This window comes from Pseudomonas sp. MWU347, assembly GCF_017947305.1.
In the GTDB taxonomy this organism is placed as follows: Bacteria; Pseudomonadota; Gammaproteobacteria; order Pseudomonadales; family Pseudomonadaceae; genus Aquipseudomonas; species Aquipseudomonas putida_A.
This window is the reverse complement of sequence record NZ_JAFGZB010000002.1, coordinates 402426-458283: the sequence shown is the minus strand read 5'-3', so window position 1 is coordinate 458283 and position 55858 is coordinate 402426. Positions and strand designations below refer to the sequence as shown.

The following is a 55858-nucleotide window of genomic DNA, read 5'->3' as shown; positions in this document are numbered from 1 at the left end:
AAATCGAGAATGTTGAGCGTGCGTTGCAGCAACTTGGAAGGCGGATTTCGCTTTCGGTTCAAGCTGCATAAGTTCAGCAAGCGAGCGTTGGAGAAAATAGCTGAAGGCGAAGAAAAGGCATGGCAAATGAGCTAGAGCGATTTCAGACGGACTTGATGGAGTCTGTACGACAGATGAAGGCTGGAAAGGCCTCGCGCGTAACGCTGCTGCCGCTCTCGGCGGCCACTGAAGAGCAAAGGAAGGCCGGGGTTTCTCAAAGCGTTTTCGCCAACCTAAGCTCCGTAGTGACACGAGCAAAATAAGGTGGGGAAAAATAGAGTCAGACCACAGTCTCAGCTCAAAAAGTGGCCTGTCCCTTATTTCCTACTTATTTCCCTGCTTTGGTCTGTTCAGGGAGGAAGTTGGCTCGTGCCTCGTCTTGACTGCGCAACCAGCGTTCGGCGTCCTCAAAGGTGTTCATGCAGGTTCTGCCATAAGCCGACAAGGCCAGTATGCTGCGTTGGGTGAGTTGAATATCAGATGTGCACAGATCGATGAATAACGAGAGCGCGTTTCCGGCCTCCTCAAATGCTTCGCGGATTTCCAAGGCTTTTTTGCATGTAGACATCAGTTGACTCCCTGTTCCATGTTGTCGGCGGCGAGTTTATGCGCAAAGCTCTGCGTCAAAATCAACTTCGCGTATCAACTTGTGACGGACCTTCAGCGCTCGCTTATTTGAATTTTGTCGGTGGGGGAGTTCGATATCTCAGCTGCTGGCGAGGTGCTGAATGGCGTGTCTGCAGATTGTTGGCTTTGCTCCATGGGGAGGCCTTTTGCGCTGATGAAGTCAGGCGGTCTTGTGTGGGTTGCCGCGATCTACAGCAAAGATCTTTTAGATAGGGTGAGCGCTCATAACCTCATGGTCAAAGTCATGAACACTCAGCTGTTGCGCTTTTCATATTCAAACGCCAGAAACAACAAAGCCCCTGCATTTCTGCAGGGGCTTTGTTTTGTATGGTGCCGGCACCAGGAGTCGAACCCGGGACCTACTGATTACAAGTCAGTTGCTCTACCAACTGAGCTATACCGGCGTGTGGGCGACGATTATAGCGATTGGGTTGGTTCTGTAAACCCCTGAATTCAGACTATTTTTACGCAGGCGCTGGATCAGGCTTGGCGTGAGCGGTGTCGCCGGGTTTTTAGCCGCAAAACCGAGGTGCTACGCGATCAAGCCAGAATGTGCGTGAGGGCAGGATTTCTGCACCGTTCAAGCACCCATTTCACCCGTTTATGTCGTTTTGATTGGAAGCTTATGCACAACGGATCGACGCAACGGCAGTGTTGCAGGGGATTTTGTGGACACGTTCTCATTTTGTGCGCAAATCCCTGTTTTACAGGTTTTTTATCAATATGAACAAAAAATGACCAATGCTGTTTAAGCGGTCTAACGGCCGTGAATATTGGATCCACTGGAAAACCATCAACAGAGTTATCCACAGGCTGTAAAGATTTTAAGCGCGTTCGGCCAGCAGCAGGAAATTACGCGGTGTCAGTGGGGTGTCGCAAAAGGTGCCGAGGCGTACGACATACCCCTGTTCACCGAGGAAAATCGCTCGATCAAGGTTCAGCCAAAGCTCCAGCGGTCGTCGGAACAGTCCGCGCAGTAGTTCCAGGTTGCGAACTTCGGCCAACCGCTGCCAACCGGCGGCTTCCAGTGCCTGCCAGTCTGGCGTGCCGATTGTGGATAACTCTTTCAGCGCTGCCAGGTCGCGGCAGTAATCGGCGAAGGGTTTGTCCAGCCAGACGCTGGGCAGGGACGGGGTTGGCAGGTATTCGTCGACGCCGCGCAGTTGCCGTTGCAGCAGGTCGAAGGCCAGGCGCCGGGCCATCGAGGTGTCGCGCTGACGTCGGACGCGTGCGCCGGCGGTGACGGTTTCGCTCATGGGCAGTGCCAGATCTTCGAGCGAGAGTTGTAGGGCAGATCGCATGCCGGCGCAGGACAAGGCCTGGTACTCGTTGCGATTGATCCGGTTGTAGCAGCACGGGGCGATGGCCATCTGCTGACATCCGGCAGCGCTCGCCAGTTGCATCAGGCGCACATGCAGGTCGCCGCAGGCGTGCAGGGCGACCGGGGTGTGTTGAGCGCTCAAAACAGTCGTGGCGTCTGCTGCCAGCACATCCTGCTCGACATGCAGGGCGTGCAAATGATGGCGCTGACTTAATGCCTGACCGCTGGCGACCAGCGCCGGATCGTATTCAACACAGGTCAGCTGTTGCCCGGCGCCGAGCAGGCGCCGGCCCAAATGCCCCTTGCCGGAACACCAGTCCAGCCAATGTGTTGGCGCAGAGGCGAAAGACAAGCGGCTGGCGAACGCTTCAATTTGCTGCCACTTGCGCCCCGGCACATCGACATTCAATCGATGGCCTGCCGCTTCCAGCGCATGTCCCGGCAACTCTCCGACTGCGCTCAGCGCAGCCGACAACGCCGCCAATGAAGCGAACGGCTCCGGCGCATCGATGAGATCGGCAGGGTGGTTATGCACAAGCTCTGCATCTTCCAGCGATCGTCCGCGTAGCCACGAAGCCAATTCGGGGTAGGCGGTTTCCCATGGAAGCGAAAGATGAGTGAACGGACGAGGTTTCCACAGCGCCTGATGCTCAATCAGAAAAGCATCCAGCGCAGTGAAACGGGCGAGTAGGTCCTCGCCCGTCAGCACGTGGGAAGTTTCAACGCCCTTGGCAGGCATCGACGCGCAGCCAGCGCTCCAGCAGCTTGAAGCCGCGCACCAGCACGTAGGACATCAGCAGATAGAACACGCCAGCGGCGAAGAAGATTTCCACCGGCAGGTAGGTGCGGGCAATGATCGTGCGGGCCATGCCGGTCAGTTCCAGCAGGGTCACGGTGCTCGCCAGCGCACTGGCCTTGAGCATCAGGATCACTTCGTTGCTGTAGGCCGGCAGGCCGATGCGCGCCGCACGCGGCAACATGATGTAGAACATCGCCTTGGGCTTGGACATGCCCAGTGCCCGCGCCGCTTCGATTTCGCCCGGCGGAATCGCCTGGATCGCGCCGCGCAGGATCTCGGCGATGTACGCCGCGGTGTGCAGGGTCATGGTCGCGGTGGTACACCAGAACGGATCGCGCAGATACGGCCACAGTGCGCTGCTACGCACCGCATCGAACTGCGCCAGGCCGTAATAGACGAGGAACAGTTGCACCAGCAGCGGCGTGCCACGGAAAAAGAAGATGTAGGCGTAGGGCAAAGCGCGCACGTACCACAGCTTCGAGGAGCGGGCGATGCCCAGCGGAATGGCCAGCAGCAGGCCGGCAATCACGGCAATCGCCACCAGTTCCAGGGTCAGGGTTGCGCCCTGCGCCAGTTTCGGCAGCCACTTGATGATCACTTCCCAGTTCATGAAGCGCTCCTCGCAAAGCCGCGAGCGGCGCGTTTTTCCAGGAAGTGCATGCCGCTCATCGCCAGCACCGTCAGGCCCAGATACATGACCGCGGCCACCAGATAGAAGGTGAACGGCTGTTTCGACACGGTCACGCCGATCTGTGCGTGACGCATGATTTCTTCCAGGCCGATCACCGACACCAGCGCGGTGTCTTTCATCAGGATCATGAACAGGTTGCCCAGGCCGGGCAGGGCGATGCGCCACATCTGCGGCATGATCAGCTTGGTGAAGATCCGCCATTTCGACAGGCCCAGCGCCACGCCGGCTTCACGGTGGCCCTTGGGAATGGCGAGGATCGCGCCGCGGAACACTTCCGTGGCGTAGGCGCCGAAGCACAGGCCCAGCGCAATCACGCCGGCGGCGAAGGCGCTGAGTTGCAGGTCGGGATTGCCGAAAAACTCACCGAGGCTGCGCATCAGGTTGACCGTACCGAAGTAGATCAACAGCACCCAGAGCAATTCCGGGACGCCACGCACCAGCGTCGAATAAGTGCCGCCAAGCCATTGCAGCGGCTTGTACGGGGAAGTCTTGGCCAAGGCGCCGAGCAGACCGAGCACCAGTCCCAGGCACAGGGCCGTCAGCGCCAGTTTGACGGTCATCAGCGCACCGGCGGCGAGGGCCGGGCCGAATCCGTAGAGGTCGATAATCATGGATTTCTTTTCAAATCGCGGCAGGCAAGGCCGGGAGCCGGCGCCGTCGGATCACGGTGCCGGTCCCGCAGGTCAGATCAATAGATGCTGAACGGGAAGTACTTGTCGTTGATCTTCTTGTAGGTACCGTCAGCGACGATTTCCTTCAGTGCGGCGTTCAGCTTCTCACGCAGCGGATCACCTTTACGCACGGCGATGCCGATCTTGTCGCTTTCCACGACCGCGTCGCCCTTGAACTCATAGTTCTTGCCGGCGTCGCTTTTCAGCCAGTCGTAGTTGGCGTACTTGTCGGCCAGGATGGCGTCGACACGACCGGAGGTCAGGTCCAGGTAGGCGTTTTCCTGAGTGTCGTAGAGTTTGACTTCGATATCGCTACCGTAGGTGTCCTCCAACCAGGTACCGGCGAGCGTTGCGCGCTGGGTGCCGATGATCTTGCCTTTGAGCGAATCCTTGTCGGTTTTGAAGTCTTTATCTTTCGGTGCGATGAACTGCAGTTTGTTCGAGTAGTACGGGTCGGTGAAATCCACCGCGCCCTTGCGCTCTTCGGTGATCGACAGCGAGGAGACCAGGAAGTCGAACTTCTTGGCGTTCAGCGCAGGAATGATGCCGTCCCAATCGGAGGTGACCACGCTGCACTCGACTTTCATCTTGGCGCACAGGGCGTCGCCGATGTCTTTGTCGAAGCCGACCACGTTGCCGCTGGCGTCTTTGTTGTTGAACGGCGGGTACGCCGCTTCGATGCCCATCTTCAGGGTCTCGGCCATGGCTCCGGCGCTGAACGCGAGGGTGACGGCGGCGGCCAGGAAGACCTTTTTAAAATTCTGCATGCATGTTGCTCCGTTAGCGGTTGCTGGACATGAATTGTTTGCAGCGCGCCGAAAGCGGGTTTTCGAACACCTGCTGAGGCGATCCTTGCTCTTCCACCAGCCCCTGGTGGAGGAACACCACTTCGCTGGAGACCTGACGGGCAAAGCCCATTTCGTGGGTCACCAACAACATGGTGCGGCCTTCTTCGGCCAGTGCGCGGATGACACTAAGTACTTCCTGAACCATTTCCGGGTCAAGGGCGGAGGTGGGCTCGTCGAACAGAATCACCTTCGGCTGCATCGCCAGCGTGCGGGCAATCGCGGCGCGTTGTTGTTGACCGCCGGACAGTTGCGACGGGTAGGCGTGGCGCTTGTCGGCGATACCGACCTTGGCCAGCAGCGCTTCGGCGACTTCGATCGCCTCGGCCTTGCTCTGGCCGAGCACGCGGCGCGGGGCCTCGATGATGTTGTCGAGCACACTCATGTGCGGCCACAGATTAAAGTTTTGAAATACAAAACCAATCTCGGAACGCAGGCGGTTGATCTGTTTGCCATCCGCAGCAACCAGTTCGCCATTCTTGGCGGGCTTGAGCTTGAGTTCTTCACCGGCCACCAGAATCTGACCCTGGTGCGGGTTTTCCAACAGGTTGATGCAACGCAGGAACGTGGACTTGCCGGAACCGGAGGAACCGAGGATCGAGATCACATCGCCGTCGCGGGCGGTCAGCGAGATGCCTTTGAGCACCTCTAGCTGTCCGTAGCGTTTGTGCAAGTTGCGGATTTCAAGCGCGGGCGTGGCCTCAGCCATGTGCGTTCCTCATATATGTTGCGCTCCTGCTGTTGGCGGGCCTTCCTGGCGAGGCGGCCAAGCTAGCATAGCGTTTCAATGGCAGCCAACAGCGCTACGGGCGGTAAGCGGATGGCGTGTGGCAGGTTGTCGCATCGGCACAGCAGACTGTCGCCCCATCAACAACCGAACGGGTGTTTGATCGTGCAAACCCGTGGGCGTCGCGTAAAAAAAGGCGCGATGTTGCCAGCTTTGGCGGGGTGTTGGAAGCGCTATCCGGCCGAACGTTCCTGAATCGCCCTTTTATTGTGCATCCCACACTTTTTCAGTGTGTTTCTGGTGCGCTGAATCGTCTGAAAAGTGAGTCGCAGGGTAACGCTCTGGCGAATTGCCATTCATTCCAATGACTTGCGATGACTGTCCGGTCTCGCTGAAAACCGCGGCCCAGAAGAGTTTGAAACATTTTGGCGCATTTATTGCGTGCAGAATCTGGAACGCCCTGTTGGTTTCTTTTTACGAGAAGGAAAACCAGACAGGACGGACGCAATCGCTTTCCTCGCAAAGGTAGTTCCGATGAGCAGTACCCCAAGCTCCAATGGCCTCGAACAGGGGCTCAAACCGCGTCATGTGACCATGTTGTCGATCGCCGGTGTTATCGGCGCAGGTCTGTTCGTTGGCTCCGGCCACGCGATCGCTGCCGCCGGCCCCGCCGTGCTGCTGGCCTACGCCGCCGCCGGTACCCTGGTGGTGCTGGTGATGCGCATGCTCGGTGAGATGGCTGTCGCCTCGCCTGACACCGGTTCGTTCTCGACATACGCCGACCGTGCCATCGGGCACTGGGCCGGCTTCACCATCGGCTGGTTGTACTGGTGGTTCTGGGTGTTGGTGATTCCACTGGAAGCCAACGCCGCCGCGACCATTCTCCATGCCTGGTTCCCGGGGATCGAGATCTGGGCGTTTGCACTGATCATCACCATGCTGCTGACGGTCACCAACCTGTTCAGCGTGAAAAACTACGGTGAATTCGAATTCTGGTTTGCCTTGATCAAAGTCCTGGCGATCATCGGCTTCATCGCGCTGGGTCTTGCGGCCGTTTTCGGCTTCCTGCCGAACAGCCAGGTCAGCGGTGTTTCGCACCTGTTTGATTCCGGCGGCTTCCTGCCAAACGGCATGGGCGCGGTGCTGGGTGCAATCCTGACCACCATGTTCTCGTTCATGGGTACCGAAATCGTGACCATCGCGGCTGCGGAATCGAAGAACCCGGGCAAGCAGATTTCCAAGGCCACCAACTCGGTGATCTGGCGGATCGGCCTGTTCTACCTCGTATCGATCTTCATCGTTGTGGCCCTGGTACCGTGGAACGATCCTACGCTGGCCAACCTCGGTTCCTACCAGACCGTGCTTGAGCGCATGGGCATTCCGAACGCGAAAATGATCGTCGACATCGTGGTGCTGGTCGCGGTAACCAGCTGCCTGAACTCGGCGCTGTACACCTCGTCGCGCATGCTGTTCTCCCTCGGCAAGCGCGGTGATGCACCGGCGATGTCGACTCGGGTCAACAAAAGCGGTACGCCTTACTGGGCCGTCATGCTGTCGACCGGCGCGGCGTTCCTCTGCACCTTCGCCAACTACGTGGCCCCGGCTGCCGTGTTCGAATTCCTGCTGGCCAGCTCCGGCGCCATCGCGCTGCTGGTGTACCTGGTGATCGCGTTCTCGCAACTGCGCATGCGTAAACAACGCATGGCCCGCGGCGAGAAAATCGTCTTCAGCATGTGGCTGTTTCCGGGCCTGACCTACGCGGTGATCATCTTCATCGTCGCGGCCCTGACTATCATGCTGTTCCAGGAAGCCCACCGCGTGGAAATCCTCGCAACCGGCCTGCTGAGCCTCATGGTCGTTGCCGCAGGCCTGCTGGTGGCGCGCCGCCGCAAGCTGGAAAACCGTGGTGCGGTGGTGTTGAACTGATCCGTAACGCGTAATGCAAAACGGCCGCTGTCAGTGATGACGAGCGGCCGTTTTTGTTTGTGCGCGGGGTTTATTCGCCCTTGTCTTCCTGGGTGTCCAGCGACTTGCCGTAAGTATCCAGCGCAATCCCGAAGTCGGTGATGAACTGTGGCTCGGTCAGCCAGGCCTGGGCGGTTTCGATGTCCATGCCGTCGGCCCACATGCGGTAGTCGATCAGCATGTCGGCGGCCAGGTGAGTGGCGGCCATGCCTTCGTTCTCGGCATTTTCCATGTCCAGCAGCTCTGGATGGTCAACGATGATGAACGCCAGTTCGCGCAGCAGGGTCAGCAGCATTTCGTTGCGGCTGACGGCTTCGGCGTCGCGCATTTTGCTGAACATTGCGAGGGTGTATTCCGGGATCGGCTCGTCCAGATGCCCGAGGTTGTCGTCCTGGTCCAGCGGCTTACGGCCGACCATGCGGATGTGCTTGGCTTTGGCCTTGGCGCGTTTGGCGCGTTTCTGTTGCTTGTTCAGGGATGCCATGGGAACTCAGTTCTTCTGTTGGGTTTGTGCGGCAATCGCGTCGGACGCCGCCACATAGTCGGCCTGGAAGGCCGGGGATTCGATCCACGCCAGGGCGCCGGCTTCGTCGGTTTCCTGGGACCACTGGCGATACTCGATCAGCGCGGCGAGGATGAAGTCCATCGCGCCTTCTTCGCCTTCCTGCTCGTAAACCAGCTCCAGCAGCGGATCTTCCAGGAATGCGGTGCACATGGCTTGCTGGCTGATCTTCTCGGCGTCGATCATTCTCTTAAACAGCTCGGTCAGGTCCACCGACTCGAAGTCGATACGGTCATCGTTCGGGTCCAGTTCGACCGGCGCCTCGGCGCGTTTGCTGCGGTTTTGCTTGGCCTTGGTCTTGGCCCGGGCGGCGCGTTTTTGCTGCTTGTTGGCGGAGGCCATGGTGTGTTCCGTCGTGCGTTGGAAGGGCTCAGCTGCGCGGAACTGGCCGCCCGGGTGTGTCGGGGGCCAGCTCGCCGGTTTGCAGCCAGGTCAGAGCGATGGGCCATAGTGTGGCTTGGTATGCGCTACGAAAAAAGGCGAAATGTCCGACTTGTTGTTCGCCGATGTCCTGCGGCTCGATGCGCAAGTGGGTTTTGTGCGCATGACTGAAGTAGCCGAGCAGGCGTTCGATGGCCGGGATCGTGCCGTATGGGTCGTCGCTGATGCTGACCGCCAGGGTGTGTGCGCGGACGTTGGCGAAGGGCAGGCGACCGCTTGCCTTCAGCAGTCGGCGGCCGCTCGGACGCTGCTCGTAGCGCGCGGCAGGCGTGCTCCAGTCGCGTACGACGCCTGTTGGCGTGTCCTCCAGCCAGTCGAGGCGTTTGCCCGGGAAATAGCCACAGAGCCGCGTCAGCAGCGGCATCAGCAAATGCCATTTACCAAACATGCGCCAGCGCTGTGCCGGCGCATAGTCGCGCCAGTAAGCGAACTGCGCGCCGACCGTCACCAGTCGACGAATGACCTGCCCGGACTCGCCGAGCCCAGCCGCGCAACCGCCGAAGCTATGGCCGACCACATCGATTGGCTGGCCGGGAAACTCCCGTTGCGCGCGTTTGAGCATCGCCTCGAAATCCAGCGCGCCCCAGTCGGTCCATGAAGCCTCAAGGCCTTTCAGGGTTGCCGGACGCGATTCGCCGATGCCTCGGTAGTCGTAGGTGATCACGTCGAAGCCATTGGCGAACAGGTAATCGGCGAAGCGTGAATAGTGTCGGCAGCGTACCGAGGTGGCGGCGTTGATGATGACTACCGGGCGCTGGATGTCGGGCAGGGCATGGCGCCAGGTGAAGCCGCCAAGGGCAAAGTCATCGGCCGCGGCCTCATGGAAGGGCTCATTGACGATAGCGGCGCTGTGGGTGAGCGCAGTGCTGCATGAGTTCATAAGGACTCGGTCTTTGCGGGATCTCCTGAGCATGAGCTTCATCAAGGCGTAAATGCAACGATTCGGAACGCGCTGCGTTCCAGATCCGCAGGCAGTGCGCTTTCGAGAATTTGTGACGCACTGCGTCACAAAATCAATGCAGTCCTGCAGGCGTAGTCCATTTCGGACACAGGCCAAGTTCCAATCATTCTAAAACACGTGCTTCCCTGGCCGGATCAAATAAGGAGTAACGGTTGGGCTCTACAAGAGCCCGGGAGTTGTCATCATGAAACGCGTTCTTTCATTCCTGCTGCCCATCGCGGCGGTGGCGGCATTGGCCTTTCCGGCGATGTTGCAGGCGGCCAATCTGGACCCGGTCGACAGTGCCGGCGTGCAAGTCCAGCAACAACAGCAAAACGGCATCAACTACCTGTCCGGCGGGATTGGCCTGGACGAGTCAAAAGCCATTCAGCAAACCCCCGGCTACAACCTGCACATGACGTTCGCGGTGGGCGCGCAAGACCAGTACACCGCTGATGTCGATTTGGTGATTCAAAAGTCGCCCGGGCAAACCGTGCTGACTCTCACCCAAACGGGGCCGCTGGTGTACGTGCAACTGCCACCCGGTAAGTACACCGTGGTCGCCACGCGCAATGGCGAAACACGGCGTGACGTGACAGACGTTGGCAGCGGCACTGCGCGCAATCTGGTGTTCCACTGGAATGACGCTGGATAACGTCGGGTGTATTGAAGAATCGAGGCGCGGGTACAATCCCGCGCCTTCCTTTACCCCCGCCTGCGCTTGGCCTTCTGCTTGTCGCCGGGCTCGCGCGCCATTCGGTGAATCCATAATCCGATCCAGCCGACGGCTATCAGGAACAGGGTGCCAACGCACTGCGACACGATCTCGAACCAGAACATTCGGGGTTGCTGCGCGAGGGTGTAGGTATGGCGCGGGCCGGTTCGGTTCCAGGTAGTGATGGATCCGCTGATCAAGCTGTGGATGATCAGATAAATCGACGCGCCGATGAGGAAGGCGATCAATACGCCGACCAGCACCGTCAGCCAGAATGTAATCCGGCTCTGGCGATAGGGTGGCGGATGGGGCAGGGGGATGCGGGTTCTTTTCTGGTTCATCGGGCGGATGCCCCTCTTCCATAAGGTTCGGCCAAAGTAGCGCGGATCGACGTTGGCTGAAAACCGTCGACGTTGAGGGGAGTACTTCTACCTGCAAGCGCCTTACCGCAACGAGGACACCAACTTTTATCCGTTCCCTTACTATCACCAGCGACCTGCTCGGCAGCCGCGACACCGACATCGGCACCTTCAGCGCAGAGATTCAGAACTTGCTCGACAAGGAATGCAGCACGGTGTGGGGGGGGCAGAGCGCGACACTGTCCTGCTTGCCGCTCATGGCCCGGCACATCTCTACGATTACCGGGGGTGGGCGGACGTACACGTTGAGTTGGTCGATAGCTTATTGATCGACTGAAACGATAAAACCCGCGATCCCATGGAGGAGCGCGGGTGTTTCATCAGGAATAAATGCATCGATACGTAGCGTTTAGAGTGAAGTGAATGTCTGAGCTATGGCAATGCGCAATGGATTGTTCTCTACGCTCAGAAGTTTGATGGCCAAGGCGCAGCAAACCACGATCAACATCGGTTTGATCAACTTCGGCCCGACCCGAACAGCGGCGCGAGCGCCCAACTGTGCGCCGATGAAGGCAGCCAGCGCCATCGCTAAAGCTACTGGCCAGATAATCACGCCCTTGGTGATGAAGACAGAAAGCGAGCCGAGATTGCACGAGGCGTTGGCAAGTTTGGTAAAACTCATGGCCCGCATCATGCCCAGGCCGCAGAGCAGTACAAACCCAACGATAAAAAACGATCCCACCCCGGGACCGAATATTCCGTCGTAAAAACCGAGGATCGGCGCGACAGTAAAAGAGAAAAGCAGAATTCCGATTCTCTTGCGCCGATCTTCATTGGCCAGTTTCGGCGATAGCGCAAAATAGATCGCCACCAGAATCAGCATTACAGGCACGCAAGCTTCCAGATATCGTTTATCGATTGAACTGACCAGCAAGGCGCCGCTGGCTCCACCAATAAATCCGCAGACAACCAGGAAGCGTCCTTCACGCCATTCGATCAACCCTTTGCGAGCAAAAGTCACTGTCGCCGAAATGGTTGCTGATGCTGCCTGAAACTTGTTGGTTGCAATCGCGCTGATCGGATCTACACCGGCCAGAAACAATGCAGGCAAGGTGATCAGTCCTCCACCACCGGCAATCGCATCAAAAAAACCGGCACAAAATGCGACGAGCGCCAGCATGCCGATGATGTCCCAAGACATTGCATTACCTCTTTAATGGTTACCAATCAATTTTCTGCTTGCGAGAAGCTCCGTACCCGAAGTGCGGAGATCAGCCCCGCACTAGTAATGGATCTTCTGAAATGACAATCGGGGTGGAGAATTTTGAGAGTCCGAAAATACGCACCAGCACTCTTCTGTTGTCTTTAATCACATCGCGACAGTGCAGTGCCCGGGTGTTATTGATGACCATGGCTGATTCCTGAGTCAGCGCGTACTCCGCCGGAGTCGATTCCTCTACGCGTTGGCAAAGAGCGGAGTAAGCCGTTTTCACAAACTTCGACACATTACTGTTCACCGAGAAGCGGTAAGAGTTGAATCGGGCCGAGAACCCGACTTTGTCGTCGAAAGCCAGAATCGACACGTCACGACCGTTTGCACCTTTGCCACTGACAAAGGAGTCGCTGCGAGTGAACTGGAAGTTTTCAGTGGTCAGCGCCAGACAGTTGATGACGCCAATTCTTTCGAGGACAGGTGGGAGCGGGATGACCCGTGTAGGTTCAAGGGTGGGGTTCCACAGCGCAGAAAGTATTAGCGAAGACGGGGAGGGTGAATGCCCGTCCTTTGCATCTACGGCACACCAGTAAGGTGCTTCAGTGTGCGGGCCAAGCGCCAGGCCTGAGTGTGAACTCAATTCTCTGGATTCTGGCTCCGCCTTGATCTTTGTGAGGCCGCCTCCCTTGAAGTTGGCCACCAGCCGTACCAATTTCCCATCGTTGTCTAGGTCGTAAGCGAACGCGTTATTGTCCACCAGCTTCAACAAAATCTGATTGCGTGAAGCCAGACAAAGAACATCTGGACGAGTTTCCAGAGTGGCTAGATCAGGGAGTTCATCTGGAGGGTTGGAAGTGTTGATAGTCTTGAGGCCTTCGAATATCAACACCGAGAACAGGCTGTCGGAATACGCCTCGAGCAATGCACATTGGTGTTGCGAAAAGGAAGGCTTCAATTCTTTGGCCGCGGCAGAGGTCAGGAAATTGGCACCAGGAGCCTGCGGTCCACCGATGGCTGCGATTTCCATAGAGAGTTGATGAAGCAATGCCGATTGCCGGCAATTGAAGGTGAAGGTTCTGGATTCTTGCCCAATGCATGAATCAGTGGATTGGGCTTTGATCTTGCTAATCATCTGTTACATCCCTGTTATGCATCTGCTTCGGGCTACGCGGCAGCTCTGAGTCCAATTCTGCCCAAACCGTGGGCGAGCGTATGTCGTCCATTTCCGCTAGGGCCTACGGAGCGTTCTGGCAGTTTTGAAAGAATTCAGGAAAGGGGAGATTTTGATATGGAGCGCAGGGACGGTTCGGTGCTTCGCAGAGGCGGGCGGCGTGCTTGATCAAATCGCAGGCATAAAAAAACCCTGAATCTTGCGATTCAGGGTTTTCGGTATTTGGTGCCCAGAGACGGAATCGAACCGCCGACACGGGGATTTTCAATCCCCTGCTCTACCGACTGAGCTATCTGGGCAACGGGGCGCATTAAAAGGGTTTTTCGGATTTACGTCAACGACTTTTTTAAAATTTCTTAAATTAATTCCGTCGCTTACGATCCGCCCCCCGATTTGGCGGGTTTACTCCGCAGGCGGAACGTAGCCTTCCGCCTTGGCGTAATCCTCGCCGGAGAAGTACTTGTCCATTTCGCCCTGCAGATATTTGCGGTCTTCGGCGTTCATCATGTTCAGGCGCTTTTCGTTGATCAGCAGGGTCTGGTGTTTCTGCCAGTCAGCCCAGGCTTTGGCCGAGACGTGGTCAAAAATATCCTGACCTTTGGCGCCCGGGAAAGGAGCGCGTTCCAGCGCGGGCAGTTCTTCTTTGTACTTGCGGCACATGATGGTGCGGGTCATGACGACTCTCCTGCGTTCAATACGGCGGCCGCGCGTTCGAGCAAGGTTTTGACCGGGGCGGCAAGGCCCAGGCGCGGCGGGGTGGCGAGGTTATACCAGAGCCAGTCGGCCTCGGCCACGTGATGGCTGGCTTCCTGTACCTGAACCAGCCAGGGTTCGATGGACAGCTGGAAATGGCTGAAGGTGTGAACGAGGCTTGGCAGCGCCTGCTGCTCGCCCATGGTCAGCGAGTGCTGATCGGCCAGATGTTGCAGGTCGTCGAGGTCGTCGAGTTCCGGCAGGCTCCATAAGCCGCCCCACAATCCCGAGGACGGGCGGCGATAAAGCAGAATCGCGCCTTCTTCGTTGGCGAGCATCGGCATCAGCGTGCGTTTCTGCGGGATGGCCTTGCGCGGTTTGGGGATCGGGTAGCGTGTCTCCAGCCCGAGCATGTGCGCCTCGCAGCCCTTTTCCAGCGGACACAGCAGGCAGCTCGGTTTGCTGCGCGTACACAACGTGGCGCCGAGATCCATCATCGCCTGGGTGTAGGCGTTGACCCGATCGTGCGGCGTAAAACGCTCTGCATTGGCCCACAGCTGTTTGGCGACCTTCGGTTCCCCCGGGTAACCCTCCTGCGCGGTAAAACGCGCCAGAACGCGTTTGACGTTGCCATCGAGGATCGGCGCGCGCAGGCCCATGCTGATGCTGGCGATAGCCCCGGCGGTGGACAGGCCGATCCCCGGCAGATCCGTCAGCTTTTCGACGTCCCGCGGAAATTCGCCGCCGTACTGGCTGACGACGATCTTCGCGGTTTTTTGCAGATTGCGCGCGCGGGTGTAGTAACCGAGCCCGGTCCACAGGTGCAGCACTTCGTCCTCCGGCGCTTCGGCCAGCGCTTGCACCGTTGGCAGCGCGGCCATGAAGCGGTCGAAGTAATTGAGCACGGTGCTGACCTGGGTCTGCTGCAACATGATCTCCGACACCCACACCCGATACGGATTGATGTCTTGCTGCCAAGGCAAATCGTGGCGGCCGTGGCGGTCGAACCATTCCAGCACCGCCGTGGAAAACTGCTCCGCTGTCATCGCTTGAACAGCCCCTTCAATGCGTTTTTCAATTCCGGGCTGACCTTGTCGCCAAGTTTTTCATCGATCTTCTCGCTGAGTTTGTCACCGGCCAGTTTGGTCGCGACCTGGCCGAGACGTTCGTTATCCACACGGCAGGCCTTGGCGCCCAGCTCCAGTGGGCCACGGCAGCGCAGCGGCCACTCGATGCCGACGAATTTCTCGCCGACCTGACAGGCCGGATCCGGCATGGCGCTGGTGTCGCCTTCGACGATGATGCCGACGCGGTAATCCATGCCCAGCACCCGCAGGTCGATGTCGCCATCGCCGTTGACGGTCATGCCGGGGATGCGCACTTTCAGGTCCGGGTTGCTGGCGATACCGTTGCGGAAGGTCAGGTTGCCCTTGAGTTCCTGGAACGGCGTGTCCTTGCCCCGTGGCTCGCCGCTGAGGGTTTTGCGGTTGAGGGTGGCGATGCCTTTGCACAGTTGCTGTTCAAGGTTGGCGTTGAGCAGCACACCGTTGTTGATCACGAAACTGGCGTTGCCGTTGAGGGTTTCGATCAGCGCCTGCTGGCTGTTGCCGCTGCCGGTGAGGCTGCTGGTCAGTGTGACCAGGCCTTTGACCGGCGGATTCTTGCCTTGGCTTTCGAGGATTTTCTCGGCCGGTACGCGGTTGATCCTGGTTTGCAGGTTCAGCACCGGCGCACTCGGGCGTACGTCGAGGGTGCCCTTGGCTTCGAAATCGCCGTTGTACAGGCCGCCGCGCAGATTTTCCAACGTCAGCAGGCCGCCCTGGCCAGTGGCTTTGAGCGCGGCATTCTGAATCGGCAGTTTGTCGAGGGTCAGTTGGCCGAAGGTCAGGTCGGCATCGACGTCGAGTTTGGCCAGACGCTCGACCGGCAGCAGACGCTCGGTGCTCCAGGCGCTTTTGCTTGGTTTGTCCGGCAACGGTGTACTACCGGCGCCGGCCATGGCATCGGCTTCGGTGCTGGCGACTTCGGCCTGACGCACTTGCGTGGCGTTTTTGGCTTTTTCCGATTTCGGCGGCAGGTAGCGGTCGACGTCGAACGTGTCAGCCTTGAGGATCGCGCGCAGCGACTGCTTGGCGAAATCTTCCACGGCAATGCGCCCGCTGAAGCTGCTGTCGTCGAGTTTCAGGTTGATGTTGTCGAAGGCGACGCTGGTTGGCGTGGCGGCCACGCGGCTGACCAGTTCGACCTTGCTCAGGCTGCCGGGCGCCATGGCTGGCAACGTCTGGCCGATGCTGTCGACAAATTTCGCCAGATCGAACTGGGCGATCGAGATTCCGCCAGTGATCTGCGGGGTCTTGTCGAGGTCGTTGGCTTTCAGCTCACCGAGCGCGCGCAACTGGTTGGCGGAGATCTTGATACCGGTCCATTCGGCGACGTTCGCCGCCTTGTCCAGGGAAATCTGGCCTTGGGCGGAGAAGGTCATGGCCTTGCCCTGTAGTGGGTCGCCGGTCAGTTCGCCGGACAGTTTCATGTCTTCGAACTTGTAACGTTGCAGGGCGCGTTCGATGCGCAGCTCGCCGTTGAGCTCGGTGCGCACCCGCAGCACAGGCTGATTGGTGCTGAGGAACGCCGTGGCTTTCAGCGGAATGTTGGTCGAGTCGTGTACTGCACCGGTGCTCAGCTGGATGCTTTCGGCGCTGTACTGCTTGCCGGTCTGCTCGTCGTTGTATTCAACGCGGGCGTTGTTGACTGTCAGGCTGTCGATGTCGAGGCGGATCGGCTGCGGCGGTTTTTCCGGCTGGGCGGCCTCTGCAACAGGCGGGCTGGCAGGCGTCGGGCTGCCGGCAGGCGTGGCGGGAGGTGGCAGCTTGCCGATGTCTTCCCAGTTGCCGTGGCCGTTTTTGTCGCGTTTCAGGCGCAGGTTCAGGCCTTCGACGCGCACATCGCTCATCTGCACTTCGCGGCGCAACAGCGGCAGCACGCGCACGGACAGGCCGAGCATCTGCAGGTCGGCATACGGTTCGGTCGGGTTGATCAGGGTGGCGATGCTGGCCTCATGCAGTTCCAGGCCGAGCCACGGGAACAGGCTCCAGCCGATATCGCCATTGAGCGTCAGCTCGATGTGGGCCTTGTCGCGGGCTATCTGGCGGATCTCGTCTTTGTAGTCGTTGGGATCAAACAGGTGGGTCAGGGCGAAGCCCGCTGCCACAATGATCAGCAACAGCCCGAGAAGTACCAGACCCAGGATTTTGCCGAACGCTTTCATGGGCGAGTCCTTGTAGTTAGTCGAATTCGTAAATTAGCCGGGGAGTATAGCGCTGCATCCGCCCGGTTCGGGGCGCTGTCATGTCGCGATCACGTCCAGCGGCAATTGCAATTTGGCGGCCAGCGCCTGGATTTCAAGGTGTCCGGCCGGTGCCAGCAGGCGCAGTTGGGCACCCGCTTGCGACGCCATTTTCTGTGCTTGGTTCACCAGTCTCTCGGCTACCCCACGGCGCCGGGTGACTTTTCGTACACACAAATGTGACAAGTACCAAACCTTGTCGTGCCTTGTCAGGCGTGCTGCACCGAGCAGGCGATCGTTGAAACGTCCTGCAATCAAAGAGCCGTCAGCCAGGCTGTTTTCGATCAGTTGAGCGTCCCCGGAATACGGTGCGAACAGCCATTGTGGAGCGTCACGATAGATTTTTTGCAGGTCCTGTTGATCCGGGTAACTGGCATCGTTCAACGCTTGGACAGCGATCGGCATGGCTTTTTCCTGAGGGGGCGAGATCAGATGACATGAAAAAGGTGATATCAGTTTGGTTTTTCTGTCACGTGCAAATGGTAACCTTCGCCGGTTCGTCCGTCCTTCTGCGACTTAACGTCGCGCCTTCAAGGAGCTTCACCCGAAAAAACGGTCATGCCTGCGTGCATAAAGGCCGAGGGTGAGCAGTGGCTGGCGAACCATACTAATAATTGGGGGATACACAATGAGCACGAGCATCACGGCGGACGGCCTTCGCGCCGACCAGCCTGCGTTCCTGTCCAAGGAACGCATCATCGCCAAGCCCGGTTTCAACCGCTGGCTGGTTCCACCGGCCGCTCTGGCCATCCACCTGTGCATCGGCATGGCCTACGGTTTCTCGGTGTTCTGGTTGCCGTTGTCCAAGGCGCTGGGCGTCACGGCTCCGGTGGCTTGCGCACCGGACATGAGCTTCATCGCTCAGGTCTTCTCTTCGCAATGCGACTGGCCGATCTCCATGCTCGGCTGGATCTACACCCTGTTCTTCATCTTCCTCGGCTGCTCGGCAGCGATCTGGGGTGGCTGGCTGGAACACGCCGGGCCACGCAAGGCCGGTGTGGTATCGGCACTGTGCTGGTGCGGCGGTCTGCTGATCTCTGCACTGGGTATCTACACCCACCAGATCTGGCTGATGTGGATCGGCTCCGGGGTGATCGGCGGTATCGGTCTGGGCCTGGGCTACATTTCGCCGGTCTCGACCCTGATCAAGTGGTTCCCGGACAAGCGCGGCATGGCGACCGGCATGGCGATCATGGGTTTCGGTGGCGGCGCGATGGTCGGTGCACCGTTGGCGACTGCGCTGATGAGCCACTTCGCTTCGCCTGCGGGTGTCGGCGTCTGGCAAAGCTTCGTGGCCATGGCTGCGATCTACTTCGTGTTCATGATCGGTGGCGCCCTGGCTTACCGCGTGCCGCCAACCGGCTGGAAGCCTGAAGGCTGGACCGCTCCAGCGAAGAAAGCTTCGAACGCGATGATCACCCACCGTCACGTGCACGTGAATGTGGCGTGGAAAACCCCGCAGTTCCGTCTGGTGTGGCTGGTGCTGTGCCTGAACGTATCCGCCGGTATCGGCATTCTCGGCATGGCTTCGCCACTGCTGCAGGAAGTGTTCGGCGGCAAGCTGCTGGGCGTTGACGTGCCGTTCGGTCAACTGGACGCCGGGCAACTGGCTTCGATCGCTGCGATCGCTGCCGGCTTCACCGGTTTGCTGAGCCTGTTCAACATCGGTGGCCGCTTCTTCTGGGCTTCGTTCTCGGACTACCTGGGTCGCAAAAACACTTACTTCGTGTTCTTCGCCCTCGGTTTTGCCCTGTACGCGCTGATCCCGAACATGGGTCATCTGGGCAACGTTGCGCTGTTCGTGGCGGCGTTCTGCATCATCCTGTCGATGTACGGCGGTGGTTTTGCGACCGTTCCAGCGTATCTGGCCGACCTGTTCGGCACGCAAATGGTCGGTGCGATCCACGGTCGTCTGCTGACTGCCTGGGCCGCCGCCGGCGTGCTCGGCCCGGTGCTGGTGAACTACCTGCGTGAGTATCAGTTGAGCATCGGCGTTGAACGCGCTGCCGCTTACGACATCACTCTGTACATCCTCGCCGGCCTGCTGGTGCTGGGTTTCCTGTGCAACCTGATGGTGCGTCCGGTGGCCGACAAGTACTTCATGACCGACGCCGAACTGGCCGCCGAACAGGCGCTGGGCCACGACAAAGGGGCTGATGCGAGCACCGTGCTGGAGTGGAAAGCCGCACCGGGCAGCAAGCCGCTGGCAATCGCTGCGTGGCTGGTGGTGGGTATTCCGTTGGCGTGGGGCGTGTGGGTGACCCTGCAGAAGACGGCGGTACTGTTTCACTAAGTAAAAACGTAATACCCCTGTAGGAGTGAGCCCTGCTCGCGATAGCGGTCTGACAGTCGACAGAAATGTTGACTGTGAGGCCCTCATCGCGAGCAGGCTCACTCCTACAGTTGTTTTGGGGTGCCTGTAATGGCTTGTATGGACATGTCTACCCGCGACAGCCGGGCGTTCTATCCGTCAGCCATCTCACGTCGCGTGTTTCTGTTTCGGCCCCGCGTGCCTATAATGGCTGCCTTTTTCGCCCAATGATTTTGCGGAGCTGGTGATGGCCGAACGTAAGGCGTCTGTCGAGCGCGACACTCTGGAAACCCAGATCAAAGCCTCGATCAACCTTGATGGCACCGGAAAGGCCCGATTCGATATCGGTGTTCCTTTTCTTGAGCACATGCTGGATCAGATCGCCCGTCACGGGTTGATCGACCTTGATATTGAATGCAAGGGCGATCTGCATATCGACGACCACCATACCGTGGAAGACGTCGGTATCACCCTCGGCCAGGCCTTCGCCAAAGCCATCGGCGACAAGAAAGGCATCCGTCGCTACGGTCATGCTTACGTGCCGCTCGATGAAGCGCTGTCGCGTGTGGTGATCGACTTCTCCGGCCGTCCAGGCCTGCAGATGCACGTGCCCTACACCCGCGCCACCGTGGGCGGCTTCGACGTCGACCTGTTCCAGGAATTCTTCCAGGGCTTCGTCAATCACGCGCTGGTCAGCCTGCACATCGACAACCTGCGTGGCACCAACACCCACCACCAGATCGAAACCGTGTTCAAGGCTTTCGGCCGCGCGCTGCGCATGGCCGTCGAGCTGGATGAGCGCATGGCCGGGCAAATGCCATCGACCAAAGGCGTTCTGTAATGCAGACGGTTGCAGTTATCGACTACGGCATGGGCAACCTGCACTCGGTGGCCAAGGCCCTCGAGCACGTCGGTGCCGGCAAGGTGCTGATCACCAGCGATGCCGACGTGATCCGCGAAGCCGACCGTGTGGTATTCCCGGGCGTTGGTGCGATCCGCGATTGCATGGCGGAGATCCGTCGCCTCGGGTTCGACTCGCTGGTGCGTGAAGTCAGTCAGGATCGTCCGTTCCTCGGCATCTGCGTCGGCATGCAAGCCCTGCTCGACAGCAGCGAAGAGAACGACGGCGTCGACTGCATCGGCCTGTTCCCGGGCGCCGTGAAGTTCTTCGGCAAAGACCTGCATGAAGACGGCGAGCACCTGAAAGTCCCGCACATGGGCTGGAACGAAGTGCAGCAGAAGGTCAGTCACCCGCTGTGGCACGACATTCCGGACATGGCGCGTTTCTACTTCGTGCACAGCTACTACATCGCTGCCGCCAATGCGCGGCAGGTAGTCGGTAGCGGTCATTACGGAGTCGATTTCGCTGCCGCGCTGGCCGAAGGCTCGCGTTTCGCCGTGCAATTCCACCCGGAGAAGAGCCATACCCATGGCCTGCAATTGCTGCAGAACTTCGCCGCGTGGGACGGTCGCTGGTAAATGGCTGCCAAGAAGTCCAAACCGCCGATCCTGACCCTCACTCCCGAACAGGAGAACGAGGCCAACCGCAAGATCCAGCGGTTCATGGAGGATCGGTTCGAACTTGACCTGGGTTCGTTCGAGGCGGCGGAAATTCTTGAGTTGTTTACCCGCGAAATTGCTCCGCACTATTACAACAGGGCGATTTTCGATGTGCAGACCCACCTCAAAGAGCGGTTTGAAAGCATCGAAAGCGACCTGTGGGCGCTCGAGAAAAACTGATTTCCGAGCCAAGCTGAACATTCAAATTTGAAGGTTTGCCAGATGCTGATTATTCCCGCTATCGATCTTAAAGACGGTGCCTGCGTACGTCTGCGCCAGGGCCGCATGGAAGATTCCACAGTGTTCTCCGAGGACCCGGTGAGCATGGCTGCCAAGTGGGTGGAGGGCGGTTGCCGCCGTCTGCATCTGGTCGATCTGAACGGCGCATTCGAAGGTCAGCCGGTCAATGGCGAAGTGGTCACCGCAATCGCCAAGCGCTACCCGAACCTGCCGATCCAGATCGGTGGCGGTATCCGCTCGCTGGAAACCATCGAGCATTACGTCAAGGCGGGCGTCAGCTACGTGATCATCGGCACCAAAGCCGTTAAAGATCCGGCGTTCGTCGCTGAAGCCTGCCGCGCGTTCCCGGGCAAGATCATTGTCGGCCTGGATGCCAAGGACGGGTTCGTTGCCACCGACGGCTGGGCTGAAATCAGCACCGTGCAAGTCATCGATCTGGCCAAGCAGTTTGAAGCCGACGGTGTGTCCTCGATCGTTTATACCGACATCGCCAAAGACGGCATGATGCAGGGCTGCAACGTACCGTTCACCGCTGCGCTGGCTGCAGCGACGAAGATCCCGGTGATCGCGTCCGGCGGTATCCACAATCTGGGTGACATCAAGTCGCTGCTCGACGCCAAGGCGCCGGGCATCATCGGTGCAATCACTGGCCGGGCGATCTACGAAGGCACCCTCGACGTCGCCGAAGCGCAAGCTTTCTGCGATGCGTACCAAGGCTGAGGACTGACCATGGCGCTGGCCAAACGCATCATCCCTTGCCTGGACGTGGACAACGGCCGGGTCGTCAAAGGTGTGAAGTTCGAGAACATCCGCGATGCCGGCGACCCGGTGGAAATCGCCCGTCGTTATGACGAGCAGGGTGCCGACGAGATTACCTTTCTCGATATCACCGCCAGCGTCGATGGTCGCGACACCACGCTGCACACCGTCGAGCGCATGGCCAGCCAGGTGTTCATTCCGCTGACCGTCGGCGGTGGCGTGCGCACCGTGCAGGACATCCGCAACCTGCTCAATGCCGGTGCGGACAAGGTCTCGATCAACACCGCAGCGGTGTTCAATCCGGAGTTTGTTGGCGAAGCGGCGCAGCATTTCGGCTCGCAGTGCATCGTCGTCGCCATCGACGCGAAGAAGGTCTCCGGCCCGGGCGAAACCCCGCGCTGGGAAATCTTCACCCACGGCGGGCGCAAGCCGACCGGTCTCGATGCAGTCGAGTGGGCGAAGAAAATGGAAGGCCTGGGTGCCGGCGAAATCCTGCTGACCAGCATGGATCAGGACGGCATGAAAAACGGCTTCGACCTCGGCGTAACCCGCGCGATCAGCGATGCGCTGGGCATTCCGGTGATCGCTTCCGGCGGCGTCGGCAACCTGCAGCATCTGGCCGACGGCATCCTTGAAGGCCACGCCAGCGCGGTACTGGCGGCGAGTATTTTCCACTTCGGCGAATACACCGTGCAGGAAGCGAAAGCGTACATGGCCAAACGCGGCATCGTGATGCGCTAAACCGTACAGGCCAGTGGACAGCATGGCGTACCCAAGGCACTCTTGGGCACGCCATGGATTCCGGTAGCCCGACATGATCAAACGCCTGCTTCTTGTTCTCGCCAGTGCCTCTGTGTTGCTGCTCAGCACGGCGCGGGCCGAAAACAGTCCCGACACCGATCTGGTGCTCCTCACCGAAAACTTTCCGCCCTACAACATGGCGAAAGACGGCAAGAATTTCGCCAAGGGCGAGAACATCAACGGCATTGCCGCCGATATCGTCCGCGAAATGTTCAAGCGCGCCGGGCTCACCTATAGCCTGACGCTGCGCTTCCCATGGGAGCGCGTCTACAAACTGGCGCTGGAAAACCCCGGTTACGGCGCCTTCGTGATGGCCCGCCTGCCGGACCGCGAAAACCTCTTCAAATGGGTCGGCCCGATCGGTCCGGACGACTGGATCATGTTGGCCAGGGCCGACAGCAAAATCACCCTCGACACCCTCAACGATGCGCGCAAATACAGGATCGGTGCCTACAAAGGCGATGCGATTGCCGAGACGCTGGCCAAGCAGGGCTTGAAGCCTACGGTCGTTCTGCGCGATCAGGACAACGCGAAAAAACTGGTCAATGGCCAGATCGACCTGTGGGCCACGGGTGATCCTGCCGGGCGTTATCTGGCGCGGCAGGACGGGGTCACTGGACTCAAGACCGTGTTGCGCTTCAACAGCGCCGAGTTATATCTGGCGCTGAACAAGGATGTGTCGGACGCAACGGTCGCCAGGCTGCAGGCGGCGCTGGATCAGATGCGCAAGGACGGGGTTGTCGACGAGATCATGGGGCGCTATCTGTAGCCGTCGGCAACGACTTGTCCGTTGCCTGGTGGGTGCATTCTTGCGGCGGATACTGCAGCAGACTCAGGTTATCGTTCTGGGTGTAAGCCAGATTGATCCCCGCTTGCGAGCCGTCAGCACGACGCAGCTCGTAGAAACTCTCCAACTGATAAACCGCGACAAATTTGCCTTTGCCGGCCATCGCGATCACATGGGTAACAAATGAAGTCTGCCAGCCACTGGTTGACGTCTCGCTGTGAGTGAACTGGCTGTCCAGTCTTGCCGAGAATGGGAGTGACGGAGGAGCGTCTGCCTTCGTTGCCCACGGGCTCACAAAACTGATCGCAGTAAGTTGAGTGAACAGACGCAGCGTCTTCGGATTCTGCAGCCGCTGCGCAGTCCACTTGAAAGCCCGTGCCTCCTCGCCTGTGTTGTGTCCGCTCCCAACCAAATAGTACTGGTCGGTTCTTTCCAGGCGATAAAACGGCGTGGTGCGTAATTGATCAATTGGCGACAAGTCATCCTTGACCACGAACCATGGCAGCTCGATGACTTGGGCGAGGGTGGCCGCTCCCTTGGTTTCGGGGGCATCCGCTGCCAAGAGCATCGGCAGCTGTGGCGATGACTGGATCAGTGGCGCGATCTGCATCCGTAGTGAATAGGCACCGACATTGCTCTCTGGCCGGTTGAAACTGCTTGCCCCAACAAAGGTGCCTGGTGCGAAATGAATCTCTCCCGGCGGCGCATTCGTCGGCGTGACGCTCCAGGCGCTGAAACTCTGTCTGGCACCGCTGCCCTTGTCATTCCAGATCAGTTCGCCAACGTCCGAGGCGATCACCAGATCGGCCCGTACACAGCGAACCGCGTTGAGTGAAGGTTTTTCGTGATCATTGGAGCAGACCGCGCCCATGGCCACATAGCCTTGCGGGGCGATCGGTCGCCATACGGCACCGTCTTTCTTCGAGCCTGAGCCGGAATCTTTCCAGATCAGTTCGAAATCCTCCGGGCGCCTTAATGCCGGGCCTCTGGCCGGATCTGCACTGGGTGCATCGGCTTCACAAACCACAGCTACCACGGTGCTGCCGTTAATGTTGTCGTGCCCGGCGACGAACACGTCGCCGAGCGGGAAATAGCCCGGCAATACATCCGGCGCCGGAGTCGGGCGCCAGAAGGCCGCGGGTTTAGCCCGTGAGCCGGTGCTGTCCCAGATCCGGTGAAATTCCGTGGTGAAATGGATCAGCAGATTGTCGTGTCGGATCGGCGCGATTTGCCTGGATGGCGCTGCGGCCTGGTCATGAATGGTCATGGTCACTCCTGATAGTTGAACGGCGACTCGAGGGAGTCGCGACCCGTTGCAGGTCTCACTATCGGTAATCGCAACCGGTCTCTGGCGGTAACTATGTATGACGTCGTGACCAGTTATTTCCAAAAAAACCGTTCCTTGCCATGGGCAGCCTTGCGCTCCTGTTTTGCCTATTGATGCAGAAGCACAAGGCCGACGTCACTGATCAGCTCAGGGGGCGCTGTTTTCGAGCGCTTCCCATTCCAGGATGTATTCCTTCAATTCTGAGCGCTGATTGTTGGGGTCGACAGCGTAAACGCAGAGTTTGAGGGGGAAGTTGCTTTGCGGACGTAGCCAATTGGAGGTCACATGCCTATAACCCTGTGGGTCTTCGCAACTGACTTTTTCAGCAAGGCCGCCTTTTACCTCGTATCGATCAAGACCCTCGTTCTTGCGTTCCGGCCACAGAATCAGCGCCCTGTTTATCTCTTTGTTAAACGAAGTCTCTATGGTCGGAACAGGCGTCGGGCCCGCCTCAACCAGATAAGTGGGAACAGTGACGGCATTGCGATAAGTGCCTGCGGGTAATATGTCCTCAGTACTGTTTGTGGCGATGATGCAAAGGTTGCTAGGCCCGGTTTCAGGTCCCATCGGAACATTTAATCGAGTCGGCGCAGTGCCGGTGGTGATTGGCTGGCTGTAGTCTTGCGGAACTTCGCATTCGACCGGGTCCGACGTGCGTTTGGTCCGGATAAACCGGGTGCTGGCGGTTATTTCAAAGTTCCATTCTGGATAAACGTAGTTGCCCTGAGCGTTTACGCTGATCTTTGCATGCGTTGGCAGTTGGGCAGGCAGTCTGATAGAGGCTGCCGGAAATAATTCGCACACCTGCGGATCCGTATTGAGTTTGCCATCGATAAAGCAGTTGTTGAAAACCGAGGTGGGACTGCCGTAACTGCCGCTCGGCATCTGACCGTATCCAGGCAGCGGCGTCAGATGGTGAGCCAAGGTCCCAAGGACGCCATAGACCTCGTTGGTCGCTCGAACGATGACCGGACTCCCCGAGCTTCCGGAAGCAATATCTTTGCATTGGTTGCTGACGGTATGCCGCCAAACCCAGGGCTTTTCGAAAATCGCCGGGGAGGGCATGTGGGTGCAGGCTGACATTTGTAATGGAGCACCAACGGGTTTGTGCACAATCAGAATGTCGCTATCTTCTGCCGGCGCCTGCCGGGTCAGTTTCATGGGCGTGATGCCCTGTGCCAGAAGTTCGCCCTGTGATACTCCAAGCTCCAACAGAGCCAGGTCGACACCCTGAATACTGCTCCAGGCTACTTTCTTCAGAGGCACAGTCCTGGAGGCAGCAGTCGTATCGATGAAGTTGTTGAAGGTAATGCTGGCTTCGATAGGGTCATCCATTCGCATGACCCCGTTTTCCTTGCCCACGCAGTGCGCACTGGTCAATGCATAGGCGGAATCAGAGGGGCGAGAGCTGTTTGTGTCGATCAGGAAGGCGGTGCAGGAACCGTGCTCGCGGCTTTTGTACTCGCCGATTCCCATCCAGTGGTTATTTTCGCCATCTTTGTTAGTCAGGTGTTGCGACGGTGAGAAGTTTTCAGCGCCCTTGCCGTAATCGACAGGGCTGGAACAGGCAGGAAGTGAGAAGGCAGTCAGTAATAAAAAGCTTGGGTGGATATATTTAAAGTTCATGGCCAGTCCTTGGCTAATATATGGGTGCAAGACTGGCGCAGAATAAGACAGTTAGGTTTGAGTCGGTTCTATAAGTTATTGCTGCTTATTTTGGACGTAGAGGCTTATGAGAATTTAATCAGTTGATAGCTTAACGATAAATTCCATTTTTCCCGTGTGCAGCTGTCGCTTTGTTACTCCGCACGCTGATCATCTGCTTGATATCGATCCACTCGATGCCTTGCGCCTTGAGCTTCGGCAATTCACGTTCCAGCACCGCCAGCGTCTGCGGGTAAGGGTGGCCGATCATCACTGCCGAGCCCTGCTTGCGGGCCAGGCTGATCGCCGTCTGCAGCTGGTTGAAAATGGCGGCTTCGGTGCGTTCGTCATCGAGAAACACATCGCGCGAAACACTCGCCAGATCGATCTTCTGTGCTTGCTGCGCCGCCACGGTCTGCGCGCTGGTGCGGCTGTCGACGAAGAACTTGTGCCGACGCTGCAACTCACCCATCAGCCACGCCATCGCCACCGGCTGGGCGGTCATGCGACTGCCCATGTGGTTGTTGATGCCCGCGGTGTAAGGGACCATTTTGAACGCGGCGTCGAGGCGCTTTTGCAGCTCTTCGAGCGGCAGTTCGGGGTGCCAGGCGTACGGACCGGTGGCCGGATCCATCGGCATGTGCAGGATCACGATCTTGCCGGCGCGATGGGCTTCGCGGGCGAATTCGGTGGCGTGCGGGGTGTCGGGCATGATCGCCGTGGTCACCGGGCCGGGCAGGGCCAGCACACGGCGATCCCGGGGCAGGTTCTGCCCCAGGTCGTCGATGATCAGCGTCAGGTAGGCTTTTGGCGGTGGCGTCCTGGCGGGTTCTGCGTGAGCAGCACCCGCCAGACAGCACAGCAGGACGAAGAGCAAACGCAAAGACATCCTCAACGGCCGGACGTGATGCTCAAGCCCTTAAGCAGGCTCAGGGCCTGGGCCAACTGGTAATCGTCATCCTGCGGCATGGCCTTGGCCTTGGCGCCGGAACCGGTCGGCTTGTCTGCGCCGCCGTTGCCGTTGCCCAAGTGACCTTGCAGGTCGGCTTCCTTGAAGTAATCGCCGTCCGCTTCGTTGGTGATCTTGGCCTTGCGCACTTCGATGTCCGGGACGATGCCCTGGGCCTGGATCGAGCGGCCGTTCGGCGTGAAGTACAGTGCCGTGGTGATCTTCAGCGCGCGGTCGTTGTTCAGCGGCAGCACGGTTTGCACCGAGCCTTTGCCGAAACTGGTGGTGCCCATGACTACCGCGCGTTTCTGATCCTGCAGGGCGCCGGCGACGATTTCCGAAGCCGAGGCGCTGCCACCGTTGATCAGCACGACCATCGGCACCGCTTCGCTTTCGTCTTTGCCGGTGGCGGAGAAGCGCAGTTCGGAGTTGGCGATCCGGCCTTTGGTGTAGACGATCAGGCCTTTCTTGATGAAGTGGTCGACCACTTCCACTGCCGCCTGCAACACGCCGCCCGGGTTGTTGCGCAGGTCGAGGATGATGCCGTTGAGCTTTTTGCCGTTGTCCTTGCGCAGCTTGGCCAGGGCCTTGGAGACCTCTTCGCCGGTCTTGACCTGGAACTGGGTGATGCGGATGTAGCCGTAGCCCGATTCCAGCAGCTGCGCCTTGACGCTCTTCACCTGAATCACGGCGCGGGCCAGGGTCACGTCGAACGGCGTGCCACCGTCGCGCACCAGGGTCAGGGTGATTTTCTGACCGATCTTGCCGCGCATCTTGTCCACGGCTTCGGTCATGGTCTGGCCGCGAGTTGGCGCACCGTTGATCTTGACGATGAAGTCACCGGCCTGGATGCCAGCCTTCGACGCCGGGGTGTCGTCGATCGGCGAGACGACCTTGATGAAACCGTCTTCGGAGCCGACTTCGATGCCCAGGCCGCCGAATTCGCCGCTGGTGCTTTCCTGCAGTTCGGTGAAGTCTTCAGGGCCGAGATACGCGGAGTGCGGATCGAGGTTGCTGAGCATGCCCTTGATCGCGTTTTCCAGCAGGGTCTTGTCATCCACCGGCTCGACATACGCCGCCTTGATCCGGTCCATGACCTCGGCAAAGGTGCGCAACTCTTCCAGCGGCAACGGGGCCTTGGCGGTCGCGGCAGTGCCTGCCGGAGCGACGGCCGGGGCCGGTTGAGCGGCGAACGCCAGAGGCGCGCCGATCACCAGGGCGATCGTCAGGGCCAGCGAGGTAAGGCGGGACAAATGCAGCATGTCGAACGAACTCCTGAATTAGGCGACGCGCTTATCCTTGCGCGTGGCACCATTGCGCCGGATCACTCGGGTGACCCTGCTGACGAATTGCGAAATACAGCGCTGGTGTGTCCTGACCGCCACTGTTACCCACAGTGGAGATCGACTCACCGGCTTTTACCACGTCACCGGCCGACTTGAGCAGTGTCTGGTTGTGACCGTAAAGACTCAGATAACCATTGCCGTGATCAAGGATCACCAGCAGCCCGGCGCCACGCAACCAGTCGGCGAACACCACACGCCCGCCATGCACGGCATGCACTTGGCTGCCGGCAGCGGCGCTGATCATCACGCCATCCCACTTGGTGCGGGCATCGTCGCCACGGCTTTCGCCGAAGCGTGCCAGCAATCGACCATCAACCGGCCACGGAAGTTTTCCCCGGGTTGCAGCAAAAGGGCCACCGAAGGTCTCACCGCTGCTGGACACCAGCGCGCCGGGGGTTGATTTGACGGTTTTTCGTGGGGCGTCGCTGTTTTCAGCCTGCGCCTCACGCAAACGCTTTTTTTCCGCTTCCTGCTGGGCGATCAGCGCTTTCTGCCGCGCTTCTTCTGCCTCACGGGCCTGACGGGCCAGGGTTTCTTCAATGGTTTTAAGGACTTTAGACAGGTCTGCCTGATCCTGCTCGCGGGCGGCCAGTTTCTGGTCGCGGGCTTTCACGTCATCGTTGAGCTTGGCGAGGACTTGCTGGCGTTCCTTGCGGACTTTTTCCAGCTCGTCGCGCTGGGTGTCGAGGCTGCTTTTCTGCACCAGCAATTGCGCCTGCTGCATGGCGATGTCTTTTTCGACATTGGCCAGTTGGCGCAGGGTTTCGTTGAAGTTCTTCAACTGCTCCAGGCGGGCCTGGCTCAGGTAATCGTAATAGGTGAGGGTGCGGGCGAATTTCTCGGGATTCTGCTGATTGAGCAGCAGCTTGAGGTATTCCTGACGGCCGTTCTGGTAGGCCGCGCGGGCCTGGATGGCGATCAGTCGCTGTTGTTCAGTGCGCGCGCTCTGGAGTTTTTTTTTCTCCGCATCGAGCCGCTGCAGCTCGGATTCGCTTTTTTTCAACTCTTTCTGCAGGGCATCGACCTGCTTCTCGAGCTTGCCCATCTCGGTTTCAGTGCCCTTGAGCTCTTTCTGCACACCGGATTTTTCTTCCTGCAGCTTGCCCAGCAGCTTTTTCAGCTCGGCAATGTCCTGACGCGTGGCATCCAACTGCTGTTGGGTTTGCGCGCGCTCGTCAGCGAAGGCCGGTTGGAGCAGGCAGGTCAGAGCGAGGGCGATCAGGACGCGGAGCATAGAGGCGGGCGGCACCAGGGTAATGGACGGCCTAGTATGCCCGCCCGAGGCTGCAAAAAAAACGCCCAATTGGGCTTGTGTGATAACTGGCTGGAGATACAGCTGAAAATAATCTTTGAAGCCACCATAAACAAATGTAGGAGTGAGCCTGCTCGCGATGGTGTTCTCACATTCAATAGAGTAGTTGACTGTCAGATTGCTATCGCGAGCAGGCTCACTCCTACAGGGTTTTGCGGCGTTTTATGGATTCGTTCAGACCAGAATCGAGGTACCAGTCATTTCCGCCGGTTTTTCCAGGCCCAGCAGCATCAGCATGGTCGGCGCGACGTCCGCCAATACGCCGCCTTCACGAACCTTGAGGTCACGCTTGCCGACATAAATGAACGGCACAGGCTCGGTGGTGTGCGCGGTGTGCGCCTGGTGGGTTTCTTCATCGGCCATTTTTTCGACGTTGCCGTGGTCGGCGGTGATCAACGCTTCGCCGCCAACCTTTTCCAGCGCCTCGACGATGCGCCCGACGCAGGTGTCCAGGCATTCCACGGCTTTTACCGCAGCGTCGAACACGCCGCTGTGGCCGACCATGTCGCCGTTGGCGTAGTTGACCACGATCACGTCGTAACGCTGATGCTCGATGGCGTCGACGATGCGGTCGGTGACCTCGGGCGCACTCATTTCCGGTTGCAGGTCGTAGGTGGCGACTTTCGGCGACGGGATCAGGATGCGCTCTTCACCCGGGAACGGTTCTTCACGGCCGCCGGAGAAGAAGAAGGTCACGTGCGCGTATTTTTCGGTTTCGGCGATGCGTAGCTGGGTCTTGCCGTTTTTTGCCAGGTAGTCGCCAAGCACGTTTTCCAGACTGCCCGGAGCAAAGGCTGCAGGGGCTGGAATGCTGGCGGCGTATTGGGTCAAGCCCACGTACTGCACTTTTGGCTGGCGCGCGCGCTCGAATTCCTTGAAATCGTCTTCGACAAATACTCGGCTCAGCTCGCGGGCACGATCGGCGCGGAAGTTCATGAACACCACGGCGTCGCCGTCTTCGACCTTGACCGGCTCGCCGATGGTGGTGGCTTTGACGAATTCGTCGCTCTCGCCACGGGCGTAGGCGGCGTCGAGGCCTTCCTGAGCGGTGGCGGCGTTGAATTCGGCGTTGCCGTCAACGATCAGGTTGTAGGCCTGAGATACGCGGTCCCAACGGTTGTCACGGTCCATCGCGAAGTAGCGACCGATGAGGCTGGCGATGCGGCCCTTGCCGAGCGCCTGGAAGGTCGCGTCGAGCAGTTCGATTGACGACGCGGCGCTTTTCGGTGGCGTGTCGCGACCGTCGAGGAAGGCGTGCAGGTAGATTTTTTCGGCGCCGCGCTTGAAGGCCAGTTCGGCCATGGCGATCAAGTGATCCTGGTGGCTGTGCACGCCGCCATCGGACAGCAGGCCCATGAAATGCACGGCCTTGCCGGCGGCCACGGCTTTATCCACAGCGGCACAGATGGTCGGGTTGTCGAAAAACTCACCGTCGCGGATCGCTTTGGTCACGCGAGTGAAGTCCTGATACACCACGCGCCCGGCGCCGAGGTTCATGTGGCCGACTTCGGAGTTGCCCATCTGGCCGTCAGGCAGGCCGACGTCCATGCCGCTGCCGGAGATCAGGCCGTTCGGCACCGTGGCCCACAGACGATCGAGCACAGGCTTCTTCGCCGCATACACGGCATTGGATTCGTGGCTGTCACTGTGACCGAAGCCGTCGAGAATCATCAGGACCAAAGGTTTAGGCGTGGTAGTCATGGAATCCACTCGTGGCTAATAAAGAAGAGGGCGATGGAAAAGGGAGTGGCGAGTTTAATGCTTAGTTCCGACCACGTCACCGCCGGACGGGGTTTGGCCCACCATAGTGGCTGTGTATACTGGCCGACATTTTAACGCCCTGGAACCTCCTTCAATGGTTGCTCACCTGATTGAATTTGCCACTAACCACTACATTCTTGTCGGTATCTTCGTCGTACTGCTGGCTCTGCTGCTGGCGCACACGATGCAGGGCGGCGGTAAAAGCCTGAGCACCGGCGAACTGACCGCACTGGTCAACAAGGACGCAGGCGTGGTGGTGGACATCCGTCCGGCGAAAGATTACGCCGCCGGTCATATCGTTGGCGCGATCAACATTCCTCAAGACAAGCTGGCTGCGCGTACCGGCGAGCTGGAAAAGCACAAGGCCAAGACCATCATTCTGGTCGACGCCCTGGGCCAGACCGCTGGCACCCATGCCCGCGAACTGATGAAATCCGGCTTCACCGCCGCCAAGCTGTCCGGCGGGATTTCCAGCTGGAAAGGCGACAACCTGCCGCTGGTGAAGTGATATGAGCGAAGTCATCGTCTACTCCAGCGATTACTGCCCTTATTGCGTGCGAGCCAAGCAATTGCTCGTGAACAAAGGTGTGGCCTTCGAAGAGATCAAGGTCGATGGCAAGCCGCAGATTCGTGCTGCCATGAGTCAGAAGGCCGGACGCACCTCCGTGCCGCAGATCTGGATCGGCGACAAGCACATCGGCGGTTGTGATGATTTGTATGCCCTGGAGCGCGCCGGCAAGCTCGACGCGCTGCTCAAGGCCTGAACGGCTGCACCCACGTACAGCAATCCCTAAAAGACCCAAGATCAGAAAGGATCTGAGATGACTGACCAACAGAACACTGCAGCCAGCGAAGAAGAAACCGCACCGCAATTCTCCTTGCAGCGCATCTACGTACGCGATCTGTCCTTCGAAGCCCCGAAAAGCCCGGCGATCTTCCGCCAGCAGTGGGACCCGACCGTCGGTCTGGATCTGAACACTCGCCAGAAAGAACTGGAAGGTGATTTCTACGAAGTGGTACTGACCCTGTCCGTAACCGTGAAAAACGGCGACGAAGTGGCCTTCATCGCTGAAGTGCAGCAGGCCGGTATCTTCCTGATCAAGAACCTCGACGCGGCTTCGATGAGCCATACTCTGGGTGCGTTCTGCCCGAACATCCTGTTCCCGTACGCTCGCGAAACCCTGGACAGCCTGGTGACCCGTGGTTCTTTCCCGGCCCTGATGCTGGCGCCGGTGAACTTCGACGCCCTGTACGCGCAAGAGCTGCAGCGCATGCAGGAAGCTGGCGAGACGCCGACCGTTCAGTAAGTATCTGAGCGACGACGCAAGTCCAATGTGGGAGCGGGCTTGCTCGCGAAAGCGGTGTGTCAGGCGACATCAATGTCATCTGATACGACGCCTTCGCGAGCAAGCCCGCTCCCACATTTGTTATGTGCACTTATTTGAAGTCGTTCTGCCGCCACGCTTCGTACACGGCCACTGCCACGGTGTTGGACAGGTTCAGGCTGCGGCAGCCTTCACGCATCGGCAGGCGCAGGCGCTGTTCGGCGGGCAGTGCGTCGAGCACTTCCGGCGGCAGGCCACGGCTTTCCGGGCCGAAGATGAACGCATCGCCCGGGACGAACGCGGCGTCGTGAAACGGCCGCGAGCCCTTGGTGGTGAACGCGAACAACCGTGGGTTGCCGAGGCTTTCCAGGCAACTGGCGAGGTCGGCGTGGCGCTGCAACGTGGCATATTCGTGGTAGTCGAGACCGGCCCGGCGCAAGCGCTTGTCGTCCATCTCGAAACCCAGCGGTTCGATCAAATGCAGGTGGCAGCCGCTGTTGGCGCACAGCCTGATAACGTTGCCGGTGTTCGGCGGAATTTCTGGTTGAAAAAGGATGACGTGAAACATGCACGGCTCCGAAGGTAAAGATGACGCGCATTCTACGCCGCAAGCCGACCCGCGTTCGAAACTATTCCCGCGGGTGATCGGTTCGCTGGCGATTGTCGGCGTGATGGTCGGTTTGATGATCGGTCGCCTGACCACGCAGGACCCCAGCGTGCTGCAGCAGGTCGACGTGACCGGTGACGGCCTGGTGGTGTGGTTCAACAACGAACCGAAGCTGCACGGTGAAATCATCGATGGCACCGTGGCCCTGTTGTTTCAGGCAGAGGGCAAGGCGCAAAAGGGTCAGCTCAAGCTCAACGGCAAGGACGTGAACTGGCGAACGCGCGTGAGTGACGGTGGGTTGTTGCTGACGGTGCTGGCGGCGCGGCCGCTGCAAGGGGAGTGGGCCGGGAGCAAGGTCGATGACCGCTGGCGGCTGGAGATCCATCTCCGGGAGCAATAAAAGCGGGAATCCCCGGCCTGCCTGTACCAGGGTTCCCAAAACGGGGTGGACTTCGCTGAGCGCGTCGGTCCGGTGTAAAGAGGGAACCCCCGGCCTGCCTGTACCAAGGATCCCAAAAGGGTGGGTTCGCCGCGTTGCGGTTTGAACCCGGTGTAAAGAGGGGAATCCCCGGCCTGCCTGTACCAAGGTCCCCGAAACGGGTGGTGAATCGAATCACCTGTGAGGGTTATTGCAGGCGGCGTGCCAGTTTTAGTATTTGGAAACAGAAAAATCTTTCAAATGCACGAAAGCCCCGTAAATCGGGGCTTTGGTGTTTTTACTGGTTGGGTTTTTCAGTCTTGCCTGGATGGTTTTTGCATAGGTTGCGATGCCCGATCACGGGTCAAAGTGCATTAGGTTGGTGCACGGCGGGGCCACTGCGGGAGCGGGCTTGCTCGCGAAGGCGTCGCGTCAGTCACTGATACGTTTCATGAACAGCGCTTTCGTGAGCAACCCACTCTCAGAGGGGGCGTGGTTGATCAGCCCTCATCCCCCTCATCATCATCCCCACCGTCCACCTTCATCCCCAATTCTTTGATCTTGCGCGTCAGGGTATTACGCCCCCAGCCGAGCAATACCGCCGCATCACGCCGGCGACCGGCCGTGTGCTTCAGTGCGGTCTCGATCATGATCCGCTCGAACGCCGGCACCGCGCTGTCGAGCAGGCTCGACTGGCCACGGGCCAACGCTTGATCGGCCCACTGGCGCAGCGCCTGCTCCCAGTTGGTCACTGGCGCCGAGTCCTGCGGCAGGCTCAGCAGTTCCGGTGGCAGGTCACTGATGTGCACTTCGCGCCCGGAGGCCATCACGGTGATCCAGCGGCAGGTGTTCTCCAGCTGCCGCACGTTGCCCGGCCATGGCAGGTTCTTCAGGTATTCCTCGGTCTCGCTTTTCAGCAGCTTCGGCTCCACCGCCAGTTCTTGCGCAGCGCGGCTGAGGAAGTGCTTGGCCAGGGTCGGGATGTCTTCGCGACGATCAGACAGACGCGGGATGTGGATGCGGATCACGTTGAGGCGGTGGAACAAGTCCTCACGGAATTTCCCGGCATGCACCAGGGTTTCCAGATTCTGGTGAGTTGCAGCAATGATCCGCACGTCGACCTTGACCGGCACGTGCCCGCCAACGCGATAGAACTCGCCGTCGGCCAGCACCCGCAGCAAACGGGTCTGGGTATCGGCCGGCATGTCGCCGATTTCGTCGAGGAACAGCGTGCCGCCGTCAGCCTGTTCGAAGCGTCCGCGACGCAGGTTGGCCGCGCCAGTGAATGCGCCTTTCTCGTGGCCGAATAGCTCGGATTCCATCAGGTCCTTGGGGATCGCCGCCATGTTCAGCGCGATGAACGGCGAGGCCGCGCGCGGGCTGTGGCGGTGCAGGGCGTGGGCCACCAGTTCTTTACCGGTGCCGGATTCGCCGTTGATCAGCACGGTGATGTTGGAGTGGCTCAAGCGGCCGATGGCGCGAAACACCTCCTGCATCGCCGGCGCTTCGCCGATGATTTCCGGAGTGCGGGTCAGCGCCGGCACCACTTCCAGGCCTTGCTGCTCTTGCGCATGCTGATTGGCGCGCTTGACCAGCGATACCGCCTCGTCGACGTCGAACGGCTTCGGCAGGTATTCGAAAGCGCCGCCCTGATAAGACGCAACGGCGCTGTCGAGGTCGGAGTGCGCGGTCATGATGATCACTGGCAACCGTGGGTGCTGTTCGCGGATACGTGCCAGCAGGTCGAGGCCACTGGCGCCCGGCATGCGGATGTCGGAAATGATCACATCAGGCTGCTGACGGGCCAGACGACTCATCACGCCATCGGCGCTGTCGAAGCTCTGCGTGGTCATGCCTTCCTGCTGCAAGGCCTTTTCCAGAACCCAACGGATAGAACGGTCGTCATCGACGATCCACACGGTTTCACTACGGCTCATGTCGATGTGGCTCCTTGTTCCAGTGGCAGAAAGATCGAGAACGTGGTGTGGCCGGGGTGGCTGTCACACTCGATCAGGCCCTGGTGCTGGCTGATGATGTTCTGGGTGATGGCCAGGCCCAGCCCGGTACCGTCCGGGCGGCCGCTGACCATGGGAAAGAAGATGGTTTCCTGAAGTTCTGCAGGGATCCCCGGGCCGTTGTCGATGATCTCGATTTTGGTCACCAGGCGATGGCGGACGTGGCCGATGGTGAACTGGCGCATGGTCCGGGTGCGCAGGCTGATGCGGCCCAGACGCAGCTCGTTCTGGCTGCTGATCGCCTGCATGGCGTTGCGCACGATGTTCAGTACGGCCTGAATCATTTGTTCGCGGTCGATCAATACGTCGGGAATGCTCGGGTCGTAGTCGCGCACCAAGGTGATGCAACCCTGGCTTTCCGCTTCGACCAGTTGGCAGACGCGTTCGAGCACTTCGTGAACGTTGCACAACGCCAGCGACGGCAGCTTGTTCGAGCCGAGCATGCGGTCGACCAGATTGCGCAGGCGGTCGGCCTCTTCAATGATCACGTTGGTGTAGTCGCGCAGGCTGTCTTCCGGCAATTCGCGGGCCAGCAATTGCGCGGCGCCACGGATGCCGCCGAGCGGGTTCTTGATCTCGTGGGCGAGACCACGCACCAGCATTTTGCTGGTTTCCTGCTTGGACAGTTGCGCCTCTTCCTTGGTGATCCGCAGCAGGCGATCACGCGGGTGCACCTCAAGCAGAAGCATGGTCGCGCCGTTGCTGAGGATCGGCGTCACTGCGTAGTCCACGGTCAGGGTCTGGCCGGTGAGGGCGGTGAGCATCGCTTCGCGTTTGGTGAACGGGTGTGCCTGTTCAACCGCCTGGCGCAGCGAGTTGAGCGCCTCGGTGGACTCGGTGAACAACTCGCTGATGAACTGCCCATGGCTGCGCTGACCGCTGATGGCCAGCAGCATCTCGGCCGCCGGGTTCATGTATTCGAGGCGCAATTCGGCGTCGAGCAGGATGGTGGCGGTGGTCAGGTTGTCGAGCAGCAAACGGTGGATTGCGTCGCTAATAGTCATCGGAGCCTCTTTTGGGGGCGGAGCGTGCGCAAGAAGCAGGCGTCGTTAAACGGAAAATGCAAAAACCAAACCAAGGCTCCGAAAAGAAGCGTTCAACCCGTGAAACAGGCGTTTGACGCTCGTTTGAGTGGCAGGGTGCCAGCTCGAACGGGAAGTTTCGAACCAAAATGGGTTGGAATCTGGGTACGGTGCAGCCCATTGCACCAATATAGTGCGTAAAGCTGAATGGCGTTAGAAGAAGCGCAGGAAGGGATTTTTTTCTTCGGCGGGTTTGTCTTTCAGCGGACATTCCGGGCGCACGCCGTAGTCCTCGCTGACGCAGGGTTTGACCTGGCGTTTCTGCGCCAGCGAGATGCGCAGCATGTGGAACGGCTGGTTGGCGGTGCGCTCGACAGTGCGACCCTGCTCATCAAGGATTTCCACCGACAGGTTGTGACTGCCGCGGTCGATGTTGCTCAGCGGGAATACCGGACTCAGTCCCGGCTCGCCAGTGGCCTGGCCGTCCAGCAGCAGGCGATAGCGATGGCCCTGCTGTAAGCCAGGTTCGCTGGTGACACTGACGATCACCTCGCCCGCGCTGCTGCGAAGGGTCGCATCCGGCTCGGGGATCAGGATGCGCAGCATGTCGTAGTGAAACGGTGGTTGTTCCGCGACCTTTTTTACAGCGCTGATCGGTGCGGCAGCCGTGGGGTTGGCCGACATGCGATTGCTGGTGGCTATAGGCACGCGCTTGGCGTTGCCGCGCGGCTGGTCGGTGTAGACGCGATTGCCCTGCGCGTCGACATAGGTGAAGACCTCTGCCGAAACGGGCAGGGCGAACAGGCACAGGATCAGCCAGAAAATCCTCATGGCTTGTGCACCCGCTGTACGGTGAGCACCACCGCCGGGCTCTGCTGGATGATCGCTTCGCCGTCGATCACCTGCACCGCGAGACGATGCTCGCCGCGATCGACATTCACCAATTGCAGGATCGGCACGTTGCTCGGCTGGCCGTAAGGCGCGTCGTCCAGGATCAGCCTTAATTGGTGCGGCGCCTGCAGGCGCGGCTTGATCAGCACATTGACAGTGAAGGTGCCGTTGTTGGCGCGCAGCGCTTCTTCGCTGGGCAGGCCGGTCAGCTCCAGCACCTCGTAGGCACTGCGTGCCGCGGGGCGTGTGTCGGTGCTTGAAGGCGCTGGCGCGCTCGGTGCCTGTGGCTCGACGCGGTTGAGTGGCGGCAACTCGACCGGCTGCGCCTGAACACCGTCCGGCGAGTGATCGCTGTAAACCGTGTTGCCATTGGCATCGGTGTACTTGTAGATCTGCGCGGCGGCGGGCAGGGCGATCAGCAGCAGGATGTAGAGACAGGTGCGACCCATGAAATCGACCGGGAAAGAAAGCGATGGGGTGCAGCATAGGCCAGGTGCGGCGGTTGGCCCAACCCGGGACATATCCGGAGATCATTCAGACGCCAAAAATCCCTGTGGGAGTGGGCTTGCTCGCGAATGCGGTCGGTCGTTGAAGGTGATGGTGGCTGACACGACGCCTTCGCGAGCAAGCCCGCTCCCACAGGGGTTTTGAGTAGTTTCATAAATCGTGGGCAATAAAAAAGGCCTCCCGAAGGAGGCCTCTTTTTGTCACGCCGCGTGGCGCGGCGCTACCGGATCAGCAGCTGTAGTACAGCTCATATTCCAGTGGGTGTACGAAGGTACGGACCTTGATTTCTTCTTCGGATTTCAGCGCGATGTAGGCGTCGATGAAGTCGTCGGAGAACACGCCGCCCTTGGTCAGGAACGCACGGCCCTTGTCCAGCTCTTCCAGGGCTTCTTTCAGGCTGCCGCAAACTTGTGGGATCTCTTTCGCCTCTTCAGGCGGCAGGTCGTACAGGTTTTTGTCAGCGGCATCGCCTGGGTGGATCTTGTTCTGGATACCGTCCAGACCGGCCATCAGCAGTGCTGCGAAAGCCAGGTACGGGTTGGCAGCCGGATCCGGGAAGCGTGCTTCGATACGACGGCCGCGTGGGCTGTTGACGTAAGGAATACGGATCGAGGCGGAACGGTTGCGAGCCGAGTAGGCCAGCATCACCGGCGCTTCGAAACCTGGCACCAGACGCTTGTAGGAGTTGGTAGCCGGGTTGGTGAAGCCGTTCAGGGCCTTACCGTGCTTGATGATACCGCCGATGAAGTACAGGGCAGTTTCGGACAGGCCGGCATAGCCTTCGCCAGCGAAGGTGTTCTTGCCGTCTTTGGCGATGGACATGTGCACGTGCATGCCCGAGCCGTTGTCGCCGTACAGTGGCTTCGGCATGAAGGTCGCGGTGCGGCCATATGCGTCGGCAACGTTGTGCACAACGTATTTCAGAGTCTGAACTTCGTCAGCTTTCTTCACCAGGGTGTTGAACTTGACACCGATTTCGTTCTGACCGGCAGTCGCCACTTCGTGGTGGTGAACTTCAACGGTCTGGCCCATCTCTTCCAGTGCGTTGCACATGGCAGTACGGATTTCGTGGTCGTGGTCGAACGGCGGAACCGGGAAGTAGCCACCTTTGACGCCTGGACGGTGACCCTTGTTACCGCCTTCGATGTCCTGGTCGGACATCCAGGAGCCCTGTTCGGAGTAGATCTTGAACATCGAGCCGGAGATGTCGGACTTGAACTTCACTTCGTCGAAGATGAAGAACTCTGGCTCGGGACCGGCGAAGACGGTGTCACCGATACCGGTGGTCTTCAGGTATTCCTCGGCACGGTGAGCGATGGCGCGCGGGTCGCGATCGTAACCCTGCATGGTCGACGGTTCGATGATGTCGCAAACCAGGATCAGGGTTGCGTCTTCGGTGAACGGGTCGAGAACGGCAGTATCGTCGTCCGGCAGCAGGATCATGTCGGAGGCTTCGATGCCTTTCCAGCCAGCGATGGAGGAACCGTCGAACATCTTGCCGACTTCGAAGAAGTCGTCTTCCAGCGCATCGCGAGCCGGCATGGTCACGTGGTGCTGAGTGCCTTTGGTGTCCGTGAAGCGCAGATCAATCCACTTGACGTCATGATCTTTGATGAGTTGAACCGACTTCGACATAGTGTCCTCCGGGTGGCTTAGGGCTTGGTAGTGGATGCCCTTAATAGGGGTGATGCCGGCGCAGATACTCTGCCAAGGCAACCTGCCTCACAAGGGAGCAAATTGCATGCCAGTGCCCCAGCATGGGTTTTTTGCCCCAATTTCACGCTTTGAGCACTGCAAAGCGACGTAAAGGCGAAAATCTCGCCCCTTAATGTAGCGCTTCAAATCAGAAATGACCCGTTTTGGTGCAAGTGAAACCTTCTGCATATTAACTGGTTAAACCTTGAGCAATTTCCGCTATAATCCGCGCCCCCCTTTTTCGGCTGGCCCTGCGCGCGCTGTTTTCATGAAACTAATCGTAAAAGTCTTCCCCGAGATCACCATCAAAAGCCGCCCTGTCCGGATGCGTTTCATCCGCCAGCTGGCCAAGAACATCCGTGCCGTGCTCCGCGATCTGGACCCGGCCGTGGTGGTGAACGGTGTGTGGGACAATCTCGAGCTGGAAACCCGCGTTACCGACCCCAAAGCCTTGAAAGAGATGGGTGAGCGCCTGACCTGCACCCCGGGTGTCGCGCATTTTCTGCAGATCGACGAGTACCCGCTGGGCGACTTCGACGACATCACCGAGAAGTGCAAACAGCACTATGGCGATGTGCTGGCCGGGAAGATTTTCTCGGTGCGCTGCAAGCGTGCCGGCAAGCATCCGTTCAGTTCGATGGACGTCGAAAAATACGTCGGCAGCAAGCTGCGTCGTGAGTGCGGTGCGGCCGGAATCGACCTCAAAGACCCGGAAATCGAAGTTCGCATCGAAGTTCGCGACCAACGGTTGTTTGTCATCCACAGCCAGCACAACGGCATCGGCGGTTACCCGCTCGGCGCTCTGGAGCAGACGCTGGTATTGATGTCCGGCGGCTTTGACTCGACGGTTGCCGCGTACCAGATCATGCGTCGCGGCCTGATGGCGCATTTCTGCTTCTTCAATCTCGGCGGGCGTGCCCACGAATTGGGCGTGATGGAAGTCGCGCATTTCATCTGGAAGAAGTACGGCAGCTCGCAACGCGTGCTATTTGTCAGTGTTCCGTTCGAAGAAGTGTTGGGCGAAATTCTCGGCAAAGTCGATAACAGTCATATGGGCGTCGTATTGAAGCGTATGATGTTGCGCGCATCGTCGGCCATCGCCGACCGGCTGCACATCGACGCGCTGGTCACCGGCGAAGCGATCTCCCAGGTATCGAGCCAGACGCTGCCGAACCTGTCGGTGATCGACTGCGTGACCGACAAACTGGTCCTGCGCCCACTGATCGTTGCGCACAAGCAGGACATCATCGACACGGCCAACGAGATCGGCACCGCCGATTTCGCCCGGCACATGCCGGAGTACTGCGGGGTCATCTCGGTCAATCCGAAGACTGCCGCCAAGCGCCACCGTGTTGAGCACGAAGAGAAAGAATTCGACATGGCGGTTCTCGAGCGTGCGCTCGAAAACGCCAAGCTGGTGCCGATCGATCGAGTGATCGACGAATTGGGCCAGGACTTGCAGATCGAAGAAGTCGGCGAAGCGCTGGCCGGTCAGATCGTCATCGACATCCGTCACCCGGATGCGGCCGAGGATGACCCGCTGGAACTCGCCGGCATAGAAGTACAGACGATGCCGTTCTACGCAGTGAACGCTCGTTTCAAGGAGCTGGATCCGACTCGCCAGTACCTGCTGTATTGCGACAAAGGCGTGATGAGTCGCCTGCATGCTCACCATTTGCTCAGTGAGGGGCATGCCAATGTGCGCGTTTATCGACCGAGCTAAGTGCCCGGGGCTGTTTGCCTGTGGCCTGCGTCACCGGCCCCCCGACACCGCCGTCAAGCTGTAACGGCCATGCCGGACACTACTGTTAATCGCTGCCAAGACTTGTCAGCAAACCGAATCCTCTGATCGAGATACACAAGTGATCGAAAATCTACGTAACATCGCCATCATTGCCCACGTTGACCATGGTAAGACCACCCTGGTAGACAAACTCCTGCGTCAATCCGGCACTCTGGAGCGCAACGAGCTCAACGACGAGCGCGTGATGGACTCCAACGACCAGGAAAAAGAGCGCGGTATTACCATTCTGGCGAAAAACACCGCCATCAACTGGAACGGCTACCACATCAACATCGTGGACACCCCGGGCCACGCCGACTTCGGCGGCGAAGTAGAACGCGTAATGTCGATGGTTGACTCCGTTCTGCTGCTGGTTGACGCTCAAGACGGCCCTATGCCGCAAACCCGTTTCGTGACCAAGAAGGCGTTCGAAGCCGGCCTGCGTCCAATCGTGGTCATCAACAAGGTTGACCGTCCAGGCGCGCGTCCGGACTGGGTTCTGGACCAGATCTTCGACCTGTTCGACAACCTCGGTGCTACCGAAGAACAACTGGACTTCCAGGTTGTTTACGCTTCGGCCCTGAACGGTATCGCCGGTCTGGATCACACCGCCATGGGCGAAGACATGACTGCGCTGTACCAGGCAGTTGTCGACCACGTTCCGCCTCCGGCCGTTGACCGTGACGGTCCGTTCCAGATGCAGATCTCCGCTCTGGACTACAACAGCTTCCTGGGTGTTATCGGTGTTGGCCGTATCGCTCGTGGTCGCGTCAAGCCGAACACCCCGGTTGTCGCGATCAGCGCCGACGGCAAGCGCCGCAACGGTCGTATCCTGAAGCTGATGGGTCACCACGGTCTGCACCGCATTGACGTTGAAGAAGCAGCAGCCGGCGACATCGTCTGCATCAGCGGCTTCGACGAGCTGTTCATCTCCGACACCCTGTGCGACATCAACACCGTCGAGGCGATGAAGCCGCTGACCGTTGACGAGCCAACCGTTTCCATGACCTTCCAGGTAAACGATTCGCCATTCTGCGGTAAAGAAGGCAAGTTCGTGACCTCCCGTAACATCAAGGATCGTCTGGACAAAGAGCTGCTGTACAACGTTGCACTGCGCGTTGAAGAAGGCGACTCGGCTGACAAGTTCAAGGTTTCCGGCCGTGGTGAGCTGCACCTCTCGGTACTGATCGAAACCATGCGTCGCGAAGGCTTCGAGCTGGCCCTGGGCCGTCCTGAAGTGATCATCCGTGAAGTTGACGGCGTGAAGCAGGAACCGTTCGAAAACGTCACCATCGACATCCCTGAAGAATCGCAGGGCAAGGTCATGGAAGAGATGGGTCTGCGTAAGGGCGACCTGAGCAACATGGTGCCGGATGGCAAGGGCCGTGTTCGTCTGGAATACAACATCCCTGCTCGCGGTCTGATCGGTTTCCGTAACCAGTTCCTGACCCTGACCAACGGTGCTGGCATCCTGACCTCGATCTTCGATCGTTACGCTCCAGTGAAGTCGGGCCACATGTCCGGCCGTCAGAACGGCGTTCTGGTTTCGGTTGAAACCGGCAAGGCACTGACCTACTCGCTGGAAACCCTGCAGGCTCGTGGCAAGCTGTTCGTAGAACACGGCCAGGAGATCTACAACGGTCAGATCGTTGGTCAGAACAGCCGCGACAACGACCTGGGTGTGAACCCTACCAAAGGCAAGAAGCTCGACAACATGCGTGCTTCGGGTAAAGACGAAACCATCGCTCTGGTACCACCTGTTCGCTTCACTCTGGAACAGGCTCTGGAATACATCCAGGAAGACGAGCTGTGCGAAGTCACGCCTAAGTCCATCCGTCTTCGCAAGAAGATCCTGGACGAAAGCGAGCGTACCCGCGCTGCCAAGAAAGCCAAGGCATAAGATTTAGCCCAGGCTGAAAAAAAACGCCCCCGGTCGCGAGACCGGGGGCGTTTTTGTTTGTCTGGGGGAAATGTCGATTGAGCCTTGAAGATCAAAAGCCCCTCACCCTAGCCCTCCCGAAACGTCGGACCGCCCGGAGGGAGAGGGGACTGAATGGGGGATATTCGTGAGATGCACCGACTTGCAAGAATTCTGCTGAATCCATAATCGATTTGGTGGGGCTTTATCGAATCCATAATCGACTGGGTGTTACAGGTCGATGTATGGCGCCAGACACCTCGGTCGGCCCCCTCTCCCTCCGGGAGAGGGCTGGGGAGAGGGTAAGCTTTTAGAACTTCTCAATCGCGCGGAAATTCTGCACCCGCTCGACTTCTTTCGGCTTGTACGCGCAATACCCCGGCCGCGGGCCGATTTTCGGGTGGTTGCGGCAAGTGTCCGGGCGTTTGTCATAAATGGTGCACAGGCGGCTCTTACGATCCAGGTAGTAGCAATCGTTGTTGCTCATACGCTGCAGGGTGAAGATCCCCGACTTCTGGTTGAAGCGCTCGACCAGCCCTTCCTTTTGCAGGCGCTTGGCGATGTTCTTCGGCGGATCACCCAGTTCGAACTCGTCAACCACGCCGATGCGTACCAGGTCCTTGATCTTGACCTCGACCGGCAGGGTGCAGCAGCTGGAGACACAAGAGCCGCACATCGGGGCCGAATATTTGGCCCACGTATCGAGACGGTCGATCTCGGCGGCGGCAATCAGGTTGGGCTTCATCATCGGGAATTACCAGGCGTGTGCATCAGGGCGCGCGATCATACCGGGACTGGTGGATTTTTGAACAACCTTTCGCCAGTTTTTTGCAAATGCCGCGCAAATGTCATTCAGTCCGGCACGGCCCCTGCATTCATTAGCCCACTCGCCAAGGTAATGCCGGGCTATCTCACCGACTTCGGAAAAACTGCCGAACCAGCGCCTCTACCGTCGGTCAGACCGTCTAGGCTCAGACAATTCCCCGCTCGCTCGAGGTCCTATCGATGACTCAAGAACCACTAGTTCGCGAAGCAGAGGTGGCCGCATTCCGCGATGCCGTCCTGACCAAGCTCACCTATGCAGTGGGTAAAGACCCGGATCACGCCTTCGACCATGACTGGTTCGAAGCCATTGCCCTGGCGGCGCGCGACCACATGGTCGAACACTGGATGGACCACACCCGGCAGATCTATCGCAAAGGCCAGAAACGGGTGTATTACCTCTCGCTGGAATTTCTCATCGGTCGTTTGCTCTACGACAGCCTGAGCAATCTCGGCCTGCTCGACGTCGCGCGTGAAGCGCTGACCGAACTGGGCGTCGATCTGGAACGCATCCGCCTGCTGGAACCTGACGCGGCACTCGGCAACGGCGGCCTCGGACGTCTGGCGGCGTGCTTCATGGAAAGCATGTCGACCCTCGGCATCGCCGGGCACGGCTACGGCATTCGCTACGAGCATGGACTGTTCCGGCAGGCCATCGTCGATGGTTGGCAGCAGGAGCAGACCGAGCACTGGCTGGATTTCGGCAACCCGTGGGAGTTCGAACGTCCGGAAGTGGTGTACTCGATCGGCTTCGGCGGCAGCGTCGAAACCGTCACCGATGCCAGCGGCAAGACCAAACAGGTCTGGTCGCCTGCGGAAACCGTGCGCGCGATTGCCTATGACACGCCAGTGGTCGGCTGGCGCGGGGCGAGCGTCAACACCCTGCGGCTGTGGCGTGCGCGAGCCATGGAAGATCTGCACCTGGAGCGCTTCAACGCCGGTGACCACTTGGGTGCCGTCGCCGAAGTCGCCCGCGCTGAAAGTATTTCCCGCGTGCTTTACCCGGCAGACAGCACTGAGGCCGGGCAGGAACTGCGCCTGCGTCAGGAGTATTTCTTCGTCGCCGCTTCTCTGCAAGATTTGCTGCGTCGCCATCGCAACATGCACACCTCGGTGCTGACCCTGGGCGATCACGCGGCGATCCAGCTCAACGACACCCACCCTTCGATTGCCGTTGCTGAATTGATGCGGCAACTGGTCGACGTCTACGACGTGGCCTGGGATGCGGCGTGGCAAGTCACCGTCGATACCTTGTCGTACACCAACCACACGCTGTTGCCCGAAGCGCTGGAAACCTGGCCGGTCGGCCTGATGGAGCGCATGCTGCCGCGGCACATGCAGATCATTTATCTGATCAACGCCCAGCACATCGACTCGCTGCGGGCCAAAGGGATTCACGATTTCGACGTGCTGCGCGCGGTGTCGCTGATCGAAGAGGACAACGGTCGCCGGGTGCGCATGGGCAACCTCGCGTTCCTCGGTTCGCACAGCGTCAACGGCGTGTCCGGGCTGCACACGCAGTTGATGCGCAAGACAGTATTCGCCGAACTGCACAAGCTCTACCCGGAACGGATCAACAACAAAACCAACGGCATCACCTTCCGCCGTTGGCTGTTCCAGGCCAACTCCGAGCTGACCTCGATGCTGGTCGACTCCCTCGGCCCGGAGGTGCTGGATAACCCGGAAGAACGCTTGCTCGATCTCGAACCGTTCGCCGAGCAACCCGCCTTCCGCAAAGCCTTCGCCGAACAGCGCCTGCACAGCAAAAAGGCCTTGGCCTATCTGATTCACGAGCGGCTGGGGATCGCGGTCAATCCGGCGGCGATGTTCGACGTGCAGGTCAAGCGGATCCACGAATACAAGCGCCAGTTGCTCAACCTGATGCACACCGTGGCGCTGTATCAGGCAATCCGCGCCGAGCCTGAAGTCGACTGGGTACCTCGGGTGAAAATCTTCGCCGGTAAAGCGGCGGCCAGTTATCACCAGGCCAAACTGATCATCAAACTGACCAACGACATCGCCCGGGTGGTGAACAACGACCCGACCGTACGCGGCTTGCTGAAAGTGGTGTTCCTGCCCAACTACAACGTCAGCCTGGCGGAGAGCATCATTCCGGCGGCGGACTTGTCCGAGCAGATTTCCACGGCCGGGTTCGAAGCCTCGGGCACCAGTAACATGAAGTTCGGCCTCAACGGTGCGCTGACCATCGGCACCCTCGATGGCGCCAACGTGGAAATGTGCGAGCGTATCGGTGCCGAGCACATGTTCATCTTCGGCCTCAGCGCTCAGCAGGTTGAAGCGCGCAAGCAGAACCACGAGTTCAGCGCCGCGCCGGACATCGCCGCGTCGCATCGTTTGAGCGACGTGCTGCAAGCGATCCGCAGTGGCGTGTTCTCGCCAGATGACACGTCGCGTTACACCGGATTGATCGATTCGCTGGTGGACTACGACCGCTTCCTGGTCTGCGCCGACTTCGATTCCTATTGGGAAGCGCAAAAACGCGTCGATGCGCACTGGCACGATTCCAACAACTGGTGGCGTTCGGCGGTGCTCAACACGGCGCGGATGGGCTGGTTCTCGTCCGACCGGACGATTCGCGAGTACGCCACGGATATCTGGAAGGCACTGGAGTGATTTTCTGCAACAAATGTGCGTAAGGCCCAACGTTTGTTGGGCCGGATCGATATACTGAGCGCCGGTTTACCGAATGTGTCAGTCAGCATAAGACCCCTTGTGGGAGCGGGCTTGCTCGCGAAGGCGTTGTATCAGTCAACCGGATATCGACTGACACAACGCCTTCGCGAGCAAGCCCGCTCCCACATTGGATTTTGCCTAGACTGAAGCAACTGTCGGGATTGCCCCGCCTCGGGGCTGCTTAGGGATATCGACCATGCAATGGATGTTCATGTTGATCGGGCTGCTGCTCGGCTGGCTGCTCGATGAGTCGTTCAGTGCCGCGCTGCTCGGTGCACTGCTCGGGCTGGCGATCGGGCAAACGCTGCGTATCGCCCGTCTTGGCTCGCAGGCCACCGACCAACAGCGTCAACTGGAACAGGCCAAGGTCGCCCTGCAAGCCGTCGAGCAGCGTCTGTTTCTGCTTGAAGGTGCCAGCGTGCGCACCACACCGCCGAGCGTGGCGCCGATGCCGGACGCCATCGTTGAGCCGATCATCGTCGCCGAACAATCATCCTCCCCCACGCCGGAGCTGGTCTGGGAACTGCCACCCGAACTCGAACCGATGTCTACCGTTGCCAGCGAAACCAGCCAGCCGCTGCCGGCGGATGTCTGGCGTCTGGATGCTGTTACCGACGAGCCAGCAGCGCCGGCACAGCCTGCCGAACCTCGTGGCCCGAACCTGATCGAGCGTGGCATCAATGCTGCTCGCAACTGGCTGTTCGGCGGCAACACCGTGCTGCGGGTCGGTGTGGTGCTGCTGTTTTTCGGTCTGGCCTTCCTGTTGCGCTACGCCACCGAAGGCATGGTGGTGCCGATCGAATTGCGTTACGCCGGTGTTGCGGCGGCGGCGTTGGCCCTGCTGGCGCTGGGCTGGTGGCTGCGCACACGCAACAACAGCTATGCACTGATCTTGCAGGGCACCGGGATCGCGGTGCTGTACCTGACGGTGTTTGCGGCGATGCGTCTGCATCCGTTGCTCGATCCGTCCGCCGCGCTGGGTTTGCTGGTGGCGGTCACGGTGTTCTCGGCGATTCTCGCCATCACTCAGGATGCGCTGGGGCTGGCGGCGGCTGCAGCATTGGGCGGTTTCGCCGCGCCGATCCTGACCTCGACCGGGGAGGGCAACCATGTCGCGCTGTTCAGCTATTTCGCGTTGCTCAATGCCGGCATTCTCGCCATTGCCTGGTTCAAGGCCTGGCGCCTGCTTAACCTGATCGGGTTCGTCGGCACGTTCGGTATCGGCTTCGCCTGGGGCCTGCGCTCCTATGCGCCCGAGCTGCTGTGGAGCACCGAGCCGTTCCTGATTCTGTTCTTCCTGATGTACCTGGGCATCGGCCTGTTGTTCGCCCGACGTAAGTTGCTCGACATGCCCGATGCGCCGGCGGACGGCGATCGCGAGGCGCTGCTGCACTGGTCGGCGCGCAAAGGCGACTACGTCGACGGCACGATGCTGTTCGGCCCGCCGATCGTGGGCTTCGGCTTGCAGTTTGCGCTGGTGCAGCACCTGGAGTTCGCCGCCGCGTTCAGCGCACTCGCACTGGGCGTGATCTACATGGGCCTGGCCCGGGTGTTGATGGGCGGCCGCGCCTTGTTGCTGGGTGAAACCTGTCTGGCGCTGGGGGTGATTTTCGCCAGTCTGGCGATCCCGCTGGGCCTCGATGCGCGCTGGACTTCGGCGGCGTGGGCAGTGGAGGGCGCGGGGATTTTCTGGCTCGGCCTGCGTCAGCATCGGCCGTTCGCCCGAGCGTTTGCCCTGCTGCTGCAACTGGGGTCGGCGCTGGCCTTTCTCAGTCAGTTGCGAGTTGGTGAAAGCAGCCTGCTCGACGGCGCACCGTTGGGCGCATTGATGCTCGGCATCGCGCTGCTGTTCAGTTTCTATCAATTGCGCAAAGCCTCGGCGGAACAGGCTTCGCCGTGGGAGCGCCAGGGCTTGCCGGTGCTGGCGGCGCTGGGTCTGACCTTCCTGTACCTGTTGGCGCCGCTGTTTTTCCTGGTTCAGGCGACAGCGATCAGTTGGGCCTTGGCCGGACTGGTGACCCTGTTTGTCGGCCTGCGCCTGCAATCGCGCACGTTCCTGTTCACCGCGTTCGCCGTGCAGTTGCTCGGCGGTGCGTTGTTCCTGTTGCGCCTGCAAGGTGCAGGTGAGGATTCGGCGGCCGTGTTCAGCGCCGGGTGGAGCGGTTTGCTCAGCGCATCGGTGATCGGTGTGGCGTTGATCGGCGGGATGCTGCTGGCGGCGCGCGACGAGATGGTGCGCGGCGATGTGCGGCTGCTGCGCGGGTTGTCGGTGGTGTTGCTGGCGGGGTTGGTGCTGATCAATCTGGCGGTGCTGTTCGTGCTGCCGTGGCAAACCGCGAGTGCGGTGTGGGCGGCGAGCGGTCTGTTGATCATCTGGCTGAGCCTGTACCTCAAACAGCGCGTGAGTTTTGTCTTTGGGCTGTTGTTGCAGTTGATCGGTGGCGCGGCGTTCTTGTTGGCCGGCCCCGAGTTGCTCGGGCCGCTGTCCAGCGAAGGACTGCGGCCGTTGGCCCATTGCGGTTTCTGGACGCCGCTGGTATTGGGGCTGGCCGCGCTGGTCGGTGCCTGGCGTCTGCAACTGGGCAATCACGCCTCGGCCTTCGATGCGCTGAGTTTGCAACGCCTGTCCGAAGTGCTGCTGGTGTGGGGCGCCGGTTGGTGGGCGTTGGCGTGGGTCAGTGAGGTGCTGCGTTTTGCGCCGCTGAATCTGCAGGCGACGCTGTTGCTGCTGATTGCCGCGCTGAGTGTGGCGCTGTGGACATTGTTGGCGCTGCGCCTGAAATGGCCGGCGCTGGGCCTGCTCTGCACCTTGCTGATCCCGGCGGCGGGGCTGGTGCTGCTGGCGGCGTGGCATGCGCGTTATCACCCAGCGGCGAATTTCGGTTGGCTGGCGTGGGTATTGGTGTTCGCCGTGCATTTCTTCAGCCTGCGGCGTCTGGCGCCGATGCTACCGGCACGCGCCTTGAGCACGGCGCACGTGCTGGGTTGCTGGCTGCTGATCGGCGTACTGGCGCTGGAGCTGCGCTACGGTCTGCTGCTGTTGTCCGAGCAATACAACGCGTGGCGCTGGCTGGGCTGGGCGATCCTGCCGAGCCTGTATCTGCTGTTGGCGGCGGCTCCGCGCAACTGGCCGTGGCCGGTGGCAGCGTTCCCTCGCGAATATCGTTTGTACGCCGCCGCGCCGCTGGCAGTGCTGATGCTGGCGTGGTTCTGGCTGGCCAACGGTGTCAGCGACGGCAACGCCGAACCGCTGCCGTATGTGCCGCTGATCAACCCGTTGGAATTGGGCCTGCTGTTCGCCTTGTTCGGGGTGTACGTGTGGTCGCGTCATGCGGTGACGCAGTTTGCCCTGCGCAAGGATTACGCCGAGTACGCCACGCAACTGGTCGCCGGGGTCTCCCTATTCGCCTTCTGTACCGCGTTGGTGACCCGCGCCGCGCACCATTGGGCGGGCATTCCGTTCGAGCTGGATCTGCTGCTCGAATCGATGCTGGTGCAGGCCGGGTTGTCCATCGTCTGGACCTTGATGGCGTTGGGGCTGATGATCGGCGGACACCTGCGTCACCGGCGCGAAGTGTGGCTGATCGGCGCGGCGTTGATTGCGCTGGTGGTGGCCAAACTAATTTTTGTCGAATTGAGCAACCGTGGCGGACTGGCCCGGATCGTCTCGTTTATCGGCGTCGGCGTGTTGCTGCTGGTGGTGGGCTATTTCGCACCGCTGCCACCGAAACGTGTCGAAGCCGAACCGGTGGCGGACAAACCCGTGCCGGATACCGAAGGAGTTTCATCTTGAGTCGCATGCTGAGTCTGGGGTGGTTGGCGTTGGGCGTGGTGATGGCTGCTGGCGCGCAGGAAAAACCGGCGGACTTCGCCACGCAGGTGCCGCTGGCGGTGAGTGGCAACGGCCCGTGGTATCGCCTCGACCTGCCACTGAGCGCGCAATTGCAGGCACGCCAAACCGATCTCAGTGATCTGCGCGTGTTCAACGCCGCCGGCGAACCGCAGGCCTATGCCCTGGCTCGGGAATCGGCGCAGACTCGCGACGACGGCCAGTTGCATGAGGTGAAGTGGTTCCCGCTGTACAACGCCGCCGATGCCAGTGAGCGTGCGCCGAACGTGCGCGTGCAATCGACCACCACCGGCACATTGGTTGAAGTGCAGCCGTCGACTCAGCTGGAGGCCGGCGAAGAAGTGCTGCGTGGCTGGTTGCTCGATGCCAGTGCGATCAAGGCGCCGCTGCAGCAGTTGATTCTTGACTGGACCAGCGAGCGTGACGGCTTCCAGCGCTTCAGCATCGAGGCCAGTGATGACTTGCAGCATTGGCAGGCGTGGGGCGAGGGGCAGGTCGCGCGGCTGACCTTTTCCGACGAACGCATCGAACAGCACGAAGTGACGCTGCCGGGGCAATCTGCGCGCTATCTGCGCCTGTTGTGGGATGCGCCAACCTCGGCGCCCATCCTCACGTCGGCGCAACTGAAAAGCAGCGATCCACGTAACGTGCCGCTGCCGTTGGTCTGGTCGCAAGCGCTGGCGGGCAACAGCACCAAGTCCGGCGAGTACACCTGGCAGTTGCCGATGGGCCTGAATGTCGAGCGGGTGCAGGTCGAGCTGAAGCAGCCGAACAGTCTGGCTCCGGTCACACTCGCGGGCCGGCGCGAAAGCAGCCTGCCGTGGCAGACACTGAGCAACGGTTTGCTGTATCGCCTGACCCAGAACGGTCAGGACGTGGTGCAAAACGAATTGCAGTTGTACGGGCAGACTGTGCAGCAGCTGAAACTGAGCGTGGATGAGCGTGGCGGCGGTCTGGGTGAGCAGGCACCGAGCCTGAAGTACGCGGTGCGGGCGACCCAGGTGATTTTCCTCGCACGGGGTGACGGGCCTTACAGCCTGGCGCTGGGCAATCCGACGGTGAAAACCGCGAACCTGCCGCTGAGCACGCTGATTCCGGATTTCAAAGCGGAAAAACTCGCGGCGCTGGGCAAGGCAACGGTGCAGGGTGAAGTGATTGCCACACAGGCTACGCCGGCAACCACGACGGCGGTAGCCGAGACCAACTGGAAGAAGATCGGCCTGTGGGCGGTGTTGCTGGTGAGTGTGGTGTTCCTCGGGGCGATGGCGGCGAGTCTGTTGCGCAAGCCGCCGACCAATTCCTGAGCATGGCTGGCGCTGCGCGCCATTCGCGAGCAAGCCCGCTCCCACATTGATCGCGTCCAGCAGGGCTACTCGGTCAACTGTGGGAGCGGGCTTGCTCGCGAAGGCGGCCGATCGGCCAACAAGAATTTCAGATCGGTCGCGGATCCGCATGCACCACCCGTCCCGTTTCGAACTACGCTCAATCCGGTACCTGAACTCTCTCGACCCGATCACGTCTGATACAAGCAATTGCGCCCCAATGCACGTTACCGGGCGTCATCGCTCGCTACGTTTTCAGACTCCCTGTAAACTGCGCGGGTTTTTAGCCCCCCATTCCACCGGAGCCGTCCATGTCCCGCGTTACCCTGAGTCGCTATTTGATTGAGCAGACCCGCAGCAATAACACTCCTGCCGATCTGCGCTTCCTGATCGAAGTGGTGGCGCGTGCTTGCAAAGAGATCAGCCACGCCGTGTCCAAAGGCGCCCTGGGTGGTGTTCTGGGCAGCATGGGCACTGAAAACGTCCAAGGCGAAGTGCAGAAGAAGCTCGACGTGCTGTCGAACGAGATCCTGCTCGAAGCCAACGAATGGGGCGGTCACCTGGCCGGCATGGCGTCCGAAGAAATGGACAATGCCTACCAGATCCCGGGCAAATACCCGAAAGGCGCCTACCTGCTGGTGTTCGACCCACTGGACGGCTCGTCGAACATCGACATCAACGCTCCGGTCGGCACCATCTTCTCGGTACTGCGTTGCCCGAACGAATACCTGAGCCAGAACGAGCCGCTGAACGAAAAAGCCTTCCTGCAGCCAGGCACCCAGCAGGTTGCCGCCGGTTACGCGATCTACGGCCCGCAGACCATGCTGGTGCTGACTCTGGGCGACGGCGTCAAAGGCTTCACCCTGGACCGCGAAATGGGCAGCTTCGTACTGACCCACGAAGACATCACCATTCCTGAAACCACCCAGGAATTCGCGATCAACATGTCCAACCAGCGCCACTGGGAAGCCCCGGTACAACGCTACGTCAGCGAACTGCTGGCCGGCGAAGAAGGTCCGCTGAAGAAGAACTACAACATGCGCTGGGTCGCGGCGATGGTGGCCGACGTGCACCGCATCCTGACCCGTGGTGGTCTGTTCATGTACCCACGCGACAGCCGTGAGCCATCCAAGCCCGGCAAACTGCGTCTGATGTACGAAGCCAACCCGATGTCGTTCCTGGTGGAACAGGCCGGCGGCGCGTCCACCGACGGTCACCAACGCATCCTCGACATTCAGCCCGAAGGCCTGCACCAGCGCGTAGCGGTGTTCCTCGGCTCGAAAGAAGAAGTCGCCCGCGCCACGGCTTACCACAAGGAATAAGCCATGACCGCGCCCTGGCAGCCGTTGCTCGATTGGTGGTTCGGACAAAGCGAATCACCGGACGAGATTGCGGCTGACAAGGGCAAGTTGTGGTTCGGCAAGAAAGACAGCCAGGACATCGAAGCGCGTGAGCGTTTCGGGGTCTTTGTCGATCAGGCCCTCGCTGGCGAATTGACCGAGTGGACGCAACGTCCCGAAGGTTGGCTGGCGCTGGTGCTGCTGCTTGATCAACTGCCGCGCATGATTTTTCGCGACACTCCCAAAGCATTCTCGGGTGATCTGCGTGCGCAGAAACTTGTCGCGCAGGGCATTGCAGCGGACTTCGACCGGCAACTGAAGCCGATTCAGCGGGTATTCATTTATCTGGTGTTCGAACACTGCGAAAACCTCGCGGTGCAGAACGAAGCCGTTTCGCGCTTTATCGATCTGGTGGCTGAGCAGCCGGAAAGCGAACGGGCGGTGTTTGCCGACAATCTGGACTATGCCGAGCGGCATCGGAAAGTGATTGCGCGGTTTGGAAGGTTTCCGCATCGCAATGCGGTGTTGGGACGGGAGTCTACGGCGGAGGAGTTGGCGTTTTTGAAAGAGCCAGGTTCGCGTTTTTAGAACGATTCTCGGCAACCTCAACAACCAGCCCTCACCCTAACCCTCTCCCGGAGGGAGAGGGGACTGACCGAGGTGTTTTGTCGCTATACGTCGACCTGAAGCATCCAGTCGAACTCAGGTTTGAAAAGCTTGAAGATCTACTCCCTTCCCCCCCCCCTCGCCCCCTTGGGGGAGAGGGCTGGGGTGAGGGGGTGGCTCTTGATCTTAGATCCGGAAGCTACCCACCAGTTGCTTCAATCGCGCCGCCTGCTGCTCCAGATCCGAGCACGCACGCAAGGTTGCCTGCAGGTTCTCCACACCTTCCTGGTTCAGCGTGTTGATCTCGTTGATGTCGACGTTGATCGATTCGACCACAGCCGTCTGCTCCTCAGTCGCGGTAGCCACCGACTGGTTCATCCCGTCGATCTCGCCGATGCGCTGGGTCACGCTGCCCAGGCGTTCGCCGGCCTGGTTGGCGATGCCGACGCTGCTTTCGCTCTCGCGCTGGCTCTCGGTCATGATGCTTACGGCCTGACGCGCGCCGACTTGCAGTTCTTCGATCATCTTCTGCACTTGCTGCGCCGAATCCTGAGTGCGGTGGGCGAGGTTGCGCACCTCGTCAGCGACCACGGCGAAACCACGGCCAGCCTCTCCGGCGCGGGCCGCTTCGATGGCAGCGTTTAGCGCCAGCAGGTTGGTCTGTTGCGAGATGCTGGTGATCACTTCCAGAATCTGCCCGATGTTCACCGTGTTGCTGTTGAGGGTTTCGATGTTGCCGCAGGAGTCGCTGATTTTTGCCGACAACTGCTGCATCGCGTGGATGGTTTTATCCACAACCTGCTGACCGTCGACCGCCAGACTGCGCGCATCACTGGAGTGCTGCGAGGCGAGGGCGGCGTTCTGGGCGATTTCCTGAGCGGCGGCGCCGAGCTGGTTGATCGCCGCGGCCACGCTGTTGGTGCGGCTGGCCTGCTGATCAGAGTTGTACATCGACGAATTCGATGCGGCGACCACTCGCAGGGCGACTTCGTTGACCTGGCCGGTGGCCGAGGACACTTCACGGATCGAGGTGTGAATACGTTCGACGAAGCGGTTGAACGACAGACCCAGCGCGCCGAATTCATCATGGCCGTGGATCACCAGACGCTTGGTCAGGTCGCCTT

Annotated in this window: 51 protein-coding genes, 2 tRNA genes and 2 pseudogenes (2 of these 55 only partly in view); 23 read left to right on the top strand and 32 right to left on the bottom strand. The window is 59.8% G+C overall.

What is annotated here, in order from left to right:
* On the top strand, positions 1-71 hold the 3' end of the coding sequence (locus KCG87_RS05615; protein ID WP_139053587.1) for a type II toxin-antitoxin system HicB family antitoxin. It extends 355 nt beyond the left edge of the window; 71 of the gene's 426 nt are visible here — the last part of the coding sequence; the start codon falls outside the window, past its left edge; the stop codon is at positions 69-71.
* 48 nt (positions 72-119) lie between these two features.
* Positions 120-275: pseudogene (locus KCG87_RS27425) on the top strand (transcriptional regulator); the annotation flags it as partial.
* 92 nt (positions 276-367) lie between these two features.
* On the opposite strand, the gene KCG87_RS05610 reads toward KCG87_RS27425, so the two are convergent.
* From KCG87_RS05610 to KCG87_RS05580, 7 genes are all read right to left on the bottom strand, one after another.
* A complete protein-coding gene (locus KCG87_RS05610; RefSeq protein WP_095137947.1) occupies positions 368-607 on the bottom strand; it encodes a hypothetical protein in 240 nt (79 codons plus the stop codon).
* A gap of 387 nt (positions 608-994) precedes the next feature.
* Positions 995-1070 (bottom strand) — tRNA-Thr (locus tag KCG87_RS05605).
* 420 nt (positions 1071-1490) lie between these two features.
* Positions 1491-2726, bottom strand: a complete 1236-nt coding sequence (locus KCG87_RS05600) for a methyltransferase (protein ID WP_210556821.1) — start codon at positions 2724-2726, stop codon at positions 1491-1493.
* Entirely contained in the window at positions 2707-3396 is a 690-nt protein-coding gene (locus KCG87_RS05595; RefSeq protein ID WP_003220713.1) for an ABC transporter permease, read from the bottom strand. The genes KCG87_RS05600 and KCG87_RS05595 overlap by 20 nt, the downstream gene beginning before the upstream one ends.
* The gene (locus KCG87_RS05590) at positions 3393-4088 is read right to left on the bottom strand and encodes an ABC transporter permease (RefSeq protein ID WP_003220715.1); all 696 of its coding nucleotides are present in this window, start codon (positions 4086-4088) and stop codon (positions 3393-3395) included. The genes KCG87_RS05595 and KCG87_RS05590 overlap by 4 nt, the downstream gene beginning before the upstream one ends.
* Before the next feature lie 77 nt (positions 4089-4165).
* Positions 4166-4915 (bottom strand): ABC transporter substrate-binding protein, encoded by a 750-nt coding sequence (locus tag KCG87_RS05585; RefSeq protein ID WP_027611242.1) that lies wholly within the window; start codon positions 4913-4915, stop codon positions 4166-4168.
* Between the two features lie 13 nt (positions 4916-4928).
* Positions 4929-5702, bottom strand: a complete 774-nt coding sequence (locus tag KCG87_RS05580) for an ABC transporter ATP-binding protein (RefSeq protein WP_041071351.1) — start codon at positions 5700-5702, stop codon at positions 4929-4931.
* Positions 5703-6254: 552 nt separating this feature from the next.
* Here KCG87_RS05580 and gabP point away from each other — a divergent pair.
* Positions 6255-7646 (top strand): GABA permease, encoded by a 1392-nt coding sequence (gene gabP, locus KCG87_RS05575; protein WP_027611243.1) that lies wholly within the window; start codon positions 6255-6257, stop codon positions 7644-7646.
* A 70-nt stretch (positions 7647-7716) separates the two neighbouring features.
* On the opposite strand, the gene KCG87_RS05570 is transcribed toward gabP, so the two are convergent.
* From KCG87_RS05570 to KCG87_RS05560, 3 genes are read right to left on the bottom strand one after another with little or no spacing between them, the layout of a single operon-like run.
* Complete coding sequence (locus KCG87_RS05570; protein WP_027611244.1) at positions 7717-8169, bottom strand: hypothetical protein; 453 nt, start codon at positions 8167-8169, stop codon at positions 7717-7719.
* 6 nt (positions 8170-8175) lie between these two features.
* Positions 8176-8589 carry a hypothetical protein gene (locus KCG87_RS05565; RefSeq protein WP_098966730.1) on the bottom strand — a complete coding sequence of 138 codons (414 nt, stop codon included), beginning with the start codon at positions 8587-8589 and terminating at the stop codon, positions 8176-8178.
* Positions 8590-8617: 28 nt separating this feature from the next.
* The gene (locus tag KCG87_RS05560; protein ID WP_210556820.1) at positions 8618-9568 is read right to left on the bottom strand and encodes an alpha/beta fold hydrolase; all 951 of its coding nucleotides are present in this window, start codon (positions 9566-9568) and stop codon (positions 8618-8620) included.
* A gap of 265 nt (positions 9569-9833) precedes the next feature.
* On the opposite strand from KCG87_RS05560, the gene KCG87_RS05555 reads away from it, so the two are divergent.
* Complete coding sequence (locus tag KCG87_RS05555) at positions 9834-10283, top strand: carboxypeptidase regulatory-like domain-containing protein (RefSeq protein WP_210556819.1); 450 nt, start codon at positions 9834-9836, stop codon at positions 10281-10283.
* A gap of 50 nt (positions 10284-10333) precedes the next feature.
* Here the strand turns inward: KCG87_RS05555 and KCG87_RS05550 are convergent, their stop codons facing one another.
* Positions 10334-10684, bottom strand: coding sequence for a hypothetical protein (locus KCG87_RS05550; protein WP_210556817.1), 351 nt, complete (start codon positions 10682-10684; stop codon positions 10334-10336).
* 140 nt (positions 10685-10824) lie between these two features.
* On the opposite strand from KCG87_RS05550, the pseudogene KCG87_RS27420 reads away from it, so the two are divergent.
* Positions 10825-11031 (top strand): annotated as a pseudogene (locus KCG87_RS27420) (hypothetical protein); the annotation flags it as partial.
* A gap of 80 nt (positions 11032-11111) precedes the next feature.
* Here KCG87_RS27420 and KCG87_RS05545 read toward each other — a convergent pair.
* The 7 genes from KCG87_RS05545 to KCG87_RS05515 form a co-directional block, all read right to left on the bottom strand.
* Positions 11112-11903: a TSUP family transporter gene (locus KCG87_RS05545; protein WP_210556815.1), complete on the bottom strand. Its 792-nt coding sequence runs from the start codon at positions 11901-11903 to the stop codon at positions 11112-11114.
* Between the two features lie 70 nt (positions 11904-11973).
* Positions 11974-13047 carry a hypothetical protein gene (locus KCG87_RS05540; RefSeq protein ID WP_210556811.1) on the bottom strand — a complete coding sequence of 358 codons (1074 nt, stop codon included), beginning with the start codon at positions 13045-13047 and terminating at the stop codon, positions 11974-11976.
* A gap of 262 nt (positions 13048-13309) precedes the next feature.
* Positions 13310-13385: transfer RNA gene (locus KCG87_RS05535), tRNA-Phe, on the bottom strand.
* A 103-nt stretch (positions 13386-13488) separates the two neighbouring features.
* Complete coding sequence (locus KCG87_RS05530; protein ID WP_003220737.1) at positions 13489-13761, bottom strand: oxidative damage protection protein; 273 nt, start codon at positions 13759-13761, stop codon at positions 13489-13491.
* A complete protein-coding gene (mutY, locus tag KCG87_RS05525) occupies positions 13758-14825 on the bottom strand; it encodes an A/G-specific adenine glycosylase (RefSeq protein ID WP_210556809.1) in 1068 nt (355 codons plus the stop codon). The genes KCG87_RS05530 and mutY overlap by 4 nt, the downstream gene beginning before the upstream one ends.
* Positions 14822-17044, bottom strand: coding sequence for an AsmA family protein (locus tag KCG87_RS05520; RefSeq protein ID WP_210556807.1), 2223 nt, complete (start codon positions 17042-17044; stop codon positions 14822-14824). The genes mutY and KCG87_RS05520 overlap by 4 nt, the downstream gene beginning before the upstream one ends.
* Positions 17045-17122: 78 nt before the next feature.
* A complete protein-coding gene (locus KCG87_RS05515) occupies positions 17123-17527 on the bottom strand; it encodes an acetyl-CoA sensor PanZ family protein (protein ID WP_210556806.1) in 405 nt (134 codons plus the stop codon).
* Positions 17528-17750: 223 nt separating this feature from the next.
* Between KCG87_RS05515 and KCG87_RS05510 the strand changes: the two genes are divergently transcribed.
* From KCG87_RS05510 to KCG87_RS05480, 7 genes are all read left to right on the top strand, one after another.
* Positions 17751-19415 (top strand): OFA family MFS transporter, encoded by a 1665-nt coding sequence (locus KCG87_RS05510; RefSeq protein WP_096796694.1) that lies wholly within the window; start codon positions 17751-17753, stop codon positions 19413-19415.
* A 265-nt stretch (positions 19416-19680) separates the two neighbouring features.
* On the top strand, positions 19681-20274 hold the full coding sequence (gene hisB, locus KCG87_RS05505; protein WP_007909204.1) for an imidazoleglycerol-phosphate dehydratase HisB: 594 nt from the start codon (positions 19681-19683) through the stop codon (positions 20272-20274).
* Positions 20274-20912 carry an imidazole glycerol phosphate synthase subunit HisH gene (gene hisH / locus KCG87_RS05500; RefSeq protein WP_007961712.1) on the top strand — a complete coding sequence of 213 codons (639 nt, stop codon included), beginning with the start codon at positions 20274-20276 and terminating at the stop codon, positions 20910-20912. The genes hisB and hisH overlap by 1 nt, the downstream gene beginning before the upstream one ends.
* Positions 20913-21173: a DUF2164 domain-containing protein gene (locus KCG87_RS05495; RefSeq protein ID WP_003220751.1), complete on the top strand. Its 261-nt coding sequence runs from the start codon at positions 20913-20915 to the stop codon at positions 21171-21173.
* A gap of 42 nt (positions 21174-21215) precedes the next feature.
* Positions 21216-21953: a 1-(5-phosphoribosyl)-5-[(5-phosphoribosylamino)methylideneamino]imidazole-4-carboxamide isomerase gene (hisA, locus tag KCG87_RS05490; protein WP_096796693.1), complete on the top strand. Its 738-nt coding sequence runs from the start codon at positions 21216-21218 to the stop codon at positions 21951-21953.
* A 9-nt stretch (positions 21954-21962) separates the two neighbouring features.
* Positions 21963-22733 carry an imidazole glycerol phosphate synthase subunit HisF gene (hisF, locus tag KCG87_RS05485; protein ID WP_007909211.1) on the top strand — a complete coding sequence of 257 codons (771 nt, stop codon included), beginning with the start codon at positions 21963-21965 and terminating at the stop codon, positions 22731-22733.
* A gap of 73 nt (positions 22734-22806) precedes the next feature.
* Entirely contained in the window at positions 22807-23562 is a 756-nt protein-coding gene (locus KCG87_RS05480) for an ABC transporter substrate-binding protein (protein WP_134785216.1), read from the top strand.
* On the opposite strand, the gene KCG87_RS05475 is transcribed toward KCG87_RS05480, so the two are convergent.
* From KCG87_RS05475 to gpmI, 6 genes are all read right to left on the bottom strand, one after another.
* On the bottom strand, positions 23543-24847 hold the full coding sequence (locus KCG87_RS05475; RefSeq protein ID WP_134785217.1) for a Vps62-related protein: 1305 nt from the start codon (positions 24845-24847) through the stop codon (positions 23543-23545). The genes KCG87_RS05480 and KCG87_RS05475 overlap by 20 nt on opposite strands.
* A 207-nt stretch (positions 24848-25054) precedes the next feature.
* Complete coding sequence (locus KCG87_RS05470; protein ID WP_134785218.1) at positions 25055-26533, bottom strand: serine protease; 1479 nt, start codon at positions 26531-26533, stop codon at positions 25055-25057.
* A gap of 130 nt (positions 26534-26663) precedes the next feature.
* On the bottom strand, positions 26664-27440 hold the full coding sequence (locus KCG87_RS05465; RefSeq protein WP_098966753.1) for a divergent polysaccharide deacetylase family protein: 777 nt from the start codon (positions 27438-27440) through the stop codon (positions 26664-26666).
* Between the two features lie 2 nt (positions 27441-27442).
* The gene (locus KCG87_RS05460; protein WP_047600888.1) at positions 27443-28762 is read right to left on the bottom strand and encodes a S41 family peptidase; all 1320 of its coding nucleotides are present in this window, start codon (positions 28760-28762) and stop codon (positions 27443-27445) included.
* A gap of 31 nt (positions 28763-28793) precedes the next feature.
* Entirely contained in the window at positions 28794-30080 is a 1287-nt protein-coding gene (locus KCG87_RS05455) for a murein hydrolase activator EnvC (RefSeq protein WP_098966755.1), read from the bottom strand.
* Between the two features lie 252 nt (positions 30081-30332).
* Entirely contained in the window at positions 30333-31859 is a 1527-nt protein-coding gene (gpmI, locus tag KCG87_RS05450; protein WP_202370820.1) for a 2,3-bisphosphoglycerate-independent phosphoglycerate mutase, read from the bottom strand.
* Positions 31860-32013: 154 nt separating this feature from the next.
* Here gpmI and KCG87_RS05445 point away from each other — a divergent pair, with 154 nt between their 5' ends.
* The 3 genes from KCG87_RS05445 to secB are packed head-to-tail and all read left to right on the top strand — an operon-like array spanning position 32014 to position 33226.
* Complete coding sequence (locus KCG87_RS05445) at positions 32014-32427, top strand: rhodanese-like domain-containing protein (protein WP_007961724.1); 414 nt, start codon at positions 32014-32016, stop codon at positions 32425-32427.
* Between the two features lies 1 nt (position 32428).
* The gene (grxC, locus tag KCG87_RS05440; RefSeq protein WP_064585543.1) at positions 32429-32683 is read left to right on the top strand and encodes a glutaredoxin 3; all 255 of its coding nucleotides are present in this window, start codon (positions 32429-32431) and stop codon (positions 32681-32683) included.
* A gap of 57 nt (positions 32684-32740) precedes the next feature.
* Positions 32741-33226, top strand: coding sequence for a protein-export chaperone SecB (secB, locus tag KCG87_RS05435; protein ID WP_027611264.1), 486 nt, complete (start codon positions 32741-32743; stop codon positions 33224-33226).
* A 130-nt stretch (positions 33227-33356) separates the two neighbouring features.
* Here the strand turns inward: secB and KCG87_RS05430 are convergent, their stop codons facing one another.
* Positions 33357-33812: a tRNA (cytidine(34)-2'-O)-methyltransferase gene (locus KCG87_RS05430; protein WP_003220777.1), complete on the bottom strand. Its 456-nt coding sequence runs from the start codon at positions 33810-33812 to the stop codon at positions 33357-33359.
* Here KCG87_RS05430 and KCG87_RS05425 point away from each other — a divergent pair.
* A complete protein-coding gene (locus KCG87_RS05425) occupies positions 33811-34251 on the top strand; it encodes a hypothetical protein (protein WP_210556802.1) in 441 nt (146 codons plus the stop codon). The genes KCG87_RS05430 and KCG87_RS05425 overlap by 2 nt on opposite strands.
* Positions 34252-34769: 518 nt before the next feature.
* Here KCG87_RS05425 and ntrC read toward each other — a convergent pair.
* The 5 genes from ntrC to glnA form a co-directional block, all read right to left on the bottom strand.
* The gene (gene ntrC, locus KCG87_RS05420; protein WP_007961729.1) at positions 34770-36206 is read right to left on the bottom strand and encodes a nitrogen regulation protein NR(I); all 1437 of its coding nucleotides are present in this window, start codon (positions 36204-36206) and stop codon (positions 34770-34772) included.
* Complete coding sequence (gene glnL, locus KCG87_RS05415; RefSeq protein ID WP_007961730.1) at positions 36203-37288, bottom strand: nitrogen regulation protein NR(II); 1086 nt, start codon at positions 37286-37288, stop codon at positions 36203-36205. Before glnL ends, ntrC begins: the two co-directional genes overlap by 4 nt.
* A gap of 231 nt (positions 37289-37519) precedes the next feature.
* Positions 37520-38137: a DUF4124 domain-containing protein gene (locus tag KCG87_RS05410; RefSeq protein WP_115988403.1), complete on the bottom strand. Its 618-nt coding sequence runs from the start codon at positions 38135-38137 to the stop codon at positions 37520-37522.
* Positions 38134-38646 (bottom strand): DUF4124 domain-containing protein, encoded by a 513-nt coding sequence (locus KCG87_RS05405; RefSeq protein ID WP_210556800.1) that lies wholly within the window; start codon positions 38644-38646, stop codon positions 38134-38136. The genes KCG87_RS05410 and KCG87_RS05405 overlap by 4 nt, the downstream gene beginning before the upstream one ends.
* Positions 38647-38932: 286 nt before the next feature.
* A complete protein-coding gene (gene glnA, locus KCG87_RS05400; protein ID WP_007961736.1) occupies positions 38933-40339 on the bottom strand; it encodes a glutamate--ammonia ligase in 1407 nt (468 codons plus the stop codon).
* A gap of 328 nt (positions 40340-40667) precedes the next feature.
* On the opposite strand from glnA, the gene thiI reads away from it, so the two are divergent.
* Positions 40668-42122, top strand: coding sequence for a tRNA uracil 4-sulfurtransferase ThiI (gene thiI / locus KCG87_RS05395; protein ID WP_027611269.1), 1455 nt, complete (start codon positions 40668-40670; stop codon positions 42120-42122).
* 139 nt (positions 42123-42261) lie between these two features.
* Entirely contained in the window at positions 42262-44082 is a 1821-nt protein-coding gene (gene typA / locus KCG87_RS05390) for a translational GTPase TypA (RefSeq protein ID WP_007961739.1), read from the top strand.
* A gap of 328 nt (positions 44083-44410) precedes the next feature.
* On the opposite strand, the gene KCG87_RS05385 is transcribed toward typA, so the two are convergent.
* On the bottom strand, positions 44411-44848 hold the full coding sequence (locus KCG87_RS05385) for a YkgJ family cysteine cluster protein (protein ID WP_016985748.1): 438 nt from the start codon (positions 44846-44848) through the stop codon (positions 44411-44413).
* Between the two features lie 257 nt (positions 44849-45105).
* Here KCG87_RS05385 and KCG87_RS05380 point away from each other — a divergent pair, with 257 nt between their 5' ends.
* The 5 genes from KCG87_RS05380 to KCG87_RS05360 all read left to right on the top strand — a co-directional run bounded on the left by KCG87_RS05380 (position 45106) and on the right by KCG87_RS05360 (position 54716).
* On the top strand, positions 45106-47556 hold the full coding sequence (locus tag KCG87_RS05380; protein WP_097086973.1) for a glycogen/starch/alpha-glucan phosphorylase: 2451 nt from the start codon (positions 45106-45108) through the stop codon (positions 47554-47556).
* A gap of 256 nt (positions 47557-47812) precedes the next feature.
* Positions 47813-51409 (top strand): DUF2339 domain-containing protein, encoded by a 3597-nt coding sequence (locus KCG87_RS05375; RefSeq protein ID WP_210556798.1) that lies wholly within the window; start codon positions 47813-47815, stop codon positions 51407-51409.
* Entirely contained in the window at positions 51406-52770 is a 1365-nt protein-coding gene (locus tag KCG87_RS05370) for a DUF3999 domain-containing protein (RefSeq protein ID WP_210556797.1), read from the top strand. The genes KCG87_RS05375 and KCG87_RS05370 overlap by 4 nt, the downstream gene beginning before the upstream one ends.
* Before the next feature lie 329 nt (positions 52771-53099).
* Positions 53100-54110 carry a class 1 fructose-bisphosphatase gene (locus KCG87_RS05365; protein WP_007961744.1) on the top strand — a complete coding sequence of 337 codons (1011 nt, stop codon included), beginning with the start codon at positions 53100-53102 and terminating at the stop codon, positions 54108-54110.
* Between the two features lie 3 nt (positions 54111-54113).
* On the top strand, positions 54114-54716 hold the full coding sequence (locus KCG87_RS05360; RefSeq protein WP_210556795.1) for a DUF924 family protein: 603 nt from the start codon (positions 54114-54116) through the stop codon (positions 54714-54716).
* A gap of 204 nt (positions 54717-54920) precedes the next feature.
* Here the strand turns inward: KCG87_RS05360 and KCG87_RS05355 are convergent, their stop codons facing one another.
* A protein-coding gene (locus KCG87_RS05355) for a methyl-accepting chemotaxis protein (protein WP_210556792.1) crosses the window boundary here: on the bottom strand, positions 54921-55858 show its 3' portion. The gene runs 955 nt beyond the window's last position; the window shows 938 of its 1893 coding nt (coding positions 956-1893); the start codon falls outside the window, past its right edge; the stop codon is at positions 54921-54923.

What these genes read in the sequence shown, in the direction of transcription:
- KCG87_RS05610 (WP_095137947.1), bottom strand. Translation starts at nt 607, where the DNA reads ATGTCTACATGCAAAAAAGCCTTGGAAATCCGCGAAGCATTTGAGGAG.
- KCG87_RS05600 (WP_210556821.1), bottom strand. Translation starts at nt 2,726, where the DNA reads ATGCCTGCCAAGGGCGTTGAAACTTCCCACGTGCTGACGGGCGAGGAC.
- KCG87_RS05595 (WP_003220713.1), bottom strand. Translation starts at nt 3,396, where the DNA reads ATGAACTGGGAAGTGATCATCAAGTGGCTGCCGAAACTGGCGCAGGGC.
- KCG87_RS05590 (WP_003220715.1), bottom strand. Translation starts at nt 4,088, where the DNA reads ATGATTATCGACCTCTACGGATTCGGCCCGGCCCTCGCCGCCGGTGCG.
- KCG87_RS05585 (WP_027611242.1), bottom strand. Translation starts at nt 4,915, where the DNA reads ATGCAGAATTTTAAAAAGGTCTTCCTGGCCGCCGCCGTCACCCTCGCG.
- KCG87_RS05580 (WP_041071351.1), bottom strand. Translation starts at nt 5,702, where the DNA reads ATGGCTGAGGCCACGCCCGCGCTTGAAATCCGCAACTTGCACAAACGC.
- gabP (WP_027611243.1), top strand. Translation starts at nt 6,255, where the DNA reads ATGAGCAGTACCCCAAGCTCCAATGGCCTCGAACAGGGGCTCAAACCG.
- KCG87_RS05570 (WP_027611244.1), bottom strand. Translation starts at nt 8,169, where the DNA reads ATGGCATCCCTGAACAAGCAACAGAAACGCGCCAAACGCGCCAAGGCC.
- KCG87_RS05565 (WP_098966730.1), bottom strand. Translation starts at nt 8,589, where the DNA reads ATGGCCTCCGCCAACAAGCAGCAAAAACGCGCCGCCCGGGCCAAGACC.
- KCG87_RS05560 (WP_210556820.1), bottom strand. Translation starts at nt 9,568, where the DNA reads ATGAACTCATGCAGCACTGCGCTCACCCACAGCGCCGCTATCGTCAAT.
- KCG87_RS05555 (WP_210556819.1), top strand. Translation starts at nt 9,834, where the DNA reads ATGAAACGCGTTCTTTCATTCCTGCTGCCCATCGCGGCGGTGGCGGCA.
- KCG87_RS05550 (WP_210556817.1), bottom strand. Translation starts at nt 10,684, where the DNA reads ATGAACCAGAAAAGAACCCGCATCCCCCTGCCCCATCCGCCACCCTAT.
- KCG87_RS05545 (WP_210556815.1), bottom strand. Translation starts at nt 11,903, where the DNA reads ATGTCTTGGGACATCATCGGCATGCTGGCGCTCGTCGCATTTTGTGCC.
- KCG87_RS05540 (WP_210556811.1), bottom strand. Translation starts at nt 13,047, where the DNA reads ATGATTAGCAAGATCAAAGCCCAATCCACTGATTCATGCATTGGGCAA.
- KCG87_RS05530 (WP_003220737.1), bottom strand. Translation starts at nt 13,761, where the DNA reads ATGACCCGCACCATCATGTGCCGCAAGTACAAAGAAGAACTGCCCGCG.
- mutY (WP_210556809.1), bottom strand. Translation starts at nt 14,825, where the DNA reads ATGACAGCGGAGCAGTTTTCCACGGCGGTGCTGGAATGGTTCGACCGC.
- KCG87_RS05520 (WP_210556807.1), bottom strand. Translation starts at nt 17,044, where the DNA reads ATGAAAGCGTTCGGCAAAATCCTGGGTCTGGTACTTCTCGGGCTGTTG.
- KCG87_RS05515 (WP_210556806.1), bottom strand. Translation starts at nt 17,527, where the DNA reads ATGCCGATCGCTGTCCAAGCGTTGAACGATGCCAGTTACCCGGATCAA.
- KCG87_RS05510 (WP_096796694.1), top strand. Translation starts at nt 17,751, where the DNA reads ATGAGCACGAGCATCACGGCGGACGGCCTTCGCGCCGACCAGCCTGCG.
- hisB (WP_007909204.1), top strand. Translation starts at nt 19,681, where the DNA reads ATGGCCGAACGTAAGGCGTCTGTCGAGCGCGACACTCTGGAAACCCAG.
- hisH (WP_007961712.1), top strand. Translation starts at nt 20,274, where the DNA reads ATGCAGACGGTTGCAGTTATCGACTACGGCATGGGCAACCTGCACTCG.
- KCG87_RS05495 (WP_003220751.1), top strand. Translation starts at nt 20,913, where the DNA reads ATGGCTGCCAAGAAGTCCAAACCGCCGATCCTGACCCTCACTCCCGAA.
- hisA (WP_096796693.1), top strand. Translation starts at nt 21,216, where the DNA reads ATGCTGATTATTCCCGCTATCGATCTTAAAGACGGTGCCTGCGTACGT.
- hisF (WP_007909211.1), top strand. Translation starts at nt 21,963, where the DNA reads ATGGCGCTGGCCAAACGCATCATCCCTTGCCTGGACGTGGACAACGGC.
- KCG87_RS05480 (WP_134785216.1), top strand. Translation starts at nt 22,807, where the DNA reads ATGATCAAACGCCTGCTTCTTGTTCTCGCCAGTGCCTCTGTGTTGCTG.
- KCG87_RS05475 (WP_134785217.1), bottom strand. Translation starts at nt 24,847, where the DNA reads ATGACCATTCATGACCAGGCCGCAGCGCCATCCAGGCAAATCGCGCCG.
- KCG87_RS05470 (WP_134785218.1), bottom strand. Translation starts at nt 26,533, where the DNA reads ATGAACTTTAAATATATCCACCCAAGCTTTTTATTACTGACTGCCTTC.
- KCG87_RS05465 (WP_098966753.1), bottom strand. Translation starts at nt 27,440, where the DNA reads ATGTCTTTGCGTTTGCTCTTCGTCCTGCTGTGCTGTCTGGCGGGTGCT.
- KCG87_RS05460 (WP_047600888.1), bottom strand. Translation starts at nt 28,762, where the DNA reads ATGCTGCATTTGTCCCGCCTTACCTCGCTGGCCCTGACGATCGCCCTG.
- KCG87_RS05455 (WP_098966755.1), bottom strand. Translation starts at nt 30,080, where the DNA reads ATGCTCCGCGTCCTGATCGCCCTCGCTCTGACCTGCCTGCTCCAACCG.
- gpmI (WP_202370820.1), bottom strand. Translation starts at nt 31,859, where the DNA reads ATGACTACCACGCCTAAACCTTTGGTCCTGATGATTCTCGACGGCTTC.
- KCG87_RS05445 (WP_007961724.1), top strand. Translation starts at nt 32,014, where the DNA reads ATGGTTGCTCACCTGATTGAATTTGCCACTAACCACTACATTCTTGTC.
- grxC (WP_064585543.1), top strand. Translation starts at nt 32,429, where the DNA reads ATGAGCGAAGTCATCGTCTACTCCAGCGATTACTGCCCTTATTGCGTG.
- secB (WP_027611264.1), top strand. Translation starts at nt 32,741, where the DNA reads ATGACTGACCAACAGAACACTGCAGCCAGCGAAGAAGAAACCGCACCG.
- KCG87_RS05425 (WP_210556802.1), top strand. Translation starts at nt 33,811, where the DNA reads ATGCACGGCTCCGAAGGTAAAGATGACGCGCATTCTACGCCGCAAGCC.
- KCG87_RS05430 (WP_003220777.1), bottom strand. Translation starts at nt 33,812, where the DNA reads ATGTTTCACGTCATCCTTTTTCAACCAGAAATTCCGCCGAACACCGGC.
- ntrC (WP_007961729.1), bottom strand. Translation starts at nt 36,206, where the DNA reads ATGAGCCGTAGTGAAACCGTGTGGATCGTCGATGACGACCGTTCTATC.
- glnL (WP_007961730.1), bottom strand. Translation starts at nt 37,288, where the DNA reads ATGACTATTAGCGACGCAATCCACCGTTTGCTGCTCGACAACCTGACC.
- KCG87_RS05410 (WP_115988403.1), bottom strand. Translation starts at nt 38,137, where the DNA reads ATGAGGATTTTCTGGCTGATCCTGTGCCTGTTCGCCCTGCCCGTTTCG.
- KCG87_RS05405 (WP_210556800.1), bottom strand. Translation starts at nt 38,646, where the DNA reads ATGGGTCGCACCTGTCTCTACATCCTGCTGCTGATCGCCCTGCCCGCC.
- glnA (WP_007961736.1), bottom strand. Translation starts at nt 40,339, where the DNA reads ATGTCGAAGTCGGTTCAACTCATCAAAGATCATGACGTCAAGTGGATT.
- thiI (WP_027611269.1), top strand. Translation starts at nt 40,668, where the DNA reads ATGAAACTAATCGTAAAAGTCTTCCCCGAGATCACCATCAAAAGCCGC.
- KCG87_RS05385 (WP_016985748.1), bottom strand. Translation starts at nt 44,848, where the DNA reads ATGATGAAGCCCAACCTGATTGCCGCCGCCGAGATCGACCGTCTCGAT.
- KCG87_RS05380 (WP_097086973.1), top strand. Translation starts at nt 45,106, where the DNA reads ATGACTCAAGAACCACTAGTTCGCGAAGCAGAGGTGGCCGCATTCCGC.
- KCG87_RS05375 (WP_210556798.1), top strand. Translation starts at nt 47,813, where the DNA reads ATGCAATGGATGTTCATGTTGATCGGGCTGCTGCTCGGCTGGCTGCTC.
- KCG87_RS05365 (WP_007961744.1), top strand. Translation starts at nt 53,100, where the DNA reads ATGTCCCGCGTTACCCTGAGTCGCTATTTGATTGAGCAGACCCGCAGC.
- KCG87_RS05360 (WP_210556795.1), top strand. Translation starts at nt 54,114, where the DNA reads ATGACCGCGCCCTGGCAGCCGTTGCTCGATTGGTGGTTCGGACAAAGC.